Below are 49,527 nucleotides of genomic sequence, written 5' to 3'. Positions count from 1 at the left end.
GTTGCGGCCGGCCCGACAGATCGGCAAAGCTGGTCGCCGGATCGATGCCCAGGTGCCGGTACATCGTCGCCAATACGTCATACGGCAACAGTGGGCGATCCTTCGGCACTTCACCCTTGGCATTCGACGAGCCGATGACTTGCCCCATGCGCAGGCCACCGCCGGCGAGCAACACGCTCATCACCTGCCCCCAATGATCCCGGCCGGCCGAGGCGTTAATCATCGGTGTACGGCCAAACTCGCCCCACACGATCACCAGCACCTGGCGATCCAGCCCACGTTCGATGAGATCATTGACGAGCGACGGAATGGCTGAGTCCATGCGCGGCCCGGCGCTGAGCATTCCCTGCCGAATACTGGCGTGCTGGTCGAAGCTGAACGAATGCGGATCGAAATTCACCGTCACGAACGTCACGCCTGCTTCGACCAGCCGCCGGGCGAGCAAACAGCTTTGCCCCCAGCGGTGCATGCCGTAGCGCTCGCGGGTCATCGGATCCTCGCGCGACAGGTCGAAAGCCTCGCGCGCGGCGGCGCCGGTCACCATCTCGTAAGCAGCTTGGTCGAATTGATCGAGTGCTTGCATGACGCCCGAGCGATCGTTGCTGCGGCGCAGCCGATCGAAATGTGCCAGCAGCTCACGCCGATTACCCAAACGGTCGATCGTCATGCCGTCGGCCAGTTGCAAATTCGGCACCTGAAACTTGGCGTCCGCGGGATCGTCGGTCAGATAAAACGGGTCGTAGCCGCTCCCGAGGTAGCTGGCCTTAAAATTCGGCGCGAACACCAAGTTGACCACAGGTTGAAAACCGAGGTGGACGTAACCGGGCAATCCCGGTGCATTCGCGCCGCGGATGCGGGCCGTGATCGAACCTGTCGAGGGTTGGTTTTTGGTGGCTTTGCCCGTCACGCAAAAGTACATGCCGGCGTCATGGTCGGCACTGTTGTGGTAGACGCTGCGCAGGATTGCGACGCGATCCAGAATCTCGGCGTGCCGGGGCAAGACTTCACAAATTTGCACGCCCGGCAATCGCGTCGAGATCGCGCCGAACGAGCCGCGATATTCGACGGGCGCGTCAGGCTTCGGATCATAGGTTTCGAATTGCGAGGGACCGCCGCCCAGCCAGATCTGAATCACGGCCGTGTTGCGCGTCGTTGCGCCTGACTCGCGCGCGCTGGCCTGAGACGCCAACAACTGCGGTAACGCGATGCCGGCGCCCCCGGCAGCAACGGTTGTTTCCAAGAACGCGCGACGGTTAATCGTCGAGCTTCCCAGTCCACGGCATGCGGATTGTCGCGACATGGCACATTGCTCCCATCAAAAGACGCTGATGCGTGCCGTTTGGTATACTGCGATCGCGGTCGTTTTGCAACGCAATCACCTCTGGCGTTGTCGCGGCCGTGGGCTTTCTCGGCCTCGCAAATCAAGAAAGGACTTGCATCATGTCCACGCTCATTCGTGCTTGCGCGGTATTGGCGGTTTCGTGCGTGTGGCTGGGAACTTCAGCGACCGATCGCGCGGCGGCGGCCGACAGTGTTGCCGGCGGTTGGAATATCGACGTCGACGTGGCCGGCAACACCGGCACGCCGGTCTTCACGTTCAAGCAGGACGGCGACAAGCTGTCCGGCCGTTACAAGGGGCGATTCGGCGAAGCCGATGTCACCGGCAAGCTAAAAGGGAACGAGATTGAGTTTTCGATCGAAGCCAACGGCGCGAAGGTCACGTACACCGGCACCGTGGCCAAGGATCGCATGGAAGGAAATGTCGATTACGACGGACAGGCCAATGGCACTTGGAAAGCTCGCAAGATCGACGCCACTGGCAGTTGGAGTTGCGAGATCAAGCTGGGGGACAATGCCGGCACGCCGGAGTTCACCTTCAAGCAAGAGGGGGAAAAGCTCACCGGCAAGTACAAAGGGCAATTCGGCGACGCCAACCTGAAGGGGACCGTCAACGGGGATGCGATCGAGTTCGCCTTCGAAGTGCAAGGGAACGAGATCAAATACAAGGGGACGATCGAAAAGGACACGATGAAAGGAGAAGCCGACTACGCCGGCCAGGCCGAAGGGACGTGGACGGCTTTGCGCAAGGCGGGTGGGTAATGCTCACCGGGTGATAATCGGAACATCAAGGTCGAGGAGGCGCGGCCATGATCCTGTTCAGCCTAATCTGGTCAAGCGTTTTTCTGTTGGCTGTATGGCTTGTCGCGGCTTCTCCAACGCGACTTGCCCTGGCTATTGTGTTTAGCGTCGTGGCGTTCTTTGCCACGCCGATGTGCATGTTTTATTCACCGGCTGTCGCATTCCAAGTTCTCTTCGTGCTTGTGGCAACGGTGATATGTGCCTTGCGGAAGGCAGGTCCGCGCGCATTTCGACAATCGATCATCGGCGCGACAGCCGCCGGTTACGCGGCTGCCGCGATTCTGGCAATCGTACAGCAACAACAGCAGCAACAGCTCGTCGAAAAGTATCCATTCCAATCGCTCGCGCCGCGGCTCGCGTATGAGGCCGACACGCAATTACACCCAGCGTCGGCACAAGTCCAAACATCTCGCAGTCTTGACAGCCGATGGCACGAGATTGTCGAGCGCCAAGAACAACATTTCAGCATTCGGCACCGCGCTCTCGTGCAATTGCACAACAAAACACTGCAAGGATTTCTTGCGAGCCCGGCTTTCGGCGTTGGGCGGATGACACACCTTGCCAGGGAAGAGTGGCTCGCGCGCTCGGACGACGTGCCGGTTCCTCAAGTCACTCGCCTGAAAGATGCAACCGCCAGTCCCGAACCGGGCGCCGTGGATAGTCCACCCGAGACGCAGGCGAACGCATCGACCGAAGTAAGTATCAAGCCGAATGCTGACCTACTATGGTTCGCACACCAAGGCGCAATCGAGGAATTCGTTGCGCCCGAGCGTTACGGCCTTATTCGCGGCCGCGAAGAGGTGGCAGGGTTCCTCGCACATCGCCTGGGGCCACACACCAATTTGGTGTCTCGCACCCAACTCCCCGCCCCGGACCGGGTCGAACTCGTCAGTCTTTTTAAGTTTCCCGATCCGCGTGTATATGTCTCGGACAACCTGCCCGCCATGGACGAACTGCGCGATGCGCCCACGCGGCAACTCGATGACTTCGAGCAGCAAGGACTGGACGCGCTCAAAAAGGGGGAAGACATCGTAAGCACCAACGAGTCGTCCACGATTCGCGCGCTCGGCTCGATCCGGGCGTTAAAGCAATGCCTGCAATGCCACACAACGCAGGAGGGGGAATTGCTCGGCGCGTTTTCGTATCGCTGGGGGTCGGTTAAGCCCAGTCCGCAGGCGGTTCCGCCGACGCCGGACGCGACTTAGGAAGTGTTTGGCTTGCGACGGATGAAGGCGGGCGGGACGCCCGCCCCCCTGGGAATGACGTAATTCGGCCGCTTGGTGGCGTTTGCTTGCAATGCGCCTCGGGGCTGGACAGAATAGTCAACGTATTCGTCGCAGGCGGACCGTACGAGACGGTGCCAGGCCCCACCCGGGCCCGGGCGCATTCGGTCGATGGGTTCGCGGCGGCTGCGACACGCCCGGCCCTCTCTCCTGCCTTTTGCCTCCAGACGCCCTGAGGAGTCTTTTGCCGTGAAACAACGTTCCGCGCCCACGCGACGCACATTTTTGAAAGCCTCGGCCGCCACGGCCTTGGCCGCGCCGACTATCGTCCCAGCCTCGGTCTTCGCCAAGGATGACCAGCCGGCCCCCAGCGACCGCGTGGTCGTGGGCTCGATCGGCGTCGGCGACCTTGGGCGCCGCCATCACCTGGCCGGGCATTTGATTCCGAACAAGCGCATCCAGATGGCCGCGGTGTGCGACGTGGATCGCAACCATCGCGATCAGGCCGCGCTCGACGTGCTGAACCGCACCGGCAAAAAGGTCGACATCTACAAGGATTTCCGCGACCTGTGCGATCGCAAAGATATCGATGCCGTGCTGATCGCCACGCCTGACCACTGGCACACGTTGACCTCGCTGTATGCCATGGAATCTGGCAAGGACGTCTATTGCGAGAAACCGCTGACACTGACCATCGACGAAGGAAAGAAGACGGTCGAGGTCGCGCGCCGCTACGGCACCGTGTTCCAGACCGGCAGCCAGCAGCGCTCGGACAAGCGTTTTCGCCAGGCGTGCGAACTGGTTCGCAATGGGCGGATCGGCAAGCTGCAGCGCGTGGACACTTACATCGGCGACATTGATGGCGGCGCTTGGCAGCCCACGACCACTCCGCCGCCTGAGTTGGATTGGAATTTCTGGCTGGGACCAGCCCCGTGGGCTGATTACTCGGCCAACCGGTGCCATTATCAGTTCCGCTGGTTCAGCGATTACTCGGGCGGCAAGATGACCGACTGGGGCGCGCACCACAACGACATCGCCCAGTGGGGTATGGGGACCGACGGCAGCGGCCCAGTGAAGGTGAAGGGACAAGGCACCTTCCATGAGAACGGTCCGCATGACGTGCCGGGCAAGTTCGATGTGAACTACACCTATGCCAACGGCGTTGAGATGACTTGCCATTCGGACGGCGAGAACGGCGTGAAGTTCACCGGCAGCGACGGCTGGGTGTTTGTCAGCCGCGGTCAGATCACCGAATCGTCGCATCGCGACATTCTGAAGACCGAGTTCAGCGACAAGGACGTGCGCCTGTACGTCAGCAGCGATCATCACAACAACTGGCTCGACTGCATCCAGAGCCGCGAGCGCCCGATCTGCGACGTCGAGATCGGCCATCGTTCGTGCACGGTCTGCCACCTAGGCAATATCGCCATCCGCCTGGGACGCGAATTGAACTGGGACCCCGAGAAGGAAGTTTTCGTCGGCGACGAGCAGGCCAACCGCATGCTCAGCAGGCCGATGCGGGCACCGTGGCACATTTAGTAATCAGTAACTGGTAGCTAATAGTTAGAGAGCATGGCTGCCGGTTAATCGAATCATTAAATATTTCGCTGGGGTTGCCCCTGGCGCTTTAGCACAAGCGAATCGTCGAAGGAATTCAATATGGACACCGTCGCACAGATTTCTGAACAATTGGGATCGGCCGATCAGGCCGCGGCCTTCAAGGCTCGCCGCGCTTTGGTCGTGAAGAACGCCGCGGCCGGCGCGCCGGGCAAGGAAGCCGAACGCACGGCGCTCGCCGCCGAGTTGGCTGCCTGCCTGGTGGCCAAGGACGAAGCGAAGGACGACAAGAAGAAAGAATCGAAGCCCCGTTATTCGGTGGCCGCGCGTAACGAGATTTGCCGGGCGTTGGCCGACGTCGGCAGTGACGCCGAGGTGCCGGCGCTCGTGCAAACGCTTAACGATTTTGACGTTCGCGAAATGGCCCGCTTTGCGCTTGATCGGATTCCCACCGTCGCCGCAGCGACGGCCCTGGCCGAAGCGGATGACAAGCTGGTCGGTGAGGAATTCCGCGTCGGCGTGACTAACGCACTCGGCAAGCGTCGCGATGCCGTGGCGGTCGAAGCCTTGAAGAAGGCCACGGCCGATACCAGCAGCGAGATCCGCCTGGCCGGCGCCGAGGGACTGGCCTTGCAGCCTGACGCCGGTGGCGACGCCGTGATCGTGGAAGTTCGCAAGCAGCTTGGTGCCACGAGCCCCCGCGCGGCGAAGCGGATGGATATCGCGCGGCTGCAACTGGCGGCGACGCTGGCCAAGGCCGGACAAAAGGACGCCGCCCGCGGCATCTATCAAGGACTAGCGTCGGACGGCGCCGACGAAGCCCAGAAGAAAGCCGCTAAAAGCGCGCTTGAACACTTGGGCTAGATCGCGGGTTATCCCAGATGTCCTGTGGGTCGATAGGTGTGGCGGCCTTGCGCGCCGTTTAGGGCGCCGGCGTGCCGCGATCATTGACGTGCGCGAACAGCCAGGGAATCACGCCCTCGGGATCCTTGTAAGCGGGGTTCCAACTGTCGTGGCCAACGTCCTTGAACTCAGTGTATTTCGGGTTGCCGCCGGCAGCACGGATCGCTTCGATCATTTCCCGGCTCTGCTCAGGACGTACAACGCCGTCCTTATCGCCGTGGAAGGCCCAGATCGGCACTTTCACAAGCTTGTCGGCCCGGCTCGGATCGCCGCCCCCGCAGATCGGCGCCACGGCCGCAAACCAGTCGGGATGCCGACTGGCCAGGTCCCAGGCGCCGTAGCCTCCCATCGATAGGCCCGTGAGATACACGCGTTTGGGATCGCAAGGATACTTCTTGAGCACGTCGTGCAAGATGCCCTCGACGACCTGCATTTGATCGCCGACAGTGCCTGAGTCGGCGCGACGCTCGACCCAGGAACCCTCTTCCCGGCATTGGGGCGCGATCAAGAAGCAGGGGAACTTCTTGCGATATTCGGCCGTGGCCATCTGCTGTGGTAAGTAGATCAACTGATCGGCGTTATCATCGCCGCGTTCGCCGGCCCCGTGCAGAAAGAGAATGACGGGATATTTCTTGCCGGGTTCGATCTTCTCGGGCGACAGCAGGCGATAACGAAATGCTTCGTCCTGATACCGGCCGCCGGTGTACTTGTACGTCTGCTCCGAGAAATTCGCGACCACGTCTTCTCCCGGCGCCAAAGCGCAGGTCAGTGCAAGGATGAGGGCGTTCATTAGTGTGGGCTCCGTGCGAGGGAGGTCGTCCACGATCGCGGCGCGATCGAACTTCTGTGGACAATCCTATCGCAGCGAGGAGCCTATCGCAGCGCAGGGCCTGTCGCTACGGCGCCAAGAGCAGCCGGCCGGGCACTTGCAGGTAGCCCTTCACTTCGTTGAGGAACCGCGCGGCCACGGCCCCGTCGACCAGGCGGTGGTCGTACGACAGGCTCAACGGCATCATCAGGCGCACCTTGATTTCGTCGTTGTCGGCTACCACGGGCAACTTCCGCGACCGTCCCAGCAGCAGGACCGCCACTTCGGGATGGTTGATGATCGGCGTGGAATAGGTACCGCCGATCGCGCCCAGGTTGCTGATGGTGAAGGTGCCCCCGCGGAGGTCTTCGAGGGCGAACTGGTTGTCACGGCCCTTGTTGGCCACGTCGTTCATGGCATGCGCGATTTGCGGAATCGTCAATTGATCGACCTCGCGGACCACGGGCACGACCAGGCCCCGATCGGTATCGACCGCCACGCCCAGGTTCACGTATTCCTTGTACACAACCTGGTTGTTCTCCAGATCCAGAGACGCGTTCAACTGCGGATGCAGCTTCAGCGACTGCGCCACGGCCTTCATCACGAAGGCCATCATCGTCAGCTTGATGTCCGACCCGACGTAGTCCGCCACGCTTCCTTTGCGGATGCGTTCCAGCTCGGTGATGTCGGCGTCGTCGAAATTCGTGACGTGCGGAATCGTCGAGTGCGAGCGGGCCATGTTGGCCGCGATCGTCTTGCGAATCTTCGTCAGCGGCTGCCGGCGAATGCAGCCGTAGGAATCCTGATCCTCGACGCCGTCCGGCATGTTCTGACGGTGGGGAGTGACTTTCAGAATCGGCGACGAGTGGCGCACGGCCGAAACGATATCCTCACGCGTGATGCGTCCGCCGGGGCCTGACCCCGTGACCCGACGCAGATCAACGCCCAGCTCGCGCGCCAAACGACGCGTCGAGGGCCCGGCCGGCGATGCCACCGCCCCGCCCTCGGCCGCTTCGTGCGCGGGCGATCCGCCGTTTTGCGCCGCGGGAGCCGGCTTAGCTATCGTCGGCTTGGTCGGCGCCGCGGCCTTCGCGGGCGCGGCTTTAACAGACGCTGCGGGCTCGTCATCTTCTTCTTCCTCAGCCTCATCGGCCGGAGGAGCTTGCGCGGGCTTCGTCGTAGCGGCCGCTTTCGCGCCGCCATCGTCCTTGGCCGGGGGCTTACCATCACCGGCGCCGGCCGCCGCTTCGATCGATAACAGCAACGTGCCGATCGGCACCGTCTGGCCCGGCTGCACGTGGACCTTCGAGACGCGGCCAGCGTGCGGACACGGGATCTCGACTGTCGCCTTGTCGGTTTCCAGCTCGATGACGTTCTGGTTCGCCTGGATCGTGTCCCCTTCGTGTACCAGGACGTTCAGCACGTCCCCCGAATCGACATTCTCGCCCAGGTCCGGCAGTTTGAATTCAATCGCCATCGAGGTCTCTTTTTTCCTTGGCTGCAAAACATCAAGCACAAATCTTGCGAAAAGCACGAGCAGGAATACGAAAACGATTCCTAGCCGCGTGTTGCTCTGATTCGTGTCATTCGTGGTTTAACTTCTTCGGTCGCTGGGTAGTTTTTGAGCGGCGTCGATCGACGCCCGCTGAGGCAGGTTTAGGCCGTCCAGGGGTCGACCTTGTCCGGATCGATACCCAGGTCGTGGATCGCCTGAGCGACGAGTGACTTCTCGACCTTGCCGCGCTCGGCAAGCTGGTTGAGCGTGGCCACGGTGACCAGCTCGGCATCGATCTCGAAATGGCGTCGCAATGCGGCACGATCGGCGCTGCGTCCCATGCCGTCGGTCCCCAGGGCGTACAGGCCGCCTGGCACCCACGGGTCGATTTGCTCGGAAACCGCCCGCACGTAATCGCTTGTGGCGATGAAGGGACCGTCGACCCCTTCGAGCACGTTTTCCAGGTAACTGCGGCGCGGCGTTTCGTTGGGATGCAGCAGGTTCCAGCGGCGTGCCTCTTGCGCTTCGGTGCGCAGTTGCTTGTAGCTGGTCACGCTCCAAGCCGTGCTGGAAATCTGGTACTTCTCAGCCAGAATCGCCTGCGCCCGCAGCGCCTCGCGCAAGATGGAACCGCTGCCGAACAATTGCACGTGCGGCCGATCGGGGCCGACGTCCTTGGTCGATACTCGATACATGCCGCGCACGATGCCTTCTTCGCATCCGGCGGGCATATTGGGCATCACGTAGTTCTCGTTCGCGATCGTGATGTAGTAGAACCCGTCGCCTTTTTCTTCATACATGTGACGCATGCCGTCCAGCACGATGTACGCCGTCTCATAGGCGTAGGCCGGGTCGTAGCAGCGGACCGTGGGATAGGCCATGGCGAACAGGTGCGTGTGGCCATCCTGATGTTGCAGCCCTTCGCCATTGAGCGTGGTGCGCCCGGCGGTGCCTCCCATCATGAAGCCCTTGGCCCGTTGATCGGCCGCGGCCCAGATCAAATCGCCGATGCGCTGGAAGCCGAACATCGAATAGAAGATGAAGAACGGAATCATGTTGATCCCGTGCGTGCTGTAGGCGGTGCCGGCTGCGATGAACGACGACATCGAGCCTGCCTCGGTGATCCCTTCTTCCAGGATCTGGCCGTCTTTCGCTTCGCGGTAGTACAACACGGTTTCCGAATCGACCGGCTCGTACAACTGGCCCGTATGGGCGTAGATGCCGCATTGCCGGAATAGCGACTCCATGCCGAAGGTGCGTGACTCGTCAGGCACGATCGGCACGATCAGCTTGCCGATATCCTTGTGACGCAACAGACGGCCGAACATTCGCACGAAGGCCATCGTGGTCGACACTTCGCGATCACCGCTCGATTCGAACGACTCGGGAAATTCGTCCTTGTGCGGGATCGAAAGCGGCGGCTCGACCGAGCTGCGCGACGGGACGTACCCACCCAGCGCCTTGCGGCGGTCGCGCAGGTACTGCATTTCGGGGCTGTCGGGGGGTGGAATATAGAAGGGCGCCTTCGAAACTTCCTCGTCCGAAATCGGGATGCCGAACCGGGTGCGGAACTCGCGCAGCTCGGCCTCGTTGAGCTTCTTTTGCTGGTGCGTGACGTTGCGTCCCTCGCCCGCTTCGCCCAGGCCATAGCCCTTGATCGTTTTGGCCAGGATCACGGTCGGCTTGCCTTTGCACTCTTGCATCGAGTTGTAGGCGGCAAAGACCTTTTCCGGGTCGTGGCCGCCGCGGCGCAAACGCTTGAGCTTCTCATCCGACAGGTGCGCGACCATCTCCTCCAGCTCGGGATACTTGCCGAAGAAGTGTTCGCGAATATAGCTGCCAGGACTGACGATGTATTTCTGGTATTCGCCGTCGACGACTTCGCCCATGCGTTGCACGAGCAAGCCGGTTTCGTCGCGCCCCAGCAGTTGATCCCAGTCATCACCCCAGATGACCTTGATGACGTTCCAGCCGGCGCCGCGGAAGGCGCCTTCGAGTTCTTGAATGATCTTGCCGTTGCCGCGAACCGGACCGTCCAAGCGCTGCAAGTTGCAGTTAATGACGAAGGTCAGGTTGTCGAGCTTCTCGCGCGAGGCCAGCGTGATCGCGCCCAGCGACTCGGGCTCGTCCGATTCGCCGTCCCCCATGAAGCACCAGACACGCGAATTGCTAGTGTCCTTGATGCCGCGGTCCAGCAGGTACTTATTGAAGCGTGCCTGATAGATGGCCATGATCGGGCCGAGCCCCATCGAGACCGTGGGAAATTGCCAGAAGTTCGGCATCAACCACGGGTGGGGGTAGCTCGACAATCCGCCGCCGGGAGCCAGTTCCTGGCGGAAGTTCGCCAACTGGTTTTCCGTTAGACGCCCCTCCAACAGGGCACGGGCGTAAATACCGGGCGAGGCATGTCCTTGGAAGTAAATCTGGTCCGTCGCGCGGAAGAAGTGGTTGAAGGCCACTTCGTACAGCGTGGCGGCCGACGCGTAGGTCGAGATATGTCCGCCGATGCCGGGATGGTCGCGATTCGCGCGGACAACCATCGCCATGGCGTTCCAGCGAATGATGCTCTTGATGCGGCGTTCAATCTCGCGATTGCCGGGATACACCGGCTGGCGATCGGCCGGAATGCTGTTGATATAGGGGGTCGTATGCGAGAACGGCAGGTCGACCCCGTGCCGGTAGGCCGTCTCGTCCAGAACGGACAGCAGGTAGCGGACGCGCTCCGGACCTTTGGTCGAGAGGACGTACTGGAGCGATTCGAGCCATTCGGCCGTTTCGGCCGGATCCACGTCGCCGCCGCGGGGATTAACGATTTCTGCCTGAGCCATGTAGCCGACCTCCGTGGGAGCACGAACCCGACGAGCGGGATCCGAGATCCTCGTTTCGTTCCTAAAATCTTAGGCCATCATTCGTTCGGTCTCGTCCGGTTGGGCCGTTCTTAGGGCTTGACCGGGGACGCGAGGTGGGCGGGCGATGACGGACCTTACCGAGGGAGCGGCGCGACACGTGCAGGCTGCGAAATCTCCTTCAATGCAAAGGTGTTGCGCTCGACAATCCGGCCCTATTATCGGACCGACCCCCGCGGGCGTAAAGCCCATCGGACCGGGGGAGCCGTCCACGACCATAACGACGGTACGCAAACGTTGGCGAGTATTGCCCTTGTGTACCGCCTGACGGGGCGCGGTTCAAGAGCCGCATTACATTTAAGTCAGCTTGTGCTGGCGGCCATTCGTTCGCGTTCTCTCGCGACTAGTGTTCGGCGAAGAACGTTCGTTCGACATTGCCTCGCAGGACCTGCCGACCGAGGTCGACGGCCCGCTCTTCGCTCCAGCCGCGATCGACGCAGTACCGCTCGGCCAGCACCTTGGCCAGGATGCGCTTGTACATGGCGAACTTCGGCAGGGCGAACTCCAGCTTGTACATGTCGCTGTAGTAGCCGATCTGCTTGGTGCGGGGGACCGCCTCGAGACGGGCCGAGGTATCGTGCTCGATGAACGTCGGCGTGTTCGAGTACCACCAATGCCCATGCGTGACGATGTTCGGAAAGATCCAGCTATAGCTGGCGAGTTCCTGATTCGTGACGCTGGCCAGCACCGAGACCGGAAACACGACCTGCGGAAAAGCATTGAACAGCTCGCGATATTGGATCAACGACACTCGGCTGTCGTAGAGATCCTGCCCCTGATAGACCCCTGCCTGGTAAACGGCCCGATTCACGCCGATCATCAGGTCGAAGGGCAGATGATATTCGGCGCAATGCTCGGCCAGCGTCCAGAAAACGAAATTCGACGCCTCGCGACGGCGCTCGGCCGGCGCGTCAACGCCGTGAGTTTTCAAAGCAGCCAGCGCCACGTCGGCCGCGGCGCCGCTGACCTTGGTCGGTGCGAAATCCGGTGGCAGCGAAATCGCGCACGCCCGGGCCCCGGACCGCTTAAAGTGCTCGAACAGCTTGCCGATCGCCTTGCGCAGTTCGGCCGCCGTGTTGGCCCCCGAGCCCGTGGCTCTTTCGAGCCGGGCTCGCACCTCGGGCTTGCCGAGATGAAATACCAGATCATCCGTGCGCAAACAGGGGACGTAGAGCTTCGTATCGAAGCCCTGTAGCGGATCATCGAAATCATTGGTCAGGAAGACCGCTTCCAGGCGACTCTTTGCGAGCACTTGCGCGGCCCAATCCGGGGCGCGCATTTTCGCGGCCGCCGTGTCATAGAGCGATTCCCAGTTTTCGGTCGTGACTCGATCGGCCGAAAAGCCTAACAGCTCGCGGGCCATCTCGACGAGCCAACTGTATTGAATCGTGTTGTCGAGCGGTGCCAGGTTCTCGACGAGCCGGCGCACTTTTTCTTTCGGATCGAGCCCCGGTTCTTCGATCTGCGCCTTGGGCATGCCGGCTGAGTGGGCCAGTTCGGTGTAGTAGTGATAGCCCAGCACGTCGGCCAGCGTGGTCGAGGCCGGCGCGTGAGGATTGATATGCGTGTGGGGATCGACCAGGACCAATTGGTCCAGTTCGGCGAAAAGTCGCTGGCGCAGGGCGTCGGACATGATGCGTGTCTCTCAGGGGATATTGCTGACGCGGTCATATATAGCATTCTCGTAATGTCCGCAAAACATGCTGTGACTTCGCCGCCGCGACCGGTTTATGATGACGGCAGTGCCTTCGCCATCAATGTCGCGAGGTCCTCGGATGTCCAGAATACGCCCGCGTGCAACGAAACTGAGCGTATGCGTGGCTACGTTCGCTGGTGTGGTGGCCCTCGCACTTTCACTGCAGGCGAACCGCTGCTCCGCCGCCGACAAAGATCGCGCTGCGGATCGGATAACCGCGAGGCTCCAAAAAAAGGTGGCCGCGCTAAAGCTTGAATCCACAGAGAAATCGCTCGAACGTCTGTGCTTGATGGATTACGAGTGGGAGTTCGAGCAAAACGAAACCATCACGTTGGCCTTACCGCTACGATCCCATCACGGGACGGATGACATCTATCTCCTTATGCGCCTGCGCCGTATTCGAAAAGCATACCAAGAACTGGCCGTGATGCCGAAGCTGCGGGCGAGCATGCTGATCCAGGAGCAACTGCAAATAGCGCTGAAGGAGTACAACCTGCTCTATGAGGATTGCCTTGAATCCTATGATCCAGGTTTGACGCTCGATCAACGAAGGCGCATGGGCCCGCAGTTTGTGACGTCCGACGACGGCAATGTCAAGCACGCCACGTTGATAGGCCGTAGATATCAGGTATTGGGGCTGGTTCTCTTGGCCGGAAATTTGCAACTGCCAAGGCTGAGTGGCGATGTCCAATCCGTTGCGAGGCGAGCGATCCGCCAGTACGAGGAGATGAGTATCGCGAAGCAGTACAGCAAGGCGATTAGGGTCTGGATCATCACGCGCGGCAGCTTATACAGCCCCGACACTTTGGCCCTTGGCATGATCGGCACTGCCGCGGACGGGAATTCGTCGGGCGGCGATTCGCCGATTGTTTCGAAGTACCAGCGCAAGATAGGGAGACTCGAAGTTGACCCTTTTGATTCCTTGTGGCAGCGGTTCGAGCCGCGCGACGCAAATGAAAATCTGGTCAAACTGCAATACTGCTCTGACACGTCAGAGGATGACCTGCGGGCGATCTTAAATGCTGTCACCCCGCAATAAGTGACGAGCTCAAAGGGGTGCCGTCGACGCGCCCTGACAAACTCCGGCTTCGCTTTTCTCGGTGATAGCACCGGTCAATCGGTCTTGACCCAATCGTCGCCTTTGGAGGATAGTTGCCGCCGCTTGGGGCAGTAGTAACCGGGACCCTGCGCGCCCATAGGTTGAAAGTCGGGCCATCCTGCGGCGTCATAACGCGCGATAGTTTTTGACATCATGGAAAAGGTGGACCAATGCCCAGCCTGACTGCTGAATTGGGGCGCGCGGTAAACAATGCTCACCGCAGCATCGTGCGCGCTAGCTGGCGTCTCGGACGCGGGGTACGCGTTCCGCACCGCAACGACTTTCCTTACTTGCTCAATTACTTCGGCCTTGCTGGCGAAGGGGTTGAAGTCGGCACTTGCCGAGGAACGTACGCGCACCGGCTATTGAGCGGCTGGAACGGAAAAATGCTGCATTGCGTCGACCCGTGGCGAGATTTCACGGCCGAGAGCAGTTACGTCGATCGGGACAATGTCACGCAGGCCGAGCAAGATCAGCGGTACGCCGAGACGCAACGTCGGTTGGCGCGTTTCCGCGGCCGTCACCATCTGCATCGACTGACGTCTCTTGAAGGTTCGACGTTGTTCGGCAATCGTGAACTCGACTTCGTCTATATCGACGCCCAGCATCATTACGAAGCGGTCTGCGAAGACCTGGCGTGCTGGGCGCCCAAGGTACGCCCAGGCGGCTTCCTGGCCGGCCATGATTACATCGATCAACTGCGCGTCGAGGGACAGTACGGTGTAAAGTGCGCCGTTGACGAGTGGGCGGCCGAGCGCGGCCTGCCCGTATGGATCTCCGAAGAGCCGGACTTTCCTTCCTGGTTCGTTCACCTGCCCGGCTAAGGCCGCCTCTCTGATTTCGGGCGGGGCCGTAGATGGGGCACCCGGCGGTTCCTCTCTCCACTTCCCATCGACTCGCCCGTATGGGGCATAACCGTTAAAAAGCCCGCTTGTCTGCTGTCACATTGCGCAAGCGGCGGTTGATTTGTCGGTTCTACCGGCACTCTTGCCGCAAATCCCATCGACCGGCGGCTTGGATGGCTTGCGCGAAGCGGGTAGGATCGACCTCTGGTCCCCCCTGGGCGATTCTTCAATCGCTCGACGTTTCTCCGCTCGATTCCGCTAGCGAACCGGTCGAAGCCCCGCATGTACAACCGACTTGGCGAGTTCGTGGCGCGACACTGGTTGGCGATCATCGTCGTCTGGGCCGCACTCGTTCCCACGGTTCGCTGGATTGCGCCGGCTTGGGACGCGGTGACCAACGACGGCGATCTGGCCTATTTGCCGGCGCGCATGACGACTGTGCGCGCCGAGCACTTGATGGAACAGGCCTTTCCGCACAATCGTGCGAAGAGTCAATTCGTGGTCGTCTTCGAGCGCGAGAGCGGGCTCACGCCGCAAGATCGCGCCACGGTCGAACACGTGGCCGCCTGGTTCTCGGGCGAGAACGATCACGAGCTGCCGGTCATCAGCGTCGTCACGCCCAAGAGTGAAGTCGTGGGGCGCCGACTTGTCAGCCCTGACGGTAAGGCGGCGCTCGTGATGGTGAATCTCGGGCGCGAGTTCATGACCTTCGCCAATATCGCCAGCCTGGAACACATCGAAAAGAAGCTGGACGACGTTCGCCAGGAGTCCGATTTTCCCGCCGGTTTGGAGATGGGCATATCGGGCTCGGCAGCGATTGGCGGCGACATGCTGGCCGCAGCCGAAGACAGCATCCGCAATATTGAACTGGCGACCGTTATCCTGGTGGTTGTGATCCTCTTGGTGGTTTATCGGGCGCCGCTGCTGACGATCATCCCCTTGGCCGCGATCATGATCTCGGTCGTGATCGCGATGGGATTGGTCGCGCTGTTGTCGCAACTTGGCACCGTGCCCGGCTTCGAGTGGTGCCATTACAAGATCTTCAAGACGACGAAGATTTTCGTCGTCGTGGTGCTGTTCGGTTCGGGGACTGACTACTGCCTGTTTCTCATTGCGCGCTATCGGGAAGAGCTCGAGCGCGGACTGGACCATCATCGTGCCGTGGCCGCGGCGGTGTCGCATACGGGCGAGGCCGTGGTCGCGAGCGCCCTGACGGCGATCGTCGGGCTGGGAATGATGTTCTTTGCCGATTTCGGCAAGTTCTCGAATAGCGGGCCGACGATTGCGATATCTCTCTTCGTGACGCTGCTGGCCTGCCTGACGCTGGCGCCCGCGGTGTTGCGTGCGACGGGGCGACTGGTGTTTTGGCCGTCTGACGTCCAGGCTTTGCCCGCGGCACGCCGCGATCATGATGGCCGGGCGATCGAAAGCGGCTTTTGGAGTTGGCTGAGCGGCCTGATCATGGCGCGGCCTGCGACGATCCTGATCGTCAGCATCGCGGCGCTCGCTCCCTTGGCCTGGGTCGGCTACCGCGACGTGACGATCAGCTACAACCTGGTGCGCGAGTTGCCGAGCGATCGCGCCAGTGTCATCGGCACCGCGATGGTGCGCCGGCACTTCCCGGCCGGCGAGACCGGTCCGATCACGTTGCTGGCGAATCAACAGAACGGCGCCTTTAACACGCCCGAAGGCGAGCGCAACATCGCGCTGCTGACCCGCTTTCTGTATGACATCGACGGCGTGGAAAGCGTGCGCAGCATCACCGAACCGCTGGGAGACGAGCCGGGTTCGGCCAGCACTCCGCTCACGGCCGCCGGGCGACGCAAGCTCGCGGCCCGCAAACATCCGCGCAGCCAGGCGTTGTATCTGACGCAGGAGCCGGACCTCGCGGGACAGGTGACGCGGCTGGATATCGTGACGCGCTACGAACCGTTCTCGCGCGAAGCCGCGAATCTGGTCGAAACGATCAACGGACAGATGCTGGAGTTCTCGCGCGACGAGACGAGCCCTTGGCATGGAGCGGAGTTCGATTTCTCGGGCCCTACGGCCGGCACGCGCGACCTGCGTGCCGTTACCGATTCGGACCAGCAATTAATCCAGCGTCTGGTCTGCCTGGCCGTGTATTGCGTGCTGATCGTGATTGTGCGGCGTCCGTTGATCTCGATCTATCTCGTCCTCTCGGTGCTGTTCACTTATTACGTGACGATGGGGGCGACGGAATTGATCTTCCGCTGGGCCTATGTCGACTTTGATGGCCTGGACTGGAAGGTGCCGCTGTTTTTGTTCGTGATCCTGGTGGCGATCGGCGAGGATTACAATATTTACCTGATCACGCGCGTGATCGAAGAGCAGCGCCAGCGCGGCCTGCTGGGCGGCCTGCGCGCGGCCGTGGTCCGCACCGGCGGGATCATCACCAGTTGCGGCGTCATCATGGCCGGCAGCTTCATCTCGATGATCACTGGAACGCTGCGCGGGATCGTCGAACTCGGTTTCGCCCTGTCGCTGGGCGTCTTGCTCGACACGATCGTCGTAAGGCCGATTCTGGTTCCCGCCTTTCTGGCCCTGTGGTGGCGGCGTGATCGTGCCAAGGCGTCGGACGTCTCGCCTCGCGAGCGCAGCCCTCGCGCGGTCGCCTCGACCAACGGTCATAATGGCGCGCATGCGAGTGAGTCCGCGCCCGTAAGTACGGGCGACTCTAATTCTCGCTAATTTAGTTAGTCGCGTTGAAGACGTGGGCGTGTGGGAATGCTGGCAGTCGCGTCATGCGTTGCCTGTGGCCTCGGGCAATGCGCCGGTCACTCATTTTTCGTGCTTTTTTTTGCAACCGAATTGCAAACATCCAATTACGTCTTATTATTCGGGTTCCGCCGGTGCGGGCCGGCATTTGGTTTGCGTATTAACTCGATTTGCTTTTTGCCCGGGCCATTCGATCTCCGCCCACGCTATCGCGGTGGCGGACCGGTGCGAGAACCCCGGTGCAAGTCGATCTCTCCTTCTGGTTCTACGAAGCGAAAGGAGCCAACATGAAGCCCAAAGAAGTTCTGGCGTTGTGTCGCGAGAAGGACGTCAAGGCAGTCGACCTGCGGTTCATGGATTTTCCCGGCATTTGGCAGCACTTCACCATCCCGGTGAACAAGCTGGACGAAGACGTCTTCGAGGACGGCCTGGGGTTCGACGGCTCGAGTATTCGTGGTTGGCAAGCGATCAACGAGAGCGACATGATCCTGGTGCCGCAGCCCGAGACGGCGGTGCTGGATCCTTTCACGACGTTGCCCACGATCTCGATGATCTGCAACATTCAGGATCCGATCACGCGCGAAGACTACTCGCGCGATCCGCGCAACGTAGCTCGCAAGGCTGTCAATTACCTGAAGAGCACCGGCATCGCGGACACGTGCTACATCGGCCCCGAGGCTGAGTTCTTCGTCTTCGACGACGTGCGTTTCGACGCCCGCGCCAACGAAGCCTACTACCACCTGGACAGCATCGAAGGCGAATGGAACCGCGGCCGCGTCGAGAATCCGAACCTGGGCTACAAGCTGCGTCACAAAGAGGGATACTTCCCGGTCCCTCCGGCGGATCAATTGATGAACGTCCGCAACGAGATGATGCAGACGATGATCGACTGCGGCATGGACGTCGAGGCCCAACACCACGAAGTAGCCACGGCCGGCCAATGCGAGATCGACCTGCGATTCCAGAGCCTGGTGCGAATGGCCGACCAGATGTGCTTGTATAAGTACATCATCAAGAACGTCGCCAAGAAGTACAACAAGACCGTGACGTTCATGCCCAAGCCCCTGTTTGGCGACAATGGGTCGGGCATGCACACGCATATCTCGTTGTGGAAGGGGAGCGAGCCACTGTTTGCCGGTAGCGGTTACGCGGGCCTGAGCGAGATGGCTCTGTATGCTATCGGCGGCTTGCTGAAGCACGCGCCGGCGATCCTGGCCTTCAGCAATCCCACCACCAACAGCTACAAGCGTTTGGTGCCCGGCTACGAGGCACCAGTCAACCTGGCTTACTCGCAGCGCAATCGGTCGGCCTCGTGCCGCATTCCGATGTATAGCGCCAGCCCCAAGGCCAAACGCGTCGAGTTCCGTTGCCCCGATCCCAGCTGCAATCCTTACCTGGCCTTCTCGGCCATGTTGATGGCCGTGATCGACGGCATTCAAAACAAGATTGCTCCAGGCCAGCCGCTCGACAAGGACATCTACGACCTGTCGCCTGAGGAACTGGCCGAAGTGCCCAAGACGCCCGGCTCGCTGGACGAAGCGCTCGCGGCGCTTAAGGCCGACCACGAGTACTTGCTGCGCGGCGACGTGTTCACCGAGGACGTCATCAGCACCTGGATCAATTACAAAACCGAGAAGGAAGTCGACGCCATGCGGCTGCGTCCCCATCCTTACGAGTTCTGCCTGTACTACGACATCTAAAACCAACGAGTCATGGTATGCGCGACTCTTGGGCCCTTCCGTCAAGGACGGGCGTTCGCTTGACTCTCATCGCCGGGTTGGTAGTTTGACTGCCAACCCGGCGTTTTTTCTTTTAGAAACAGGTAATCATTCGCGATGGCCATTACCGCTGTAACGCTCGACAAGCTCCGCCAGTTCGATACACCCACGATTTGCAACGTCATTGAATTGTTCGATGTGATCCCGCGCAACCGCGGTTATATGGACGGGCGGATCAAGTCCTGCTTCCCCGAGCTGCCGCCGATGGTTGGCTTTGCCTGCACGACCGCCTTCCGTAGCGATGCGGCGCCGACCGGTGGCGACGCCTACGGTTCGATGGAAAAGCAACTGGAAACATTTGCAGACCTGCCCGGCCCGGCCGTGGTCGTCTTTCAAGACCTGGACGATCACGCCGTGGCAGCCACGTTCGGCGAGATCATGTGCTCGACCTATCAGGCTTACGGCTCAGTGGGCTTGATCACCAGCGGGGCCGGCCGCGACCTGGACCAGGTCCGTGCGATTCGCTACCCGGTCTTCACCGGCGGCACGATCTGCTCGCACGGCTACTGCCACATGCTGCACATCGGCGTGCCGGTGCGCGTGGGGGGGCTGATGGTTTCGCAAGGCGACTTGCTGCACGGCGATACCAACGGCGTGACGAGCATTCCCACGAAGATCGCCGCGGCCGTGGCCGATCTTTCGGCCGAGTTCGTGGCCGCCGAGAAAATCATTCTTGATTATCTTCGCTCGACCGGTGCAAAAACCGTGGCCGGCTACACCGCCGCGCGCCAGGAATACGGCGCCGTGATCACAAAGCTGACCGAAAAGGCCAAGGCTAACCGGTAAAGTTTCATTAAGCTTTGACGGTCGTCGTGGTAATCCGCCCGTCGCGCACTTGGGGCGAATAGCCCGTGGTGAATTTGTCGCCAGTGTGCGCAAGAATGCAGCGGCGAATCGCACACAAATCTAACTTGACGCTGACGATACTCGAACGCGGCGCCTCTATAGTGTCGGGCGTCGGCTTGATCGTCACCCTCGATCTACGCCTGACCTTTTGGAAGTGCGACGCGTTCCGGGGAGTGTGTCAAGCGCCATTGATTCCCGCATCTTGAGCGGACACGCCGTCAGCTTCGGCTGTCGAAAAACAAACCGTCGCACCGCCAACATTTCTCCCGCGCCGCCACCAGGTTGCTTCTCGGAGCGACCTGGTGGCATTCTTTTTGCGCTCGCCGGTTTGGGATTGCGTCGAGAGCATGCCGTGTTGGGGGGCGGGCGTCTCGCCCGCCATCATTGCGTTGATGCACGCTGCACATGAAAGCGCGACGCAAGAATGAGGTCGTTCGAAAGGCGGGCAAAGTCGCGTCAATTTCAGGAAATGCGAATCGAACGCAAATCGGAAAGAGAAGGAGATCAAGGCGGGCGGGACGCCCGTCCCCCACGGAGTCACCTACGGTGTGACGTACGTCGTGCCCATTGCATCATCGATGCGGCGCACAAGGGCCCAGTCGTCCTTGTAGCGCACGGGCACGAACGATGTGACCCCTGATGGCGCAAATTCTCGTTCGAGTCCGGTACCAGACCAGTTGAAGTCTTTGAACGTTCGCGTCACTTTTTCGGCGAGTTCTGGGGCCAGGTTATGGACGTAACCGAGCGAAGCCGGCGGGAATCGTTCCGACTCGTAGATCACGCGATATTTCGAATCATCGATTTCGCCGCGTGATGTGGCCCGGGCCAGCATGTCGCTGGCCGTGGGAGCCGCCTGATATTTGCCGCTGGCAATTCCCTGGATTGACGCGTCGTGTCCGTAGGTGAACGCCCACTCGAAGTCGCGCTGCGGCAACAAGTCAAAGTCGTTCATCAACAGCACCAGCGGCGCCTTGTAACCGGAGTTGCTTCCGGGCTCTGTCAGGGCCAACCGCTTGCCACGCAGGTCGGTCACGCTTTTGATCGGGCTCCCGGTCGGGACGATGATTTTCACCGTGTAGCCAAACGTCCCCTTGGCGTCACCCAGCGTGAAGACCGGCACGAAACCGCACTGATTGACGGCCGCCGGCACGTTACCTGTGTTGACGCCCGCGATGTGCAAGCGTCCCTCGCGCAGCGCGTCCAACTGTTCCTTGATCGAAGCGAGATCCAGGTACTCGACCTTCTTACCGGTGTTCGAAGCGAGCGCCGCGACAAATTCTTGCCAGGCCGCGTGCTGCCGGTCGGCATCGTCGCCACCGACATAAGAAAAATAGAGCGTGTCAGGCGAGACGCACTGGGCGGGATCATTCGGCGCGTCGGCGACCAGATCAGCATTCGCATCTCGGAAGCGATCGTTCAGCCGGTTCTTGGTGGGCTTGGCGAGTCCCAGCGTTCCCAGCAGCATGCGCTCCCCTTGGGCCTGGGCGTCCGATTCGTAGGCCCGATACTTGTAGGCGAGGAACGCAAGGGCGGCGACAAACACAGGGAGCAGCACGATCGTTACGCGTTTGATCGAGAACCCGGGCGCCGCTTGAGAAGGATCGAAACTGGGCATAGAGAGTCACCGTGACGCGAATTGAGGGAAATCGTCATGGTGCAGCGTAAAACCGGCGGCCGACATTTCAAGCGTTGCACAAAGAACTAGCGCAAGGCTAACAGAAACCTAGCAATTAGCTCTGAAAACTCGTCGCCGCTCGCTCATTCAATATGCGCCAGCCCAGCGGTCACACAGCGATGCGAGTGTCGACTATCAATGGGGGGCGGGCGTCTCGCCCGCCTTGACGAATTACTACTTACTACACACGTGAAAGCACAGCGCAAGAAGAAGATCGTTCAAAGGCGGGCGGGACGCCCGCCCCCCCAGGGCAACTCAATGCGCGCCTGCGTGACTGAATTGCCAACATTCGCTTGATCCACAAAGGCCGGCGGCGACTGGATTGTGCGCGATGTACCACAGCGTCGCTTCAAAATGATCGAGGTCTCGAATGTAGCGGTCAAAATAGTCGTCCTGCCAAAAGGCTCCCGAGCGGCCCAAAACCGCGTTTGCCTGTTTCGCCGAGTACGACTTCCACGCTCCCACGATTTTTGCCAGCGAGTGGCCGCTCATCGGTGTGAATAGTAAATGCACATGGTTGGGCATCACGACCCAACCATGGATGATATAGCGGACGTTGTCGAAGAATTGCAGCGACTCTTGCACGACCGATGCAACTCGTTCGTCACGCAACCAACATTCGCCGGCGCCTGCGTCGAGATAGGACTCGATGCGGCTGTGAAATTCTTCCGCGGATAGCAGTCCGTTGTACAATCGTTCGCGCCAAGCGATCAGCTTCTCCTGCGGCAAGGTTCCCTGCAGCCGAAAGGTAACAAACTGCGGAAACGCACCGCCGTCGAAATGCGGCGGATGCTGTACGCCGCGGCGATACCAGCCCTTGGGTGACGCCTTCTCGTGCGACATAGGGTCACACAGTGATCGAGGTTTCGGCTATCAATGGGGGGCTGGCGTCTCGCCCGCCTTGACGAATTACTACTTACTACACACACGAAAGCACAGCGCAAGAAGAAGATCGTTCAAAGGCGGGCGGGACGCCCGCCCCCCAGTCGTTTATTTGGGTGCCATGCGGATGGCGCCGTCGAGGCGGATGGTTTCGCCGTTGAGCATCACGTTCTCGGCGATGTGACGCACCAGTGCCGCGTACTCGGTAGGCTCGCCCAAGCGGGGCGGAAAGGGGACTTGCGCGCCAAGCGATTTCTTGGCTTCCTCAGGCAAGGCGGCCATCATCGGCGTGTTGAATAGGCCTGGCGCGATCGTGACGACGCGAATGCCCAGCTTGGCGAACTCGCGCGCGATCGGCAGCGTCATGCCCACGACGCCCCCTTTTGATGCCGAGTAAGCCGCCTGGCCGATCTGCCCGTCGAACGCGGCGACGCTGGCCGTGTTGACGATTACGCCGCGCTCACCATCGGCCAGCGGCTCAGCCTGTGAAATTGCCGCGGCAGCCAAACGAATCACGTTGAAAGTGCCGATCAAATTGATTTGGATCACGCGCGAAAAGACGCTCAGGTCATGCACGCTGTCGCGCCCCAGCACGCGCGCCGCGATACCGATGCCGGCACAATTCACCGCGCCGCGCAGATTGCCGTAGCTGCGAACGGCCTCGTCGACGGCCGCCTGCACGCTGGCCTCGTCGGTGACGTCGGTCTTAACGAAACGAGCCGCCTTTCCGATTTCGGCAGCCAAGCCCCGGCCCGCCTCTTCGTTCACATCGGCAATGATGCAATTGGCGCCGGCGCGAACCAATTCGCGAACGGTCGCCGCGCCCAAACCCGATCCACCGCCGGTCACTAGAAACGTCGCGTCTTTGAGTTGCATGGGGATAATAGTCGGTATTCAGTAGTTGGTAGTCAGTAGAGGAAGTTGGCAGAAGGCAGCCGGCAATGGGAAGTTGAGAGTAAGGCGCCTCGAACGCTGGGCGACTCAAACGACTGTCGTCCGGCTCGTAACTACCTGCTTCCCTCTGCCGACTGCCGGCTTTACATCACAGTCGTTCAATGATCGTGGCCGTGGCCATGCCGTGGCCGATGCACATGGTTTGCAGGCCCAAGCGTCCGCCGGTGGCTTCTAGGCCAGTGAGCATCTTGGCCATCAGTCCGGCACCGGTGGCACCCAACGGATGCCCGTGTGCGATTGCGCCTCCCCACGGATTGACGCGTTCCATCTTCGGCTTCAATTCCTTGGCCCAGCCGAGGACGACCGATGCGAACGCTTCGTTGATTTCGAACCAGTCGATGTCGTTGATCGTCAGCCCCGCTCGCTTCAGCGCTTTGACCGTAGCGGGAATGACGCCGGCCAGTTGCAACGTGGGATCATCTCCCACGGCGACGCGGGCCAGGAAGCGGGCCCGCGGCTTTAGTCCGTCGGTCAGGGCCACTTCGCGATCGGCCACGAGCACGGCCGCGGCACCGTCGGAAACCTGGCTGCTGTTGGCGGCCGTGACCACGCCGCCCCCATCCGGGCGAAACACTGTAGGCAGCGCGGCGATCTTCGCAGCATCGATCACTTCGCGAATTCCCTCATCGCGCGTGAGAGTGATCTTGTTGCCTGCGCCGTCGATGCCGTCGGTTGGCAGGATTTCCTTGTTGCGGTGTTCCTTGGCGGCCACGGCGGCACGGCGATGACTTTCCATCGAGAAAGCATCGACGTCCTGGCGCGAGAGCTTGTACTTGTCCGCCATGCGTTCGGCACTTTCACCTTGATGGATCAGGTCGAAGCGCTCGAACAACAGCGGATTCAACTTATCGAGTGTGCCGACGTCGCTGAACATGGGAGCCCGAGTCATGTGTTCGACCCCGGCGCCGATCGTGTAGGCGGCATCGCCTGCGCCGATGGCCTGGGCGGCGAAATGAATGGCCTGCTGCGCCGATCCACACATCCGGTTCAATGACACGGCCGGCACTTCGACCGGGAAGCCGGCCAACAGCACACCCAAGCGACCGACGTTCGCACCTTGTTCGCCGGCTTGCGTTACGCAGCCGGTCACGACGTCTTCGATTTTCGCAGGGTCGACACCGGTGCGATCGGTCAGCCCACGCAAGGCCAACGACAGCAGCACATCGGGACGAATCTCACGAAACGCGCCCCCTTTGCGACCGAACGGGGTGCGCACGGCGTCGATAATAACTGGTTGAGGCATGACGATACTCCTTCACAAAACGCGCCAGAATTGTATTCACGCCTGCCGCGGCTCGCAGCAGGACCTACACCACCGCCACACCACGCTGAATTTCCAACCGCACGTAATTCTAGGCACCGCTGGTCAAGCCGGGCGTTGTTACGCCGATGCTTGCTGCTTTTCGCCCGCCGCGGCTGCCGCACCGTTTGTCTTGTAATAGTCGCGAAATTGCTCGCGCAGGGCCGACTTCAGGAACTTGCCGGCCGAGGTGCGCGGGATCTCGGCCACGAACTCGACATTTTCGGGCAACCACCATTTGGCAAAGCTCGGCGCCAGGAACGCGATTAGCTCCTCGGGACTCGCCTGCTTGTTCGGCTTCAGTACGACCACGGCCAAGGGCCGCTCGGCCCACTTCGGATGCTCGACCGGCACGACGGCCGCTTCGGCCACGGCCGGATGCCCCATCAGGGCATTCTCGAGCGCCACGGAGCTGATCCACTCACCGCCCGACTTGATCACGTCTTTCGCTCGGTCCTGCAATTGAATGCTGCCATCGGGAAAGATAGCCACGATGTCGCCGGTCCGGAACCAACCGTCATCGGTGAACGAGGCGGCCCCCTCAGGGCATTCGTAATAGCTGCTGGCAATCCAGGGCCCGCGTACTTCCAACTCGCCCATCGTTTGCCCATCGCGCGGGATCAGACCGTTTTCGTTGCGGCCGCGCACTTCGACCAGCGGCACCGGGCGCCCCTGCTTCGAGCGGAAGGCGTACTTCTCCTTCACGCACTTCTCTTCCATGCGCGCCGGCAAATTGGCGATCGTTCCCATGGGGCAAAGCTCGGTCATGCCCCAGGCGTGAACAATGTTCAAGTTATGCCGTTCTTGGAAGCCCTGAATCATGCTCGGCGGCGCGGCCGATCCCCCCACCACCATCGCCCGCAGCGACGTCAGATCGAAGGCCTTCGGATTATCGTCAAGGATTTGCAGGATGCCGAGCCAGATCGTCGGCACGCCGGCGGTCAGCGTGACGCGCTCGGCTTCGACTTGTTCGAGCAAGCTACGCGGATCGAGGTGCGGTCCGGGGAAGACCTGCTTCGCGCCGACCATCATGCAGGCGAACGGCAGCCCCCAGGCGTTGGCGTGGAACATCGGCACCACGGCCTGCACCACGTCACGTTCGCACACGCCCTGCGTGTCGGCCAATCCGTTAACGACCGAATGCAGCACGATGGCGCGATGCGAGGCTAGCACGCCCTTGGGCTTGCCGGTCGTGCCCGAGGTGTAGCACATGGCGGCGGCTTGCCGCTCGTCGAGATCCGGATACTCGAACTTCGCCGGATCCTCGGCTGCTAGCAATTCTTCGTAATTCAGTACACCTGCCGGCAACGGGGCGCCGGCCGTGGGAATCACGACGATGTGCTCGAATGGCACCTGGTCCTTGAATTTCTCGAACAGGGGCCACAGCACATCGTCGACCAGTACGATCTTGTCTCCCGCATGCCCGGCGATGTACGTCAGGTCGTTGGGGTGCAATCGGAGGTTGAGCGTGTGCAGGACGCCCCCGCACGAGGGAATGCCGAAATAGGCTTCCAGATGCTGATAATGGTTCCAAGAGAACGTGCCGACGCGATCGCCGTTCTCCACACCCAAACGCTTGAGCGCGAGCGACAAGCGCTTGGTGCGTTCGATCATGTCGGCGTACGTATAGCAATGTCGATTCTTGTTCGGCAGCCGCGATACGACCTGCCGATCGTAATACATCTGCTCCGCCCGGCGCAGCATGGTGGGGATCGTCAACTGGTAGTCCATGATCAAGCCGTTCAGCATGCAATCCCCCTCACAGCGCAAGATGTTCCCGCTTGGAAATGAGCCGTCGACACGAGAGACAGATGACTTAGCAACCGGGGCTGCCTCAGCGCGCACCCCACGCTACCCGTCGCATGGCAATCGTTGATGGTATTCGCGACCTTGGGCCTGCCGTCGTTTTAGATAACGCAGGCGAACGACGGCCCCCTCGGCCGGCACCCAGGCCGATATTGTAGTGCGCCGCGCGCGCCGACCACAACATGCGTCGGCCCGGAACTTTATGGCCGGGAGGCCAGGTAACAGTCGAGCGCCAATACGGCCGCCATCGACTGACGTAGCATGTTGCGCAAAGGCCGCTCGGCCTGAAAGCCGTACCGGAAGGGATGAGTACCCTACAACCGGCATAATGTTGCCAAGGCAACCGCACCGCGTGATGCTGCGAATCTTCCGAGCGCGGGGCATTGTGGCGACCCCCGCGCGGCGGGCGTAGAATCAAAGAACCGGCCCGTTAGGGGATGATGCTGCCTTGGCGCGGTCGGGCATTTCCGAGGCACTCGTTTTCATGGTGGCCTGTTCCGTGGGCCCTACGGCAATCCGCGGTGACGTCGGCAGGAAGCCCCGCAAATATCTCAGCCGCAAGCGATCGATCGATGAATCAAGCAGTCCTCACGTTCCTGCCGGCCTTGCTGCTGTTGGCCCAGGTCACGGCGCGGGCGGACGATCTGGCGCCCACGGTGACCAAGCTGGTCCGCCAGCTCGACGCGTCGGAAAAAACTCGCCGCGAGGATGCCGAGCAGCAATTGCTCAAGCTCGGCCCGGCGGTGCTTCCCCTGTTGCCATCGGCCGAGGACGGCAGCGCGGAGGTCAAGCTGCGGCTAGCCCGCGTTCGCACGCAACTAGAAACGCTGCGCGGCGAGCAAGAGGTGAAGGCCAGCGAGCTAACCCTCTCAGGCACAGCAATTCCGCTATCCGAAGTGATCGCGGCGATTGAAAAGCAAACCGGCAACAAGCTGGTCGACTTTCGTCGCGACTTCGGTCAGCAGCCGGATAAGAAGACGTTCGATCTCACGTTCGACAAAACGCCGTTCTGGTCCGCCTTCGACCAAATTCTCGATCAGGGGGGCCTGACCATTTATTCCTATGCCGGCGTGCCGGGACTGGCTCTGGTCAACCGGTCGGGCAACGAGCTTCCGCGTCACGATCGTGGTATCTACACCGGCGCGTTCCGCGTCGAGGCGACCGAAGTTTCGGCCAAGCGCGATCTGCGCGACGCGACTGGCCAGGCATTGAAACTCGACGTCGAGGTCGGCTGGGAACCGCGACTGGCGCCCATCGCGATCACGCAAGCGGCTGAATCGGTGACGGCCATTGGCGACAACAACGAAAAGCTGGGCGCGGCCCCCAATGGCGAGTTCGAAGCCACGGTCAATCCCGGCGATGCGACGGCGAGCATGCCGCTGACGTTTTCGCTACCGTCGCGCGATATGAAGAAAATCACCAGCTTGAAGGGGAGCTTTTCTGTGATGCTTCCCGGCCAGGTCGAGACGTTTCGCTTCGAGAAGCTGACCTCGGGCGCGCCGATCGAGCAGCGCAAAGGGGCCGTGAAAGTGATTCTCGAGCAAGCGCGCAAGAACAACGACATCTGGGAGATCCGCGTGCGCGTGGTATTCGATTCGCCGGGCAAGGCGCTCGAGTCGCATCGCACTTGGATTCTGCACAACGAAGCGGCGCTCGAAACGCCAGGTAAAGAATCGATTAATTTCGCCGGCTTGGAAACGACCCGGCAAGCCGACAACGAAGTCGGTGTCGCGTATTTGTTCGATGTGCCCGACATTGCGGACCACACTTTCATCTACAAAACACCGACGGTGCTGATGAACGCCGCGGTGCCTTATGAGTTGCACGACGTCGCGCTGCCTTAGGCTGGTGGCGATGCGAACGACATACCGAGAAGCATTCGCTGCAGCTGGCGAGCGGAAATAGAGACAATGGCAGGTAGAGAAATGGCATTGAGAACGATGACGGGAAGAATCGGACTGTGTGCGGCATTGGTCGCCTTCGGACTGGCGCCGGACGCGGCGCTCGCCCAGGCTGAACGGGTGCGCGACGAATTGCTGGCCGTGGCGGCGCTGCCGTCGCCGGGAATCGTCGTGGCGACCGTCGATGACAAACCGATTGATAGCGCCGAGGTGAATCGGCTGGTGAAGCAAACGCTGCGCGGCCGCCCGGCCAGCAAGGCGGCGCTCTCGGCGCTCGAAGCCCAGGCATTGGAAACCGTGATCAGCCGCCGACTGATTAATAACTTCCTCGACAAGCAGAAGGTCACGGCTTCGGAATCAGAAATCGACAAGGTGCTGGCCGAGCGGCAGAAATCGCTCCGCAAATCCGACGGCGATCTGGCCGACATTCGCGGGCAGATGGGTTTGACCGAGGCGACCTACCGCGACGAGATCAAGTGGGAAGTGCGGTGGACAAAATTCCTGCGGAAGGCCATCACTGACGACACGTTGGAGAAGTACTTCGAAGCGCATCGCAAGGAATATGACGATACCGAGCTGCGCGTTTCGCACATCGTGCTGCGCCCGGACGGCGATCTCGATCCCGAGGAAATCGACCGGCTCACGGCGCAGGCCGAGCGAATTCGCAACGAAATCGTCGGCGAGATTATCACCTTCGAGGCGGCTGCCAAAAAATACTCGAGCGGCCCGAGCCGGCAGAAGGATGGCGATCTCGGTTTCATCACCCGCAATGGGATCATGCCCGAGGAGTTTTCGAAAGCCGCGTTTGCACTCGACAAGGGAGCCATCAGCACTCCCGTCACAACTCACCTGGGAGTGCATCTGATCACTTGCACGGATATCAAGCCGGGCGATAAGACCTGGCGCGATGTGCGGCGTGAAATTCAGCCCGCCGTCACGCAAGAGGTCTTCAAGCAGCTCTCGGCCTCGCTGCGTGGGTCGGCGAAAATCGAATACACTGGCGCCATCGCGCACTTGAATCCGGAGAATGGCGAGCTGGTGAAATCAACTACGGAAGCCGACGAAGCAAAGGCCGCGATCGACAAGGCCGGCAAGTAGCGCACTGATTGCCGGCGAATCGCCGAAGCCGCCCCCACAAGATCGCGCTACACGCGTATCGAAACGCGTTGCTTGCCGCGATCACTTCTCGATCAAATCACGCAACCGCCCCAGGTTGATCACGTCCAGCTCGACACCGTCGACCAGCCCCTTGGGCGTCTCGAGGTACATCGGCACGCGGCGAAAGCGGTTGTCGTTCAGCAAGAAGCGGAATGGCTCGAGCCCCAGGTGCCCCTCGCCGATCGCGGCATGTCGGTCGACCCGCGAGCCCAGTTCGCGTTTGCTGTCGTTGAGGTGAAAGGCCTTTACTAGTTTGACGCCGACCGTTTGGTCGAGCGCTTTCATCGTGGCCTGATAGTCTTCTTTCGTTCCCAGCGGATAGCCCGCGGCCAGCGTGTGGCAAGTGTCGATGCACACGCCCAGCCGGTCAGGATCCTTGACGCCGTCGATGATCGTGGCCAGATGCTCGAATTTCCAGCCCAGGCAGGATCCCTGGCCGGCGGTATTTTCGAGCAAACACTGGCTCGTGAGGTCGCGCGTTTGCGCGTGGACTTCATCGAGAGCTTTCACGATGCGCTGCAGCCCGGTCACGTCGTCCGAAGTGGTCGAAGCGCCGGGATGCGTGACTACATACGGAATGCCCAGCAGGTGAGCCCGCCGTAGTTCCTCGACGAACGCATCGATCGACTTCTGCCAGAGCATATCGTCCGGGCTGGCCAGATTGATCAAGTACGAATCATGCGCGATGGGATGCTTGATCTTCAGCTCACTGAGCGCCCCGCGAAACCGTTGCACGTCATCATCGGTAATCGGCTTGGCCCGCCACTGATTGTTGTTCTTCGTCAAGGACTTACCAGATCGGACGGCTATTTGCGGCGTTGGGAATTGACGTGGGGGGCCGGTAAATATTTGCACGCAGTCGCAGCCGACTGCGTGTGCTCGCTCGACAGCGCGATGCAGACCCCCAGCGATCGAAGTATGCGAACCAAGGATGGCCAAAGCGAAGTACCTCGACAAAGTGATGATGACGCATCCTAGGGTAAACAGCCGAAACCGGCCATCGCGTTAAAGGCCCCCAGGATCGCGTCTAAAGCGATCCGCCATAAACGCGCGAAAACGGTTGCAGCCTGTTGGGGCAGCGTTTATGGTGGCTGCCCCGCGACGACAGACCAACCAACCATCTAAGCGAGATCAACGACACCCCATAACGAATCTGACTTTTGGATGTGTTAGCGGACTTGATCCCCCGCGCGCTCGCCGATCACACGGTTGCCTTTCGCCGTGTGATCGGTGGGCAACACATCTGGCGGTCAGAGAAAGGCAGAATGATGCAACCGACGCGACGGATGCGGCGTAGTCTGAGGACTAAGGAACGTCGACGACAAATTGCTCGAGAGTCTATCTCGGGAATTCCTAACCCGAACGATTATCTCGTTAGCCTTGGCAAACTACTTTGGACGGTTGACGCCGTCATAGCGTATTCGCGTGTCTCAGATGCCCGCGAAGACTTGGACGCGCATCAACGGTGGTTGCTCTTGGCGTTGGACATTTTCAATATCGAAGTGCTGGACTCGTTTGCAGGCGTCGAAAAAGGTTACCATTTTACGCCAGAGCTGCGCCCCGAATTCTACGCGGCCGTTGAAGCTTCTCGACGGCATAGGGTGCCGATTGTCACCCTCGCATTGAGTCGCGCCGTTCGAAGCCGATCCTGGCGCATCGTTAACCATTACGCTGAGCCGAGTGTCGACGAAGTAAAGGAGTTCAAGAGATTTACGCGCGGCGTAACGGTCGCAACTTGGCTGCGCCCCGACGCTGACTATGACGTTGAACACGCCCTGTTTAGCAATTTGAAGGAGGACAAGGGCGGTCGCCCAATGCGTAAGAAGAACCGCCGAGAGTGGTTGCAGCCTAGGGCAGAGGAACTAAAGGCACACGGGAAATCGTATCGCGCAATCTCGCTCGCATTGCTTGACGAGTACAAGAAAGTAGTTGCACCGATGACGATTCATGGGTGGCTAAATAGCTGAAAAACCGCGTGTACGGTTTTGGTCGAAGATGCAAAAAAGGAGAAGCGCGTTTCGCTCGAAAAACTACGGGCGCAGCGCTATTTCGACCTACGGCAAAAATGGCAGCTAAAACCGTGGTACCCAATCCGTACACTTTATGCCCATCAGCCACCCCCATTACCGACTAGCCAAACCATCTACAGACGAGTCCACACACTTGTGGAGAAAAAGGGATATCGCGCAAGACCTATCGTTGCTGGCGTCCCGCGTTCTCGTCTTTAGGGTCCCCGTCCTGTCTGTTGTTGTCAGTCCCGGGGTTGCCCCCTGTCCCTTGTTGATAACGAATCGGTTCAACGGTACTGACGCATAAGACATCGCTGAGCGGGATCTTCTCGTCTTCGAGCACAAGGTCAGTGTCCTTTACGCCTGCAACTCTCGCATGACGCCGTTGGAAGACATCGCCACGAACAAGCAATACATCTGCCTTGCCAGTAGATCGTGGATATTCGCTTTCGATCGCCACGACAGGTTTAAGCTTTTTGTAATGCTCAAAATTCGCGACTATTGCGCGTGGAATCCAAATGAATTCGACCGTCCCTTTTTGTTGATATCCAGTATTAAGTACGAGCCATTTCTCGTTTGCTTTGGACAACCAGCCCGTAAACGTCAGGCGAATCGGCCCCCTCTGCAAAGCGACCTCGTAGAAATCCCCACCGACTAAGTCTTTGGTCTCTAACTTTTTAGCGACAAAAGCGGCTTCATCGTCGCCGAGTGCGACGTTTGCCACAGCGAAGAACAAACAGCAGGCGATGCAGAGGCGGAGTAGCATGAATCACCTCGAATAGTGAGGCCCAGAAGCAAAACAGGATCAAAATCTACCGCCAGAGAGCCGTTTCTCGCAACGTCAAACGCTTGCCTCGGGTCCACACAGTTGTCAGTCCCCGGGGTCGCCCCCTGTCCCTTGTTGATCCTGTCCCGGCGCTTGTTCAGCCGGTAATGCCATTTGCGGCTCAGGCAGTTCCTTTATAGTCCGCACATAAAAAACGTCGCGCAGAGAAATCTTCTCGTCAGGCAATACAAGGCAGGAGTCTTTTACGCCAACCACTCTCGACATTCGCAATTTGCTGCTTTTGCCATCCGACACCATCACGCGACCGTTGCTGTCAGTTCGCGGGTACTCATCCTCGACTGCAATTACTGGGTCAGTCCTTTGATATGCACCGTGATGAGTCACGGTAGCAACGTCGCGTGAAAACCACGTAAGCTGGAGGAACAACTTGTGGCCGTATTCCGGGAGAAGTACGAGCGTGCCTAGTACGATCCACTTCTCGTTTGCCTTATACAGTCGGCCTTTGATGTGGATGCGTGTCGGGCCACATACGGAATCGACGTTGTAGACGTCGCCAATGACTAGCACTTCGCTTTGTGGCTTCGGCAGCTGCGCAGTGACTTCACCGTCGGCTAGTGCGACGTTCGCAATCGCGAGGATAAAACAGCAGGCGATGCACAGTCGATATTGCATGACCGACCTCGGATCAAAGGACGATGCCCAAGGCAACAGGGGCCAACCTTCGCACCGGTCAGCGAGGGCTGACGACGGCAACCCCATCCTATCACAAGACCCCTAAACGCTCGCCTATCGCGTCTGTACGCCAGCCCCGGCCAAAGGCCGCACTCGCAGCCAAATGCTCGTCAGTGCCTGCCTGACGCGTTAGGGGCGTTGCGAACGGCCAGGGCGATATCGATTTTCGCTTTTAGCTCGCCGATCGTGGCGGCCGAGTAAGTGCGATCGCTAAGGGTGCCACGAAACCGCAGTGGCACACCACCATCGGTGATCCGCACTACCGATTCGAAGAAGATCGTAACGCCCTGATACTCTTCGACCGCTTGTGTAGTCATGTTCGTTTCCTCTTCTGCGTTTTGTTCGCAGCCTTCGACTCGGACGGTAATTGGGCGTTGACTACATGCTGATCTGGCCGTTTGTGGTTTCTTTCCAGGTGGTCTACAAACTCTCTAAAAATGCGAGCCCTCTTCGTATTCACTTTCGACACTACCCCGTTTTCCTCGGTGACAATGTCAAATCGCCACAATGATCCGTATGGCCCTCGAATGCCTCCTCTTTCGTAATAATCGGCGGGCCACTGCAAACCACCCTCGGGCTTCTGGTGCGTTGGGTCATCTAGCACCGCTCGCATTGCGAGTAAATGTGCGAGCGGCTCATCGGCCAAACGGGAAACAAGAGCGTGACCTCTATGGTCAAGACGGACACCCCGTGCGCGCTCAAAATTTCGGATCATTCTGTTCTTTAAGGTAGTTGAGATCGAAGAGCCAACACCTGTTAAAACCCTGATGGTAACGACTAACGCTAAAAGTGCTCCCAGGAAGTAGGCCACGACGCGTATTGATTGTACGAGTAGGCCGCCGTGGAAAGCGCTCCATAACAATGGCGACCGTTCAGCAGATTCATCGGTCAACAGAATCTTTGAAACTCCTGCAATCGTGCCGCGCGGGCTAATCGTTGGTACAGTGCCCACAGCGTGCAGCACAAGAAGCTTAAGTTCGAACGCATCAGATGGGTTGAGAATGACGGGATTAAATTCGACGGTGCACGCGTTATGCTTGTCGCCCATCGACGAGGTAGTGGCTCGCGGTCCTAGGCTTTCAGTTAGATACTCTCTGGTCGCAGAAATAAGCTGCGGCGGGCTGACCAACGAAGCGTTTACGACATCAATGCCTAGTAAAGCCCGTTCGTCGTAATCCGGCAGCCGGACCGAAGCGCCACCGTCGTTCGAGACTCGAACGATTACAATCGAGAGAGTCTCGCCAGATTTCAAAATATCTTTGCCATTGAGCATAACTTCGAGGGCGCTTACGCCTTCTTTCAGCTCAAGAACGTTGTAATTTGCAATTTGCTCAATGCGAATGCTAGGCGTACGCGGCCATAAATAGATTGCGATACCAAGAGCAATGGCACCAACCAACCAGCCCAAAAAAGAAAAGGGACCGTATTTGTCCATTGACCAAAAAATTCGCCAAAGCCGCCGCATTGATTGTTAGCTCCGCCTATTAGTTTGCTATTTGGCCCGTCGATGGATGTTCTAATCTTTGACCCACCTTGCCAATCTACTCAGTAGGCTGTCGGACCATCAATACACACTTTTACTCCACCCCCTATGTGGAGCTTGGGCACTCGAAATTACAGGCCAGATGGACAACGAATAAACCCTCGGTTCTCGTAATCAGATAGTCGACTGCGCTCGGTGCTCGCCGACGCCTAGATTCATCATCGTGATAGATGAGGTCTCGAAGATCGGGATCGACGATTGTCGTTCGGAGATCCGTTGCTTCGGGAAACAGACCCTTAATTCGCAGGAATTCGCGCTGCTGTTTTGGAGTCAGAGCTGCGTCGGGGTCGGCGTTGAAAAATGCAACGGTAAGTTTGTCGCATCCCTGCTCACCAAACATTCGCAGCATAAAAGGCGCTTTCGGGTAACCGTCGCCACCTACCCCTGAAACGTAGTCCATGCACCTCTCGTCCATTACGTCCCATCGTTGCTGAATCCAGTCTAAACACCAAGCACGCCAACCTAAAAATAATCCGACCATCGTCACCACTACGAACATCGTCGCCAGCGAGAAGCGGAACCAGCGGTGGGTGTGCTCGGGGGCTTGGGGCATCGGGATCATATAATGCGAAGTAACGCCCAGTTAATCTGTAGCGTGACGCCAAAGAAGAAGCAGGTCAGTGTCGCTAACGTCAACCGCACGGGGGTAATCTCGTCCCAAAGGAGCACGAATAGTCCAAAAATTGCCGCGATATGCAAGGACAAACCGAAATAGGACATGCCGGAAAAGCCGAAAACCATCTGCATCGCGCAGTCCACAACTGCCGCGACCACTAAACCGCATCCCACGGCAACTGCAACGCGGGACCGTCCAATGAAGAGCACCAAAGCCGTGCCAATGGATGGATAAATGAATATTGCGACTGGTAACCACCGGACTATTAATACGAACGCTGGATGCTCGGCAATATCGTTTATCCTGAAGCCGCTAAAGACAACCGCAACAAGTGCACAAACGATTAATAAAAACGAGAGCCTGAACTGGAACCATCGTCGGCGGGTAGTCGGAGCGGTGTCGGCCATAGCCATTCAGCCTAGCGAGGCTGGTCAATGACTGTCAAAGAGCCGATCGACAAGTCATTGGAACTGACTCGCGACAATTGATAAAATTGGGGCATGGCTACCAGAGTGACACGTCGCGCGTTGCTAATTCTTTTGGCGATATTTCTTTCGCTCGCAGTCCTGTTTTCAGCCTTTCTGGGCGTGAAGATAAAGCTGGTTCGGGACCGCATTGCTTTCATGAAATGGGTCAGAAATAGCCACGGCTTTCTTATCACGGAATCGACTGTATCAGCTACAGATGATCCCGTGACCCCGCCTCTGCTCCCCCAATGGCGGTATCGGCTTGGAGATGACGGAGTTTTGGGCATCGGCTTACCCCCACAGGCCGTGGAAGCTGATTTGGACCGCGCGAAGGCGCTATTCCCCGAAGCCGAAGAGATCGTTACCGCTCTCTCGCGATCGCTTCGTCCGCCGAACATGATCTTAGTAGATGAGCCTCGACCATGACCCGCGACCACCAACATAACCCGGACCCGAACGTAAACGCTCACCACACCGTCTTACGAAAGCAAACGGGCCAACGAAGCCCCAGGGCAGTAAACGCGATCGCACGACGAAGACGGCAAAGGAGGTGGCTTTATGCGCGATGCGACTGGCCGAGAGTTAGGGTGTTAGTGATTCGGGCGCGCGTGGGGGGGAAACTAGTCTTCGTGGATACGTTCGTAGCGTAAGTAGATCGGGGCGCGTCGAAAGCAGAGTATTGTAATGAGCGTTAATGGCTTCGAGACCATTCGCTCGCATATGCTCTTGATGCAATGAGGCTTCGAGCCGCGATCGCAGTTGATGTTCACGAATGCCGAATGCCAAAGCCGCAACTAGCGTAATCCCGAGCAGGACCGTTCCCATCCCGAATTGAAGCCATCGTCGGCGAGTCTTGGGAGCTTCGATCATGTCGCCGTTTTATCCGTTATGGCGGCTTGATAGAATCGAGGCATGAGCGAACTGGGCCATAACCCTGGGTGGATTAATCATCGAGTTGCAGGTTATGCCTTCGTCGCCACCGTTTTGGTTTTGTGGCTCGGGTGGATTGGATGGTTTGCGATTGTCATTGCCTTCTTATTTGAGCGCCGATGGTCCCCCTACGGCTCGAAAGGCGTCGAATCATGACCCGCTAGCAGTGGTTTCTTAAGGTACTAGTGGACGCGGGACTCGCTGGATCATCGTGGAGTTGGCGCGAGCCTTTGTTATTTGACGTGGTGGTCGCATCGGCAGCAATCGTTCGGGAATGGGAATGCCGGCGACCTTCGCCTCAGGGAAAAGCAGTTTCACTCTCTCGATCTCGGCTATCTCAGATGGCAGCAATGTCCCGCCGCCGCGATCTTGAAACGCTAAAGCTATCAGATGATATCCCGGCTCTTGAAAAAGCCACAGGGCGCCAGGCGGCGCAACTTGTCCACCACTGCCAGGAGATTTTTTGGCGCGAACTGCCCTAGCAATAACCTCGTGCCGCTGCCGAACCCAATTTGCCTGATAGCCAAGCCGTACAGCCAACAACGTCACCACCACGAACATCGTCGCCAGCGAGAAACGGAACCATCGTCGGCGGGTGGGCGGGATCGTGGACATGGGGCCAGTCTACCCTGGTTCGCTGCGGATAGTGTCCTAGCAGAAAGTTGATAGGACGGTCTTCGCTCAGAATCGCAACGCCCTTTGGATCGCCCATTTAGTCTTGGTGCGGCTCGGCTGCGCCGCAAAGGATGAAAGCTTCTGGGAAAAGCGCTTCGATCCGCGCGTATTCCACATCACTAGGGACGTCCTTAATCTCGATTGCGACGTATCCAGGCTCGCCGAACCAGGACAGAGGCCACGGCGACTGAGTAGGCAAGAGTGTCGTCGGGCCATCTTCCATGTGATAGGTCCGAGTCTCACCCGTCGCAAGGGAGACACGCGGCCCTTCCACAAACATTCGTCTCTGGCGAATCCAATTTGCCTGATAGCCAAGCCATATAGCCAACAATGTCACTACTACGAACATTGTCCCAAGCGAGAAACGGAACCATCGTCGGCGGGTCTTGGGAACTTCGGTCATGTCGCCATTTTATCACAGCCACGCACGACCCGAGGTACGCCAACGATGCCACCAGCGCCTAGCCAAAGCCCATACGGCAGCCTAGCAAGCGGCATCCCGCGTTAGCCCTGCAACTGGCAACTATGTGCCGTCGTGGCGAACGAAGCCCCGAAGACGGCCATGCGGGAGGCCTTTAATGCGATGCGACTGGCCACAGCTAACTGGCAAGCGTAAGGCCAGCGACAAAAAGTCAACCTAGAGACATTTGACAGCCGGAGTAGACAATGCTCGGCGGTCGGTAGTGTCTTAAGAGTGTGGTCCCGCTGGGGGATGCGCTGTTAGCGTCAGCCAAGGTCGGTGCCGGTAAAATAGGCCGCAAGCATAATGCCAATGAACCAAATTGCGAATACGACGAACAAGACCATCAGGATGATCGGCACAGGTCCAGGTTTGACTTCCTCGATGGGAGCACTGTTCGCTTGGAAGCGACCGCGCAATACAAGCCACGAAACAACAAGAGTAATAGACCACCTGAGGCCGCGATCGACGATTTGTAGTGGGCGCGGCTGTCGCCATTCTTGTCTGACATACTGCCTGTCAGGTTCGCTATCAATCCATTCGACGGATACTAGGCGAGTGGCAGCGAACCACCAGATCGGTACGAGCATCGCCGCAATTATCGCCAGCTCGCCAATCCCAAACGGAGGGCATCGTCGGCGGGTCTTGGGAGCTTCGGTCATGTCGCCATTTTAAAACGACCGCAGAGATCGCGAAACCGGTTCAGGGTAATGAGTTTGGAGCACGGTTGTCAAAAGAGCCGATTTTCGGTAGTGCGTCAGTCTGAAATGTGATCGTCTGCAGGGGGGTCGTTCATGAATGGCATTTTTGAGACCACTCCGCGCGAAATGGATTCTGCCGCTCGAAAAAATGCCATGACCCTATACACAACACCGAAAAACATTACCGCGACTCCAAAGCCCACGAAAGCGCAGACGAAAATCATGGCGGGAATTGGTGCGTCTTTCCCGGTCCGCACCATTGCCACTGCCATTGCAATCGCTGCGGCGATTCCCACGACGGCAAAAGCAAATGCCGCAAATTTGGTCGATCGTTTCATTTTGGTGCGCCCCTAAATGCTAACACGCGAAGCCATCCCCACCATGATACCCGACGACGCCAGCGCTCAAGACAGGGATCGCCAAGCACAAATGGACCATTGAAGATATGCTGGAACTCATGCCGCTGAATATCCCCGGGAAACGCGGCCCCTACAAAAAGCGGCGAAAACTGATTTCAGACTGACGCACTACCCGATTTTCGGTAGTGGATGATTACTGTATGCAGGGCGGCGGCCAATCAAAGTGCAGATATCCGACTAGGACATTGTCATCTCCATAAATCTCGAAACGGTGACGTATTTTGGCCAATGCCAATGCGTCGGATACGAGCTTTGCATCTCGCATCAATTCTGCCAATGAGTCGCCATCGGCTTCGATCTGGGGATCACCTAGATCGCCGCCGTAATCCTCGAATGAGAAATGTGATCAGTCCAGGACGCGGATTGAATAGTTTCCAACTTGAACGCGCAGCCCTGCGCTGCGAAGTAACGATGCCAAGCGCAGCTTCGATGGCCATTCAGATAGCGTGCCTGCGATGAATACTGACTGATCCATGCTCCTAGCCCAAAACCCGATCAAACAACTCCCCAAAGCTCCAGACGTGACCGGATAGACCGGCCATCATCGCGGCGGTGGATCGTAGCTTGCCGCTGGTTCCCGGCTTGAGTCTCACCCAGTCGGTGCGTTCAATCTGAAATCTTGCCGAAGCCCGCGAGTACCCAATCTCGTTCTCAAGATGGCTGAGGTCGATTGAAATTGGTTGTTCATACCAGTAAACGACCTTGTGTCCCTTTACAAAGACGACGAGGGCATCAGAGCCCCACTTTATGTTGCAATGTCGGTATGCCGGCCATTTAAAGCCTAGCGCCTTCTCCACATCCTGTTGAGACGTGTATGGGCCGAAAAAAAACATCCGATCCCAGGCAAACGATGTTTCCTCGGCGAAGTCGAACGTCAATTCATTCGAGGCGACTCGGGATTCAAGTCTGCTTTGAACGCCACGCCAATCGTAACTGCTGAAGTAGGCTTCCCACGAAAGCCAGCCAAGTGCCACCAGGACCACCGCCCATGACGTGAAAGGCACCCAGCGGCGACGGGTTTGTGGAATGTCTCTGAACGCAGCAAGCACCACCCATAGGCAAACTACGGCCATCAGCGCGCCTAGGCAAATGATGACAGGTCCATCGCCGCGATTTATTTTGTCCAGAATCATCGACGTCCGCCACCCACGAATCGCACGACCATGTAGCCAAGTTTGTCTTTCGCCATCTCACATCTCTTTTCACAACAGTCGTTCATAGCTATAGAAAATCATATCCCATAACGACACGACTGAAAACAAACCAGCCCAGCACACGCCAACCCGCAAGCGACATGGCACTATCCATATCTATACCGTGCCACGCCTGCCATACGCTCGCCACCCCGCGCGTCTGTACCTGCCATTTGTACCCATGCCATAGACGCAGCCGCATCTAGACCCAACCCTTCTCAATCACTCGCGAACTCTCTCGCGATAGCCGAAGCACCAATCGCATCGGCCACCTAGCAGCGCATCGGCACTAGCGCAGCACTCGAACCCAGCAGCACCACCGCAGCAGCACGCATGCGCCAACCAGGCGTCACACTGCGCAAGCAATAGCCTGTCTCAACTGGCAATTCGTCTAGTCAAAAGCGCAATAAGACGCAGCGCATCTTTACGGTCGTTATGTTGACGTGCCGATCGAAGGAGGGTGGACTCGTGGTGTGATGTAAACACCCCATACAAGGAGCCACCGCTTTGGCCTCGTCTAGCCGCGCTGCTAACGCATTTGCGACGATGCGTGCGACCGGATCACGTCGCGCGGCTTTCCCATTTCTCTTCGGCGGCGCTGCGCCGTAAGTAACAGGGGGCCATTGACCATAGGTCGTCGCTCTCGCCGCGCGCGGCACGCAGTGCCGCCAGGCGTCCGACCGAGGCTGCGTCGGGGAGCCATTGTTCGCGTGGTGCGACACGCATCGCAGGGGTGAGGCGTTCGGCCAGCTTCACCAGTGCTGGTCCCGTGGCGAGCACGCTTTCGTCGAGCGATGCCAGCCAACGCTCGGTCGTGATGATTTCAATCTCTCCGGCGCGCTGCACGGCGCCCGTGACATCGATCGTGAATCGGCCGCTGTAGACCTCGCCGCGCTGCGCGTCGATTGCCACGGCGACTTGTATTTGGAGATCCGTCACGCGCGCGGCAATGCTTTCGGGCGTGCCGATACCTAGAACCTTTGCGCCTGCGCCGTAGGCGAAGGCCTTGGCCGTCATCACGCCCAACCGCAGGCCGGTGAAGGAGCCAGGCCCGATCCCTACGGCCACGAATTGCACCTGCCGGGGGGACCAGCCAACGTGCTTCAAAATCGCCGACAGGGCCGGGGCCAAGGTGCGAGCGCTACGGCCGGACGGGTCGAGTGCCCGTGCTTCGAGCAATTGTCCGCCGTCGAACACGGCCACGCTGCCGGTAGTACCGCTGGTTTCGATCGCCACAATTCGCAACGCTGCACCCCCAGAATGCCCTATAATTGCAAAACGTTAAACCGGTCCGGGTTGCGACCGCGGGGTCAGGCAGTCGCAAAGAGCCTGCCGCCTGCGGAAATCCGCCGCCTTGACCGTGTTAAAACGCTAACTTACACTGCGGTATTGGCTTGTGGCAATTCCCTCGGCGGCTCGCCGCGCGCGCTTGATGTGACGCCTGGGCGACAGAAGGTCAGCTCTCGTGAAGCGTGCCCTGATCAGCGACATTCACAGCAACCTCGAAGCCCTCGAGGCTGTGCTGGCCGATATTCGACGCCAAGGCATCGAGGAAATCTACTGCCTGGGGGACATTATCGGCTATGGTCCGAATCCCCGCGAATGCATCGACCTGGTGATGAAGGTCAACGTTTGCATTCTGGGGAATCACGACCAGGGGGCCTTGTTCGACCCCGAAGGGTTCAACTCTGGCGCCGAGCGGGCGATCTTTTGGACCCGCGAGCAACTTGAGAAACCGCTGGGGACGCCAGCCGACAATGCCAAGCGCTGGGACTTCCTGGGCGAGTTGCCACGCAACCGTCGCGAAAACGGATTTTTGTTCGTACACGGGTCGGCCCGAAATCCGCTGAATGAATATGTCTTCCCCGAGGACATCTATAACCAGCGGAAGATGGAAAAGATCTTCTCTTTGATCGAGCACCATTGCTTTCAGGGACACACGCATGTCCCGGGTGTGTTCACGCAAAGTTTGAATTTTCTCAGCCCTGATGAGATTGGTTACCAGCATCAGCTCGGCCCGGACAAGACGATGATCAACGTTGGTTCGGTCGGGCAGCCGCGCGACGGCGATTCGCGCGCGTGCTACGTGGTCATCGAAGACAATCTGGTGACGTTCCGGCGCGTCGAATACCCGATCGAAAAAACGATCGCGAAAATTTACGAGACGCCGGAGCTCGATAACTTCCTGGGCGATCGCCTGCGCGATGGTCGATAGTCGCGCGAGATAGCACAGGCGTGACGGTGTCGGCGGATTCTCGCCCCGTCCGCGGTGCTTCGAGAAGTGAAACAGCATATTGGTTCGCCCGCGGGCGACGGAGATAAAGGACGCAGGGAATGGACAAGCGATTTATCACGTTCCTGTTGCTTTCGTTCGCCGTATTGTCGGTGAACATGATGGTCATGCGGTGGTTACAACCGCCGCAGGAACAGAAACAGGTTGTTGAGCCTGAGGAACTGACGGCCGAGGAAAAGGCAACTCGCGAGAAGGAAAAGCTCGACGCGGAACCGAAGGCCGAGCTCGCCGCCGGGGACAAAGACAAACCGGCCGGCGACGGTGCGGCTGGTGGCGGTGCTGCAGGGGACGGGGTTGCCGCCGACGGGGCTGACAAGCCGGCCGCTGCCGCGAAGGCTACGATTCCGGAACAACGCTACACGCTCGGCTCGGCCGATGCGGCCAGTCCGTATCGCCAGCTCGTGACGTTTGTGAATGCCGGCGCCGCCATCGAGCGGATCGAATTGAACAGCCCGCGCTACCTGGATCAGGAAGATCGTAGCGGCTATGTCGGACAACTCGACTTAGGCTTGGTGCCCAACGATCGCGCTGGCGCCCTGGTGCGCGTGGTGGGCCCTGGCACGCCTGCCGAGGCGGCCGGTCTGAAGCCCAACGACGTGATCACGGCGCTCAACGGCCAACCGGTGCTCGGCCCGATCGAGTTTCACGATCTGTTGTTAAAGACCGAGCCGGGGCAAAGCTTCACGCTGTCGATCGAGCGCGGCGGTGATGCTGGAGTGGGCAATGCCGGAGCGGACGCTGCGGCAGAGGGGGCTGACAAGCCGGCGCCGCTGGAACTGACCGGTGAATTGCGCCGGCGCCCAATGGAAATTATCCGGCCCGAGGCGCTCGATCAGCTTTCGTTCCTGCTGACGCTCGACAGCGTCGACGGCAAGAAAGTTCCCAAAGATGCGCAAGAGATTCCCGGCCTCGACATGCGCAATGCCAACTGGCAAGCGTTGCCGCAGACCGATCCGGATGAGCTGGCGTTTCAATATGACGCCGCGGAGTTCGGCCTGACCATTATCAAGCGATTCCGACTGGCTCGGGTGAATCCGGAAGAGGCCGACGATCCCTCGGCTCCTGCCTATCACTTGCAGTTTGCCGTCGAAATTCAGAACACCGGCAAGGAAGCTCACAAGGTTGCCTGGCGACTGGACGGGCCGACCGGGTTGCCGCTGGAAGGGGCCTGGTACGCCACGAAGATGAGTCCCAACTGGCGCGGCGGCGCAGGCATGCGCGACGTGGCCGTCGGGTTCCTGGTGAATGGCCGCCGACGGACGGGCCTGGTCAGCGCTACGACGATCGCCGAGGAAACGAATCCCACGCCGTGGCAGGATGAGCCCCTGGAATATATCGGCGTCGATGCCCAGTATTTCGCCGTGGCACTTTTGCCCGATCCCGATCATGCCACCGACTACGGCCGCGCAATTCCCATCCGTGTCGGCGATGCACCTGCGGATCGCGCGAAGTTTAACCGCACGAATGTTTCGTTCCGGCTGACGAGTAAGATCGCCACGATCGAGCCGGGCGAGAAGTCCGGGACCGAAACTTACAAAATTTTCGCCGGACCCAAGCGCCCCGCACTGCTGTCGCAATACGGCTTGGGCAACCTGGTGTACTACGGGTGGTTTGGCTTCGTCGCGGCGCCGATGCTCGAGGTGCTGCACTTCTTTTATCGCATCATCCCGAATTACGGCATCGCGATCATCATGCTCACGGTGCTGGTTCGCTCGCTGATGTTCCCGCTCAGCCGGCGGCAGGCGCTGGGCGCGCAAAAGATGCAGGAACTGCAGCCCGAGATCAAGCGCCTCCAGGAGAAGTACAAGGGCAACATGGAGGCCCGCACGAAGGCGCAGCAGGAACTTTTCAAAAAACACAACTACAACCCGCTGGCCGGTTGCTTGCCTGTGTTCTTGCAATTGCCAATCTTCCTGGGCCTGTACCGCTCGCTGGCGGTCGACGTCGAGCTGCGTGGGGCACCGCTGATCAGTGAATCGATCCGCTGGTGCTCGAACCTGGCCGCCCCGGACATGCTGTGGAACTGGCAGGACACGATGCCGGCGTTCATCGCGGGCCCAGCCGGTTGGTTAGGACCGTATTTCAATCTGTTGCCGTGCTTGACGATTGGCTTGTTCATCTGGCAGCAGAAGATGTTCATGCCGCCGCCGACCGACGAGCAAGCCGCGATGCAGCAGAAGGTCATGCAATACATGATGATCTTTATGGGCGTGATGTTCTTCAAAGTCGCCAGCGGTCTGTGCCTATATTTCATCGCTTCGAGCTTGTGGGGCATCGCCGAGCGCAAATTGTTGCCGCGGACCACGCTGGCGACCGCCGGTGCCGCGCAGCCGGTGCTGGAAAGAATCGGAACGAGGAACAACGGCAACGGCTCATCGGGGTCGAAGAAGAAGAACCGCGACCGCCGTTAATTACGTTGCGGACGAGCGCATGCACGACCCGCACGAAACCATCGCCGCGATTGCCTCCGCCGCGGGAGGAGCGATGCGCGGCGTCATTCGTATGAGCGGGCCCCATGCGGTCGATTGCGTGGCGCCGATCTGGACCGGCGAGGATCGTGATGGCCCGCCTCTTTCGGCGATCAAGGTCTCGACGCGATTGACCGGATCGCTGGCGGTCGATGGTTTTACATCGGCCGTGCCCTGTTCCTTGTTGGTTTGGCCGACGTCGCGCAGTTACACACGGCAACCGTCGGTCGAAATTCACACCGTTGGCGTGGCGCCAATCCTGCAGGCCATTTTGCGAACGCTTTGTCGGCATGGCGCTCGCCTGGCGGCGCCTGGGGAGTTTACGCTGCGGGCGTTTCTAGCAGGAAGAATCGATCTGACGCAGGCCGAAGCCGTGTTAGGCGTCATTGAGTCGCGCGACCGGCACGAGCTGGACGTCGCGGTCAGTCAACTTGCCGGCGGACTGGGCGCGCCGCTCGTGCGATTGCGCGACGAGTTGCTCGATGTCTTGGCGCATCTCGAGGCGGGACTCGACTTCGTCGAAGAAGATATCGAATTCATTGCGCGTGATCGGTTGCGCGAACAAATCACGACGGCCGCCGCGCAGGTACGCGAGTTGGCCGAGCGTACGGCCACGCGTGCCGTTTTGCGGGACGCCGTACGCGTCGTGCTCGTGGGCGAGCCCAACGTCGGTAAGAGCAGTCTGTTCAACGCTCTGCTTAAGCGCAGTGCGGCACTCGTCTCGCCCTTAGCAGGCACCACGCGCGATTACCTGGTGGGCGAGTTGTCGCTGGGCGATGTAACGATCGAACTCGTCGATACGGCCGGCCTGGCCGCGGATTCGATGGCCGATTCGCCGCACTTGCTAAATTCTGCCGAGAACAATGCTCCGCAAACCGACGGAAAAAACATCGACGTTGCCGCCCAGCTTGCCACGGTACGCGAGCGCCGGCACGCCACGATCGAAGTGTTGTGCCTCGACTGCACGCGTTCGCTTACGGCGTGGGAACGGTCGCAGTTGGAACTGCCTGCTCACCGGGTTGTTGTGCTGACGAAAGTGGACCAGCAGCGAGTGCTCGGTCCAATCGAGGATGCGATTGGCACAAGCGGCACCACCGGCCAAGGGCTTGCCGCGCTTTGCGAGCGACTTCGCGGCGCGGCGCTCGCTTGCGGCGGAGATTCAACCGACGTCGTCGCGGCCACGGCCGCCCGCTGCCATGAAAGTTTGCAACGTGCCGCCGAAGCGCTCTCGCAGGCGCTTGAATTCGTCGATCAGCACATTGGAGAAGAGCTGGTTGCGGCCGAACTCCGCGCCGCGATCGAGGAACTAGGGCACGTCGTCGGCGCGGTCTATACGGACGACCTGCTGGATCGAATCTTCAGCCGCTTTTGCATCGGCAAGTAAGTTGAAACTCGGCAAATCGGCCGGCAAATACACATAGCCCGTGATACGAGAGCAAATCCGCATGACGGCAAAGCGCAACGGGGTTATCGTCCTGGGCTCGATCAACATGGACCTCGTGGTTCGCGTGCCGCGCATGCCGCGTCCGGGAGAGACGACGCTAGGGGGAACATTCATGACGAACCTGGGAGGCAAGGGAGCCAACCAGGCAGTCGCGGCTGCCCGTGCCGCGTTGGCGTCCGTGACGTTCATGGCCGCGGTGGGGGATGATGCCTACGGTCGTGAAGCGCTCGAAACGCTTGGGCGTGAATCGCATCTCGCGCTCGATTACGTACGCACGATTCCGCAGGCCGCCACGGGGGTCGCGTTGATCACGGTCGATGCCGCGGGCGAAAACATGATCAGCGTCGCATCGGGGGCGAATTCGATCGTCGCCCCGGACATGATCGATCAACTGCCGGAATCGGTATGGCGTGCGGCGAGCGTTTTTCTCGCCTGCCTGGAAACACCACTCGTAGCTGTCGAACGTGGCCTCGCGCGCGCCAAGGAATTTGGACTATTAACGATCCTCAATCCGGCGCCAGCCTGCGCCGATGCAGGCCGCGGCGAGCTATTAAAGCTGGTCGATGTGCTGACGCCGAACGAAGGGGAAGCTATCACGTTGGCGGGCCCGTCTGCCGAGAATCTTTCCGTGGTTGACGCGGCGCAAATACTGCGCCGCCGCGGCGCCGGGCAGGTGATCGTCACCTGTGGTCGCGACGGATGCCAACTGGTCGGTGAGACAGTGATCCACATCCCGGCTCGGCAGGTTTCGGCGGTCGACACCACGGCGGCTGGCGACGCGTTCAATGGTGCGCTGGCCGTGGCCCTGGCCGAGGGACGTTCGCTTGCGGACGCCGCACGTTGGGCCTCGGCCGCGGCGGCCATCTCGGTCACCCGCCCCGGGGCAATCGCCTCGCTCGCCACGCGCGACGAGATCGAGCATTCTCTGGCAGGCCTGTGAGAGAGCCGGCGACGCGGGGGACATGCTTCTTCGCCTGTGGCGAAAAAGCATGGCACGTTGGGACTTTGTTTCGGCTTGTTTATCCGTACAGGCCGTAGAAATAGGGTGCGTTTGGATTCCCCGTGAAAGATCGGGCCCGGCAGTGGCAACCATCCCGTGTGGTGTATCCCGGCCGGCATAACCGTCGCCTACGGACCGTCCGGCAGGGCTTTTGCCACTACTACAGCCCCCGCAGATAGTTTGCCTGATTTTCAGGGGTGGTTAAGATAAAAGTGATCCCGCGCTGCCGCCGGATTCTCACTGCGGCCGCCCGTCTCGCCTGTTTTGCCCTTCAGTAACTCACCAAGGAATCACATCAATGACCAGGCAGGGTCGCATTCTCGGCGTAATTGTCCCGCTCGTGGCTTTAGTGCTCGCTTGCCCGGCCTGGGCGGACGAAGCGGCAGACAAGGAAAAGGAGAAGGCGGCCGAAGCGGCCAAGGCTGCCGCCGAGAAATCAGCGCCCAAGCCGAAATTCCCTCCCTTCGCCGACGTCTTGAAGGACGCCAAAACGGTCGATGGCCTGATCAAGCTGCATCACAAGGGGGAGAAGGTTTACGCCGAATTGAGCAGCAGCCAGTTGGATCGCGACTTCATCGTGCTGATCTCGATCGCTCGCGGTATCGGCGAAGGGGCGTTGATCGGCGGAATGAGCTGGGGCTTTGGCGACGACTGGTTGTGGCAGTTCCGCCGCGTCGACGACAACATTCATATCGTGCGCCGCAATGTACGGTTCAAGGCGTCCAGCGGCAGCCCCGAAGAACGCGCGGTCAAACTTGCTTATACCGATAGCATTCTGTTCAGCTTGCCGATCGCCACGATCGGCCCTTCAGGGGGATTGGTCGTCGACCTGTCGCCCGTTTTCATGAGCGACCTGCCGCAAATCTCGCACGCACTGCCGGGCTTTTCGTTCGCCTCGAACAAATCGAGCTGGGCCGAGGTGAAGGGTCTGCCCGAGAACATCGAGCTGGAAGTGGCCGCGACCTACGCGTCGGGCGGATTCTTCTCGCTCGACACCGTGCCCGACAGCCGGGGGGCCACGATCAACGTTCACTACTCGATCAGCTTGTTGCCGCAAACCGGCTATCAACCGCGTCTGGCCGATGATCGAGTGGGGCACTTCATCACGGCGATCAAGGACTTCTCGAAGAAGTCGGACGAGGATCGTTTCATTCGTTACGTGAATCGCTGGGACTTGCAAAAGGCCGATCCCTCGGCCGAGCTGTCGCCGCCAAAGAAGCCGATCGTGTTTTACATCGAAAAGACGGTCCCCTACAAATTTCGCAAGCCGATTAGCGACGGCATTTTGGAATGGAACAAGGCCTTCGAGAAAGCCGGTTTCGTCAACGCCATCGAGGTTCATCAGCAACTCGACAAGGACGACATCGATCCGGAAAATATCAACTACAACTTCTTTCGCTGGATCACGGCCGGCGCCGGCTTTGCCATGGGCCCCAGCCGTGTGAATCCGACCACGGGACAGATCCTGGACGCGGACATCATCTTTGACGCCGACTTCATCCAGTTCTGGAAGCGCGACTACGAGAACTTCACCACCGGCCGGATCGAAGCCCTGACCGGCGGACCGCTCGAACTGAAGGAATATGAAGAAAAGCTGGCCCGCGTGCCCGAGCATCTGCGCCACGGCTACATGTGCCAATGCGAGTTGAACCACGGCATGGCGCACGAATTCGCGCTGGGCAGCATTGCCCTGTTGGCCCGCGGCCTGGGGCCCGAGGCCGTCAAGGAGCAGGACAAGATGGTCATGCAAGGTCTGAAGGAAGTGACCATGCACGAAGTGGGGCACACCCTCGGGTTGCGTCACAACTTTAAGGCCAGTAGCGCCGTCACGCTGGCCGATTTAAACAATCCCGACAAGGCGCGCGAGATCGGCCTGACCGCCTCGGTGATGGACTACTCGCCGGCCAACATCGTCAGCAAGGACTTTAAACAATCCAATTACTATTCGCAGACGATCGGTCCCTACGACATCTGGGCGATCGAATACGCGTATAAGCCGTTTTCTGGCGGGACCGAGGGGGAAGTCAGCGAGTTGAAGAAGATCGCCTCGCGCTCGGCCGAGCCACTGTTGGCCTACGCCACC

Annotated in this window: 39 protein-coding genes (1 of these 39 only partly in view); 18 read left to right on the top strand and 21 right to left on the bottom strand. The window is 59.7% G+C overall.

The annotated features are described in order from the left end of the window. On the bottom strand, window positions 1-1,300 hold a 1,300-nt coding region (locus VGN12_02455), incomplete at its 3' end, for a DUF1501 domain-containing protein (GenBank protein HEY4308289.1). Window positions 1,301-1,440: 140 nt separating this feature from the next. On the opposite strand from VGN12_02455, the gene VGN12_02450 reads away from it, so the two are divergent. The 4 genes from VGN12_02450 to VGN12_02435 all read left to right on the top strand — a co-directional run bounded on the left by VGN12_02450 (window position 1,441) and on the right by VGN12_02435 (window position 5,783). Continuing rightward, window positions 1,441-2,100: a hypothetical protein gene (locus tag VGN12_02450; protein HEY4308288.1), complete on the top strand. Its 660-nt coding sequence runs from the start codon at window positions 1,441-1,443 to the stop codon at window positions 2,098-2,100. A 47-nt stretch (window positions 2,101-2,147) separates the two neighbouring features. Further along, window positions 2,148-3,344, top strand: coding sequence for a hypothetical protein (locus tag VGN12_02445; GenBank protein ID HEY4308287.1), 1,197 nt, complete (start codon window positions 2,148-2,150; stop codon window positions 3,342-3,344). Between the two features lie 267 nt (window positions 3,345-3,611). Continuing rightward, window positions 3,612-4,901: a Gfo/Idh/MocA family oxidoreductase gene (locus VGN12_02440; protein HEY4308286.1), complete on the top strand. Its 1,290-nt coding sequence runs from the start codon at window positions 3,612-3,614 to the stop codon at window positions 4,899-4,901. A gap of 120 nt (window positions 4,902-5,021) precedes the next feature. Then, the gene (locus VGN12_02435; GenBank protein HEY4308285.1) at window positions 5,022-5,783 is read left to right on the top strand and encodes a hypothetical protein; all 762 of its coding nucleotides are present in this window, start codon (window positions 5,022-5,024) and stop codon (window positions 5,781-5,783) included. Window positions 5,784-5,841: 58 nt separating this feature from the next. On the opposite strand, the gene VGN12_02430 is transcribed toward VGN12_02435, so the two are convergent. The 4 genes from VGN12_02430 to VGN12_02415 all read right to left on the bottom strand — a co-directional run bounded on the left by VGN12_02430 (window position 5,842) and on the right by VGN12_02415 (window position 12,664). Next, entirely contained in the window at window positions 5,842-6,612 is a 771-nt protein-coding gene (locus VGN12_02430; GenBank protein ID HEY4308284.1) for a dienelactone hydrolase family protein, read from the bottom strand. Window positions 6,613-6,718: 106 nt separating this feature from the next. Beyond that, window positions 6,719-8,107 (bottom strand): 2-oxo acid dehydrogenase subunit E2, encoded by a 1,389-nt coding sequence (locus VGN12_02425; GenBank protein ID HEY4308283.1) that lies wholly within the window; start codon window positions 8,105-8,107, stop codon window positions 6,719-6,721. A gap of 179 nt (window positions 8,108-8,286) precedes the next feature. After that, a complete protein-coding gene (aceE, locus tag VGN12_02420) occupies window positions 8,287-10,953 on the bottom strand; it encodes a pyruvate dehydrogenase (acetyl-transferring), homodimeric type (protein HEY4308282.1) in 2,667 nt (888 codons plus the stop codon). Between the two features lie 421 nt (window positions 10,954-11,374). Continuing rightward, window positions 11,375-12,664, bottom strand: a complete 1,290-nt coding sequence (locus VGN12_02415) for an amidohydrolase (GenBank protein ID HEY4308281.1) — start codon at window positions 12,662-12,664, stop codon at window positions 11,375-11,377. A 184-nt stretch (window positions 12,665-12,848) separates the two neighbouring features. On the opposite strand from VGN12_02415, the gene VGN12_02410 reads away from it, so the two are divergent. The 5 genes from VGN12_02410 (at window position 12,849) to VGN12_02390 (ending at window position 19,971) form a co-directional block, all read left to right on the top strand. Beyond that, complete coding sequence (locus VGN12_02410) at window positions 12,849-13,766, top strand: hypothetical protein (protein HEY4308280.1); 918 nt, start codon at window positions 12,849-12,851, stop codon at window positions 13,764-13,766. Between the two features lie 230 nt (window positions 13,767-13,996). Next, window positions 13,997-14,650: a class I SAM-dependent methyltransferase gene (locus VGN12_02405; GenBank protein ID HEY4308279.1), complete on the top strand. Its 654-nt coding sequence runs from the start codon at window positions 13,997-13,999 to the stop codon at window positions 14,648-14,650. A gap of 303 nt (window positions 14,651-14,953) precedes the next feature. Next, window positions 14,954-17,380 (top strand): MMPL family transporter, encoded by a 2,427-nt coding sequence (locus VGN12_02400; GenBank protein HEY4308278.1) that lies wholly within the window; start codon window positions 14,954-14,956, stop codon window positions 17,378-17,380. Window positions 17,381-17,694: 314 nt separating this feature from the next. Then, window positions 17,695-19,107 (top strand): type I glutamate--ammonia ligase, encoded by a 1,413-nt coding sequence (gene glnA, locus VGN12_02395; protein HEY4308277.1) that lies wholly within the window; start codon window positions 17,695-17,697, stop codon window positions 19,105-19,107. 135 nt (window positions 19,108-19,242) lie between these two features. Beyond that, a complete protein-coding gene (locus VGN12_02390) occupies window positions 19,243-19,971 on the top strand; it encodes an RraA family protein (protein ID HEY4308276.1) in 729 nt (242 codons plus the stop codon). A gap of 601 nt (window positions 19,972-20,572) precedes the next feature. On the opposite strand, the gene phnD is transcribed toward VGN12_02390, so the two are convergent. From phnD to VGN12_02365, 5 genes are all read right to left on the bottom strand, one after another. Then, complete coding sequence (gene phnD / locus VGN12_02385) at window positions 20,573-21,646, bottom strand: phosphate/phosphite/phosphonate ABC transporter substrate-binding protein (protein ID HEY4308275.1); 1,074 nt, start codon at window positions 21,644-21,646, stop codon at window positions 20,573-20,575. A 315-nt stretch (window positions 21,647-21,961) separates the two neighbouring features. Continuing rightward, on the bottom strand, window positions 21,962-22,549 hold the full coding sequence (locus VGN12_02380; protein HEY4308274.1) for a transposase: 588 nt from the start codon (window positions 22,547-22,549) through the stop codon (window positions 21,962-21,964). Between the two features lie 147 nt (window positions 22,550-22,696). Next, a complete protein-coding gene (locus VGN12_02375; GenBank protein ID HEY4308273.1) occupies window positions 22,697-23,464 on the bottom strand; it encodes a 3-hydroxyacyl-CoA dehydrogenase in 768 nt (255 codons plus the stop codon). A 166-nt stretch (window positions 23,465-23,630) separates the two neighbouring features. Continuing rightward, entirely contained in the window at window positions 23,631-24,785 is a 1,155-nt protein-coding gene (locus tag VGN12_02370) for a thiolase family protein (protein HEY4308272.1), read from the bottom strand. A 138-nt stretch (window positions 24,786-24,923) separates the two neighbouring features. Further along, window positions 24,924-26,591, bottom strand: coding sequence for a long-chain fatty acid--CoA ligase (locus VGN12_02365; GenBank protein HEY4308271.1), 1,668 nt, complete (start codon window positions 26,589-26,591; stop codon window positions 24,924-24,926). Between the two features lie 629 nt (window positions 26,592-27,220). Here VGN12_02365 and VGN12_02360 point away from each other — a divergent pair. Next, window positions 27,221-28,492 (top strand): hypothetical protein, encoded by a 1,272-nt coding sequence (locus tag VGN12_02360; protein HEY4308270.1) that lies wholly within the window; start codon window positions 27,221-27,223, stop codon window positions 28,490-28,492. A gap of 81 nt (window positions 28,493-28,573) precedes the next feature. Further along, complete coding sequence (locus VGN12_02355) at window positions 28,574-29,647, top strand: peptidylprolyl isomerase (GenBank protein HEY4308269.1); 1,074 nt, start codon at window positions 28,574-28,576, stop codon at window positions 29,645-29,647. 81 nt (window positions 29,648-29,728) lie between these two features. Here the strand turns inward: VGN12_02355 and VGN12_02350 are convergent, their stop codons facing one another. Next, the gene (locus tag VGN12_02350) at window positions 29,729-30,646 is read right to left on the bottom strand and encodes a deoxyribonuclease IV (protein ID HEY4308268.1); all 918 of its coding nucleotides are present in this window, start codon (window positions 30,644-30,646) and stop codon (window positions 29,729-29,731) included. Window positions 30,647-31,182: 536 nt separating this feature from the next. Between VGN12_02350 and VGN12_02345 the strand changes: the two genes are divergently transcribed. Continuing rightward, window positions 31,183-31,674: a hypothetical protein gene (locus VGN12_02345; protein HEY4308267.1), complete on the top strand. Its 492-nt coding sequence runs from the start codon at window positions 31,183-31,185 to the stop codon at window positions 31,672-31,674. A gap of 226 nt (window positions 31,675-31,900) precedes the next feature. On the opposite strand, the gene VGN12_02340 is transcribed toward VGN12_02345, so the two are convergent. The 8 genes from VGN12_02340 to VGN12_02305 all read right to left on the bottom strand — a co-directional run bounded on the left by VGN12_02340 (window position 31,901) and on the right by VGN12_02305 (window position 38,588). Further along, entirely contained in the window at window positions 31,901-32,482 is a 582-nt protein-coding gene (locus tag VGN12_02340; protein HEY4308266.1) for a hypothetical protein, read from the bottom strand. Between the two features lie 105 nt (window positions 32,483-32,587). Further along, entirely contained in the window at window positions 32,588-33,175 is a 588-nt protein-coding gene (locus VGN12_02335) for a hypothetical protein (GenBank protein ID HEY4308265.1), read from the bottom strand. A gap of 170 nt (window positions 33,176-33,345) precedes the next feature. Further along, on the bottom strand, window positions 33,346-33,552 hold the full coding sequence (locus tag VGN12_02330) for a hypothetical protein (GenBank protein HEY4308264.1): 207 nt from the start codon (window positions 33,550-33,552) through the stop codon (window positions 33,346-33,348). After that, on the bottom strand, window positions 33,549-34,670 hold the full coding sequence (locus VGN12_02325) for a hypothetical protein (GenBank protein HEY4308263.1): 1,122 nt from the start codon (window positions 34,668-34,670) through the stop codon (window positions 33,549-33,551). Before VGN12_02325 ends, VGN12_02330 begins: the two co-directional genes overlap by 4 nt. A 154-nt stretch (window positions 34,671-34,824) precedes the next feature. Further along, complete coding sequence (locus VGN12_02320; GenBank protein ID HEY4308262.1) at window positions 34,825-35,331, bottom strand: hypothetical protein; 507 nt, start codon at window positions 35,329-35,331, stop codon at window positions 34,825-34,827. Window positions 35,332-35,336: 5 nt separating this feature from the next. Beyond that, window positions 35,337-35,801, bottom strand: coding sequence for a hypothetical protein (locus tag VGN12_02315; protein ID HEY4308261.1), 465 nt, complete (start codon window positions 35,799-35,801; stop codon window positions 35,337-35,339). A 1,164-nt stretch (window positions 35,802-36,965) separates the two neighbouring features. Next, entirely contained in the window at window positions 36,966-37,406 is a 441-nt protein-coding gene (locus tag VGN12_02310; protein HEY4308260.1) for a hypothetical protein, read from the bottom strand. A 786-nt stretch (window positions 37,407-38,192) separates the two neighbouring features. Further along, window positions 38,193-38,588: a hypothetical protein gene (locus VGN12_02305; protein ID HEY4308259.1), complete on the bottom strand. Its 396-nt coding sequence runs from the start codon at window positions 38,586-38,588 to the stop codon at window positions 38,193-38,195. A 132-nt stretch (window positions 38,589-38,720) separates the two neighbouring features. Between VGN12_02305 and VGN12_02300 the strand changes: the two genes are divergently transcribed. Then, complete coding sequence (locus VGN12_02300; protein HEY4308258.1) at window positions 38,721-38,981, top strand: hypothetical protein; 261 nt, start codon at window positions 38,721-38,723, stop codon at window positions 38,979-38,981. A 544-nt stretch (window positions 38,982-39,525) separates the two neighbouring features. On the opposite strand, the gene VGN12_02295 is transcribed toward VGN12_02300, so the two are convergent. Together VGN12_02295 and tsaB are read right to left on the bottom strand one after the other, a co-directional pair. Further along, window positions 39,526-40,179, bottom strand: a complete 654-nt coding sequence (locus tag VGN12_02295; protein HEY4308257.1) for a hypothetical protein — start codon at window positions 40,177-40,179, stop codon at window positions 39,526-39,528. Between the two features lie 621 nt (window positions 40,180-40,800). Continuing rightward, entirely contained in the window at window positions 40,801-41,475 is a 675-nt protein-coding gene (gene tsaB / locus VGN12_02290) for a tRNA (adenosine(37)-N6)-threonylcarbamoyltransferase complex dimerization subunit type 1 TsaB (GenBank protein ID HEY4308256.1), read from the bottom strand. Between the two features lie 229 nt (window positions 41,476-41,704). Here tsaB and VGN12_02285 point away from each other — a divergent pair, with 229 nt between their 5' ends. The 5 genes from VGN12_02285 to VGN12_02265 all read left to right on the top strand — a co-directional run. Continuing rightward, window positions 41,705-42,454, top strand: a complete 750-nt coding sequence (locus tag VGN12_02285) for a metallophosphoesterase family protein (GenBank protein HEY4308255.1) — start codon at window positions 41,705-41,707, stop codon at window positions 42,452-42,454. Between the two features lie 119 nt (window positions 42,455-42,573). Further along, complete coding sequence (locus tag VGN12_02280) at window positions 42,574-44,943, top strand: YidC/Oxa1 family insertase periplasmic-domain containing protein (GenBank protein HEY4308254.1); 2,370 nt, start codon at window positions 42,574-42,576, stop codon at window positions 44,941-44,943. Between the two features lie 19 nt (window positions 44,944-44,962). Then, the gene (locus tag VGN12_02275) at window positions 44,963-46,384 is read left to right on the top strand and encodes a tRNA modification GTPase (protein HEY4308253.1); all 1,422 of its coding nucleotides are present in this window, start codon (window positions 44,963-44,965) and stop codon (window positions 46,382-46,384) included. A 61-nt stretch (window positions 46,385-46,445) separates the two neighbouring features. Continuing rightward, complete coding sequence (rbsK, locus tag VGN12_02270) at window positions 46,446-47,384, top strand: ribokinase (GenBank protein HEY4308252.1); 939 nt, start codon at window positions 46,446-46,448, stop codon at window positions 47,382-47,384. Window positions 47,385-47,742: 358 nt separating this feature from the next. After that, on the top strand, window positions 47,743-49,527 hold the 5' portion of the coding sequence (locus VGN12_02265) for a zinc-dependent metalloprotease (GenBank protein ID HEY4308251.1). The gene runs 909 nt beyond the window's last position; the window shows 1,785 of its 2,694 coding nt (coding positions 1-1,785); it begins with the start codon at window positions 47,743-47,745; its stop codon lies off the right edge, out of view.

The organism is Pirellulales bacterium (genome assembly GCA_036499395.1).
GTDB lineage: Bacteria > Planctomycetota > Planctomycetia > Pirellulales > JACPPG01 > JACPPG01.
The sequence above is the reverse complement of the archived record's forward strand: the minus strand, read 5'-3'. Positions and strand labels throughout refer to the sequence as shown.

What these genes read in the sequence shown, in the direction of transcription:
- aceE (HEY4308282.1), bottom strand. Translation starts at nt 10,953, where the DNA reads ATGGCTCAGGCAGAAATCGTTAATCCCCGCGGCGGCGACGTGGATCCG.
- VGN12_02280 (HEY4308254.1), top strand. Translation starts at nt 42,574, where the DNA reads ATGGACAAGCGATTTATCACGTTCCTGTTGCTTTCGTTCGCCGTATTG.
- phnD (HEY4308275.1), bottom strand. Translation starts at nt 21,646, where the DNA reads ATGCCCAGTTTCGATCCTTCTCAAGCGGCGCCCGGGTTCTCGATCAAA.
- VGN12_02335 (HEY4308265.1), bottom strand. Translation starts at nt 33,175, where the DNA reads ATGCAATATCGACTGTGCATCGCCTGCTGTTTTATCCTCGCGATTGCG.
- VGN12_02405 (HEY4308279.1), top strand. Translation starts at nt 13,997, where the DNA reads ATGCCCAGCCTGACTGCTGAATTGGGGCGCGCGGTAAACAATGCTCAC.
- VGN12_02305 (HEY4308259.1), bottom strand. Translation starts at nt 38,588, where the DNA reads ATGACCGAAGCTCCCAAGACCCGCCGACGATGCCCTCCGTTTGGGATT.
- VGN12_02375 (HEY4308273.1), bottom strand. Translation starts at nt 23,464, where the DNA reads ATGCAACTCAAAGACGCGACGTTTCTAGTGACCGGCGGTGGATCGGGT.
- rbsK (HEY4308252.1), top strand. Translation starts at nt 46,446, where the DNA reads ATGACGGCAAAGCGCAACGGGGTTATCGTCCTGGGCTCGATCAACATG.
- VGN12_02300 (HEY4308258.1), top strand. Translation starts at nt 38,721, where the DNA reads ATGAATGGCATTTTTGAGACCACTCCGCGCGAAATGGATTCTGCCGCT.
- VGN12_02275 (HEY4308253.1), top strand. Translation starts at nt 44,963, where the DNA reads ATGCACGACCCGCACGAAACCATCGCCGCGATTGCCTCCGCCGCGGGA.
- VGN12_02425 (HEY4308283.1), bottom strand. Translation starts at nt 8,107, where the DNA reads ATGGCGATTGAATTCAAACTGCCGGACCTGGGCGAGAATGTCGATTCG.
- VGN12_02295 (HEY4308257.1), bottom strand. Translation starts at nt 40,179, where the DNA reads ATGATTCTGGACAAAATAAATCGCGGCGATGGACCTGTCATCATTTGC.
- VGN12_02325 (HEY4308263.1), bottom strand. Translation starts at nt 34,670, where the DNA reads ATGGACAAATACGGTCCCTTTTCTTTTTTGGGCTGGTTGGTTGGTGCC.
- VGN12_02435 (HEY4308285.1), top strand. Translation starts at nt 5,022, where the DNA reads ATGGACACCGTCGCACAGATTTCTGAACAATTGGGATCGGCCGATCAG.
- VGN12_02400 (HEY4308278.1), top strand. Translation starts at nt 14,954, where the DNA reads ATGTACAACCGACTTGGCGAGTTCGTGGCGCGACACTGGTTGGCGATC.
- VGN12_02355 (HEY4308269.1), top strand. Translation starts at nt 28,574, where the DNA reads ATGGCATTGAGAACGATGACGGGAAGAATCGGACTGTGTGCGGCATTG.
- VGN12_02430 (HEY4308284.1), bottom strand. Translation starts at nt 6,612, where the DNA reads ATGAACGCCCTCATCCTTGCACTGACCTGCGCTTTGGCGCCGGGAGAA.
- VGN12_02365 (HEY4308271.1), bottom strand. Translation starts at nt 26,591, where the DNA reads ATGCTGAACGGCTTGATCATGGACTACCAGTTGACGATCCCCACCATG.
- glnA (HEY4308277.1), top strand. Translation starts at nt 17,695, where the DNA reads ATGAAGCCCAAAGAAGTTCTGGCGTTGTGTCGCGAGAAGGACGTCAAG.
- VGN12_02310 (HEY4308260.1), bottom strand. Translation starts at nt 37,406, where the DNA reads ATGTCCACGATCCCGCCCACCCGCCGACGATGGTTCCGTTTCTCGCTG.
- VGN12_02370 (HEY4308272.1), bottom strand. Translation starts at nt 24,785, where the DNA reads ATGCCTCAACCAGTTATTATCGACGCCGTGCGCACCCCGTTCGGTCGC.
- VGN12_02320 (HEY4308262.1), bottom strand. Translation starts at nt 35,331, where the DNA reads ATGCCCCAAGCCCCCGAGCACACCCACCGCTGGTTCCGCTTCTCGCTG.
- VGN12_02315 (HEY4308261.1), bottom strand. Translation starts at nt 35,801, where the DNA reads ATGGCCGACACCGCTCCGACTACCCGCCGACGATGGTTCCAGTTCAGG.
- VGN12_02360 (HEY4308270.1), top strand. Translation starts at nt 27,221, where the DNA reads ATGAATCAAGCAGTCCTCACGTTCCTGCCGGCCTTGCTGCTGTTGGCC.
- VGN12_02330 (HEY4308264.1), bottom strand. Translation starts at nt 33,552, where the DNA reads ATGACTACACAAGCGGTCGAAGAGTATCAGGGCGTTACGATCTTCTTC.
- VGN12_02390 (HEY4308276.1), top strand. Translation starts at nt 19,243, where the DNA reads ATGGCCATTACCGCTGTAACGCTCGACAAGCTCCGCCAGTTCGATACA.
- VGN12_02415 (HEY4308281.1), bottom strand. Translation starts at nt 12,664, where the DNA reads ATGTCCGACGCCCTGCGCCAGCGACTTTTCGCCGAACTGGACCAATTG.
- VGN12_02450 (HEY4308288.1), top strand. Translation starts at nt 1,441, where the DNA reads ATGTCCACGCTCATTCGTGCTTGCGCGGTATTGGCGGTTTCGTGCGTG.
- VGN12_02445 (HEY4308287.1), top strand. Translation starts at nt 2,148, where the DNA reads ATGATCCTGTTCAGCCTAATCTGGTCAAGCGTTTTTCTGTTGGCTGTA.
- VGN12_02340 (HEY4308266.1), bottom strand. Translation starts at nt 32,482, where the DNA reads ATGCTACTCCGCCTCTGCATCGCCTGCTGTTTGTTCTTCGCTGTGGCA.
- VGN12_02380 (HEY4308274.1), bottom strand. Translation starts at nt 22,549, where the DNA reads ATGTCGCACGAGAAGGCGTCACCCAAGGGCTGGTATCGCCGCGGCGTA.